We start from the raw sequence: 57,671 nt of genomic DNA on the forward strand, positions 1-57,671 counted from the left end.
CGAGGGGCGTTTAAAGTCAGCCTATGTGTATAAGCAACTGTTAAAACAAAATGGCTGGCTACCGCTGGGGACAGATTTTCCGGTAGAAAATATAAACCCGATGTACACGTTTTATGCAGCGGTGGAACGTAAGGATCTCAAAGGCTTTCCCGAAGGAGGTTTTCAACCGGAGAATGCCCTGACCCGTACCGAGGCCTTAAGGGGGATAACCATCTGGGCCGCAAAAGCCAATTTTGAAGAGAAAGAAAAAGGCAGCCTGGAACCCGGCAAATACGCCGATTTTGTGATACTGGACCAGGATATCATGAAAATAAAAGGTGCCGAATTACCAAAAGTTAAAGTGACCAGTACCTATATAAACGGAGTTAAAGTATATGATAAAAAATAAATGGGGCTGTATCCCTTTAGTGTTGTTTGGATTTACCTTTTTGAATACCGCATGTGCACAAATACCACCGGCTATACCAGCTGGCCAGGCATATGTTAATGAAGAGCGGCTGGTTGAGCACTCTACTGTTTTATTTAACAATATCAAATACCTGCTGCCGCTGCAAAATCTCGATCAGTTAAAAATTGCCAGCGTCCATTTCTCCAGCTCATATGCTTCTGTATTTGATAGTTTGCTCAATAAATACAGCAAGGTACAGGCATTTGATGGCCGTATTTATAGTGGGGCAAAAAACCTCACTAATTTGTCGGCCGATCTGAAATGGTATAACACGATTATTCTGCAGGTAACTGATACCGATTTGAACAATCCCCAGATTGTTGATTTTATCAATAGCACTCAAAAACTCAAGAATGTGATTGTGGCGGCTTTTGGTGGCGGTACCGTTTTAACTAAATTAAATAATGTTACCGCACCTGTTTTATGGAGCGAGCGACTGACACCCGTTGCTGCATTGTATAGTGCGCAAGCCATTTTTGGAGGTCTGCCGGTAACGCAAAAACTCACCCGTACTTATTCGCCGCAATTTGCTGCGGGTATGGGGTTTATTACCGATAAGATCAGGCTGCAATATACTGTTCCGGAAGATGCAGGTATTAACGCCAGTAACTTAACCGGTATTGATGACATTGCCCGTGAAGCCATTGCAGAGCATGCTACCCCGGGCTGTGTGGTATTGGTGGCTAAGGATGGTAAGGTGATATTTAACAAGGCCTATGGTTATCATACGTATGACAAGGCTATCCCCGATCAGATAACGGATATTTTTGACCTGGCATCCATGACCAAAGTAACTGCTACCACTGTAGAGGCCATGAAATTGACCGATGAAGGTAAATTGAACCTGGAAGCTACTGTTGGCGATTACTTACCCCAAACCCGGAGCAGCAATAAAAACGATATACAGATACGAGAACTACTGATGCATCAGGCCGGCTTGATACCCGACATCAAAGGGTTTGAAAAAGTGAAACCGGCAGACCATAGTACCGATTCATCCGCAGCCTATCCAATACGGGTATCTGATCATTATTTTTTGCGGAAGGATTATTATAAGGATGTGATGTTTCCGGATATACTAAATTCTCCCCTTAAAACCCGGGGCCAATACGTATACAGTGATGTAGGCCTGGTGCTGATGATGGAAGTGGTAGAAAGTATCACCGCCATACCCGAGAATGTGTATGTACAGCAAGCTTTTTACAAACCGCTGGGTATGCAAACTGCAGGCTTTTTACCCCTGTATCGTTTTAACCAAAACCAGATACCGCCTACCGAGAACGACCAGGAATACCGTCAAAGTTTGCTGGATGGCTATGTACACGATCCTACGGCCGCCCTGATGGGTGGTGTAGCCGGCCACGCCGGACTTTTTGCCAGCGCTAATGACGTAGCCATATTGTACCAGATGCTGTTGAACCGTGGTACTTATGGTGGTAACCAATATTTTAAACCGGAAGTAGTTGATTTGTTCACCTCCAAGCAGTCGGCGGTGAGCCGCAGAGGGTTGGGGTTTGATCGCTGGGATCCTATCGCCGACAGGCATTACCCATCCAAACTGGCGTCGCCGCAAACCTTCGGGCATACCGGCTTTACAGGCACCTGTATTTGGGTCGACCCGAAATATAACCTCGTATATGTGTTCCTGAGTAACCGGGTGTACCCCAATGTAAGTAATAAACTGGGCAGCCTCAACATCAGGCCGAGGATACAGGATGTGGTTTATGATGCGATAACGAAAGGGATGTGATGAAATGATTTTGGAAGTAAAACGCGTTTATACACTTGCAGGTATCAAACACAGATACAAATTAAGTGATTTTGCCTACGGAGAGTGGTTGATCTATAAGGGTGATTTTCCGGTTTACTACTTTAATATATTCGATACGGATTACTCAGCCTTTAAAGATGCCACTAAGGTCAATGCAGATAAAATCCTCATGGATAAACTGGAAAAACATGGTTTAAGATTGAAACAAAATCTATTTGGAATATCATCTACTAAAAGCCATCAACAACGGTTTGATTTAGAAAAACTCCCTGCTTCTTATCTAAGATAAAAGAATAGACGCAGTTATGCATCTCTACAAAAATAAAATCGTAGAGACGCGTATTCGCGTCTCTTTTTATGATCTTCTATTTACATTGACCTTATTTTTAACTTAAAGTAAAACAATTTTCTAATTAATACGTTTCAGTTTTCTCTAATAAATAAATTACTAAACATGAGAAAACTATTCAAAGTTACCCTGCTCGCTTTAAGCTTACTGTTTGTTGGTAAATTTTCAAATGCACAATCCAAGATCGGTTATGTTGATTTTCAATCCATCGTTAGCCAGATGCCCGAAGCAAAAACTATTAAACCCCAGATAGATGCTTATCAAAAGCAATTTGTTACTCAGCTAACTGCTATGAATAATGAATTGCAAACCAAAGGGAAGGCTTTTCAGGATCAAAGCAAAACCATGACCGATGCTGTAAAGGCAACAAAACAAACAGAATTACAGGACCTGCAAAAAAAGATGCAGGATTATCAGGCCAATGCACAGCAACAGGTTGATGCTAAGTCAAATGAACTGATAAAACCGGTAACCGATAAAGCCCGTGCTGCGGTTAATGATGTAGCCAAGGCAAAAGGCGTCACTTATGTGTTTGATTCTTCGCAAGGATCGGCACTGTTGGTGTCCAACGATGGTACCGATCTTACAGCATCTGTTAAAACTAAGTTGGGGATTAAATAAGATATTACTTCCTAACGCGTCATTGTTTCGTACCTCGCAATGACGCGTTTTTCGGATTTGCTCTATGTAAGTACTTGATCATTAATATAAAAAATAATAATAAATCATAATTTTATGTGAAGATGTGATCAGCAATGAAATATTACACCATTCAGCCGCCGGATATTTTAAAACCCTATGTAAGGTTTTTTTGGGTGCTGGAGCATGAGCTGTCTGCCAGCGGGTCGGAGTATGTTTATCGTTCTATAGCTGATGGCTGTACCGAAATGGTGTTTCATTATCAATCTACCTTTGATGAAATTAATGGCCGGGGACAGGAAAACGGAGGGCCTTCGGGTATTCAGTTTCAAACCAACCATTACCGGCGTTTTATAACGCGGCAAAGCTTCGGCATTTTTGGGGCTTACATTTATCCTTTTGCCGTTCCCCGGTTTTTTAATATTCCCAGCAGCGAAACTACTAACCTGACGCTCGATTATGATACTTTTTTAGGGAGCGCGGGCCGCGAACTGGAAGAAAGGATAATGCTAGCGCCCAACAATCAAAAACGGGCTGTGATCCTGACTGATTTTCTGCTGATGCGCCTGCGGTATAATACATTTACAGACGACCGGATCATTACCTCCATCAGGCAGGTGATCCATACCAATCAGCATAAAACAGTAGCGCAACTGGCCGATGCTTTCAATCTTTCAGCACGGCAGTTCGACAGGCGTTTTAAAGAGTATGCCGGTTTTAGCCCTAAAAGCTATTTACGATTGATCCGCTTTCAGGATGCTATAAAACAATACGGCAGCAATAAATCATTAACACAAATAGCGCTGGAATGTGGCTATTATGACCAATCGCATTTTATACATGATGTAAAAACTTTTACGGGTTATCACCCTGGCTTTTACTTTTCAGGTAAAGCAGAAGGAACGGAATACCGGAATGCAGATTTACAATAGATAATAATAAAATCAATAAAATCCGAAATCGAACATCCGCAATCCGAAATCAAAGAATGTCTTGTTTTTACAATTTTGCTGAAACCTGGCCAGTTAATTTTGAATAAAAAAGAAATCGACATGGAAACAGAAAAAAACATCCCTGAAGCATATCAGCGCATTATGCCCTATCTTATTGTAAAGGATGCTGCCAGCTTTATCCTTTTTATGCAAAATGTATTTGGCGCAAAGGAGCAGTATAAACAAATGCGTGATGAAAAACACATTATGCATGCCGAGCTTAGCATTGAGGGTAGCACTATTATGTTTTGTGATAGTACCGAAACCTATCTTCCGCAAAATGCCGGTTTATTTATTTATGTAGATAACTGCAACGAAACGTATAAAAAAGCGCTGGAAAACGGTGCCGAAAGCGTTACGGAACCCACTGATCAGCCTTATGGCCGCAGCGCCGGAATAAAAGATCCTTTTGGCAATACCTGGTGGGTAACTAATCCGCTTTGAAACATCTCCACCCCCCCAAACAAAACGCCGCTTTGTTATTAAAGAAGAGGAGCGGATTGTTTGGGCCATGTAATTTTATGATGTGATAATTGTTGGCGACTTGTGTCTTAACTTATTCATAGTTAATTGGTTTTGATGTGTTTTCTTGTGTTGGATAATTGGCCTGCCGCAGGTTTATCGGATGTGCCGCTGATAAGAATGTTAATTTTGCAACATCTATGAGCACATTAACATCAAAAAGCCCCGCAATTAAGGAGCATCACCAGTCAATAGCAACATTGCTGGCCTTTGCGCTGATCCCTTTATCGGGTTTCGCTACCGATATCTATATTCCATCGTTACCCACCATGGCCGGCGAAATGAGTGTGAGTAATGTGCAGGTACAATTAACACTGAGCATCTTTTTAATTAGCTATGGCGTATCGCAACTATTTATAGGCAGTATACTGGATAGCTTTGGCCGCTATAAGGTTAGTCTGGCCTCGTTAGTTATTTTTGCAGTAGCCAGTGTAGTTATAGCTATTACCCATAATATTTACCTTATTTATTTGATGCGGGTAATACACGGAGTTACCGTTGGGGCCATCATAGTAGCCAAACGGGCCTATTTTGTGGATCTGTTCAGCGGCGAAAAACTAAAGCATTACCTCAGTTTATTCTCCATTATTTGGTCAACTGGACCTATTGTGGCTCCGTTTATAGGCGGGTACTTGCAAACCGCTTTTGGCTGGGAATCCAACTTTTACTTTTTAGCTGGTTTTGCGGCGGTATTTGCCATCCTGGAGCTTATTTTCAGCGGTGAAACTCTGGTACATTTTTCAGAATTTCATTTTCAAAAAATCGTGAAGGTATATGTTAACATGATCAAGACATACAGTTTTACGCTGGGTATAGTGATGTTGGGCTTGGCCTACTGTATGGTGATGACCTATAACATGACCGGCCCGTTTATTATTGAGCATCATTTACATCTAACTCCCGTTATTGCAGGTTATAGTTCGCTGGTATTGGGTTTTGCCTGGATGGTAGGTGGCTTTATCGGTAAGGCCACTATCAATCGCCCATTCTTTAAAAGGATGGTTGTTAATGTGGTGATGCAGGGCCTTTTTGTACTGGTGATGATCATCAGCGTCCAATTTGTTAGCAATTTATATTCCATGATATTTTTTGCCTTCATCATTCACGTTTGCGCCGGCTATACTTTCAATAACTATTTTACTTTTTGCTTAAGCAAATTTCCTAAGAACGCAGGTATCGCAGGTGGGCTTACCGGTGGCATCACTTATGTCATTGTTTCTTTTTTAAGCTACGGCATCGTTAACCTGGTACCAGCCAAAGATGAACGTAACCTGAGTTATAGCTATCTGATATTCATTTTGCTCTCCGCACTGATCATGTTTTTTATTTTCAGGATTAATCAAAAAGAAAAGATGCCTTTGGAAAAACTGGTATAGACAAGCCCAACAAAAAGAATAAATATTTATGGAATTCAGCCAGTAACTACATCTTATAGCTAGTGTAAAGCATTTACTGTAATAGGATTTAAACTATTAGGCATGGAAAAAGTGATTGTTATTCTATTGTTGTGTTTTAGAGGGGCACTTGTGATGGCACAAAGCGATACTGTTTATCACCATCTGACAGTAGCAAGAGAAGGTACACCCTTGATTGTAATTAACGATAATATCATTGGAAACCTAGATGGTATTAGCCCTAATGAAATTGATTCCATAAGAGTTTTAAAAGATCATGCCACCATGCCTGCCCGCGTAAAAAATCTGGATAAATATGGAGTGATTTTCGTAACACTCAAGAAAATGGAAAATGTCAAGACAAAATCTGTTAAAGAGATTAAAGCCTGGTTAGGTATTATAAATGACGCCCAATTCGCGGTTGATGGCTTTTTATTAGAGGATGAAAATTGGCTCATAGCTACAGAGTCCATCAGGGAGATCAATGTCATAAAGAACCAAGACGTATCAGGACATTTAACAGATGTTGTGATCAATGTATGGACGCTTGACCCCGGAGGCCGGAAAGCATTAATGCCAGGCAAAAGACTAAATACTGATAAACCGGGCGTAATATACATCAGATAGTTTGCCAAGTCTTTCCTATTCAGGAGTTGTTTTAAAGCACCTGGTTAAATTCCAGCCGCTCACCATCGGGCCCGGTAATGTTAAAGTATTTACAACCGTTTTTCCAGAATTGCAGGAAAACCGGGGCTTCTTCTATGATATTAAAACCAGCCTCTTTAATGATCTCATACGTTTCGTCTATATCACTTACATCAAAAGCCACATGGTCAATATGCCCATTGCTACGGCTCCTGATCTCTGCTAAGCCTGCTTCGGGTAATTGATAAAGCTCCATGAGTATATTTTCGCGCTGCATCATTACACAGGTGCCCTGTTCGCCATGATCGGTAAAAGGGGCCTGCATCACGTTGTTAAAACCCAATCGCTTGTAAAATTGCTGTGACGCATCCAGGTTGGTTACGGGGACTCCTATGTGTTGTATGCTGTTGATCTTTAAATGGATAGCGTTTTTCATAGAAGCTAATATTTATGCTGTAAAATTAAAAAAATGAGTAACTTGACTAAGTTATATCATTTTACACAGTGTTAACACATTTGCCGTAAATTGCTGTTAAACTTGCAGCCATAATTAACCAACTTAATGAAAATCGGAATTGTATGTTACCCAACCTTTGGTGGAAGCGGCGTTGTAGCCACAGAACTCGGTAAGGCCCTTGCCGACCGCGGTCACCAGGTTCATTTTGTTACCTATAACCAGCCGGCCCGCTTGGATCTTTTTTCCGAAAACCTGTTTTATCATGAGGTATCGGTATCCAACTATCCGCTTTTTGACTTTCCGCCTTATGAGCTGGCCCTGGCCAGTCGCTTGGTTGATGTGGTTAGGCACGAGAAGCTGGATGTATTGCACGTTCATTATGCTATTCCGCATGCTTCGGCTGCGTTTATGGCTAAACAGATATTATTAACCTATGGTATTTATATACCCGTAGTTACCACTCTGCACGGTACCGATATTACCCTGGTAGGTAAAGATCGCACCTTTAAACCGGTGGTTACGTTCTCTATCAATCAGTCTGACGGGGTGACAGCGGTATCAGAAAACCTCAGGCACGATACTTATGAGTTTTTTGAGATAGATACCGATATTAAGGTGATCCCTAATTTTATTGATCTGAATCGCTTCAGCCTTAAAGCAAAAGACCATTTTAAGAAGGCTATCGCACCATCAGGCGAAAAAGTATTGGTGCATACCTCCAACTTCCGTAAGGTAAAACGTACCGAGGATGTAGTGAGGATTTTTGCCGAAGTTGTTAAAAAGATTCCTTCAAAATTACTAATGGTTGGCGACGGGCCGGAGCGCTCTGGCTGTGAGCAGTTATGCCGCGATCTGGGTGTGGCTGATAACGTACGCTTTTTAGGTAAGCAGGATGCCATTGAAGAAATACTTTCGGTAGCCGATCTGTTCCTGATGCCATCACAATCAGAAAGTTTTGGTTTGGCAGCTTTGGAGGCCATGGCTTGTAAAGTGCCTGTAATCAGTACCAACGCTGGTGGCTTGCCCGAATTAAATGTGGATGGCGTAACCGGTTTCCTGAAAGACGTTGGTGACGTGAAAGGTATGGGCGAAAGCGCTATATATATACTGGAAGACGAGGACCGGTTGAATCAATTTAAAGAAAACGCCCTGGCGCGTGCCAAGGAATTTGACCTGGCTACCATTTTACCCTTGTATGAAAACTACTATCTGCAGGTGATTGATAAGTGTAAAGACAAGTGCAAAGAGCTGTGCACAGGTAAAGCCAAGGTTGCCTGAATGTAAACAGGATATAATTAACTCATATAAAGTTAATTAGTTATTGGTGTGTTTTTTTTCTTATATTGAAACCTGTTATTTGACCATCCGTGAGGGCTGTAACATACCTGATACAATTGAAAAAATATTTTCCGAAGGTTAAATATTTTCGTTGATGTTAACTAACTTAGTCTACTGTTCACTTTTAAAAATTAAACTTATGGCAAAGCACACAACCCTAAAACGTGGTCAATTACTTAAGTATATTGGTAAAAGATGGAAGAATTTAAACATCAGTAGCCCCTTCATGAAATTCCTGGGTTATGATGGTAATGGCTTCGCCGACATGTGGGTAGAATATCAGGGCCGTACATTATTCATATCTATTAAAGAAGTTGAACTGGCCTCTTAAAGTGGTCGGTTTTTAATGCTATGCAACGGGTTTGTTTTTAAACTTACCCCGTATAGTTATGGCTTTATAAAAAAAGAAGCTATATTCGTATCAAAGGAAATGGTGTCTTCCTACTTAACCGCCCTGAAAAGCTGATGGCGCCTACAATGAATTAACCAACAGGGTTTACCCTGTGCTGATTTTTTGTAGGTGGAAAAAAAACTCAATATATCGCTTTTAAAAGTTACCTGGCAGAAAGCACGGGTGAAATCTCTATTATCTTTCTGGTATCCCGTATGCTATATTATTTCTCTTGTCATCCTGAGGAACGAAGGATCTATTGTTCGATTATGCCTATCGGCTAATAGATGCTTCACTGCGTTCAGCATGACAAATCCTCTATTATTTAACCTAAATTAGTCGCTCATGAACGATAAGCTTTTTACGTCAGAACATTTTTCGATCCTGAAACACCTCATCCGCTGGACGCTCATCATCATACCCATCGCTATTGTTATTGGCAGTATGGTAGCCTTGTTTTTATGGCTGCTCAATTGGGCCATCCATTTCAGGTTCGCTCATCCTTTTCTGCTGTATCTGCTGCCTGTTGCCGGGGTGTTAATCTATTTTATTTATAAGCTGATAGGCGGATCGGCCGAAAAAGGGAATAATCTCATCATCGACGAAATTCATACACCCGGCGGCGGTGTACCCAAGCGTATGGCCCCTATTGTGCTCATCACTACCATTATTACACACATGTTTGGTGGCTCGGCCGGACGCGAAGGTACCGCAGTTCAAATTGGGGGCAGCATGGCACAAATGTTTGGCAGCTGGTTCAAACTGAATCCTGCTGATACCCGTATTGTGCTCATCGCCGGTATTGCCGCAGGGTTCGGGGCTGTTTTTGGTACACCACTCACCGGGGCTATATTTGCTATGGAGGTATTAACCATAGGCCGCATTCAATACAATGCCCTGCTCCCCTGTCTTATTGCCAGTATCATTGGCGATGTTACGGTTGCTGCATGGGGTGTTCATCATACCGCCTACCATATTGATATTTTTACAACGACGCCGCATTGGTTTTCGCCATACTTGTCGTTCGATTTTGTTTTGCTTTTTAAGATCATGATCGCCTCGGCTGCATTCGGGCTGGCCAGTTACCTGTTTGCCTGGATGGTGCATGGCATCAAAGGTTTTTTTGTTAAACGGATATCTGTTCCCTGGCTGATACCTGTAATAGGCGGGCTGATTATTATTGGTCTTACAGCACTTATCGGTAAACCGGATTACCTCAGCTTGGGTGTCGATCCCGAATATGCCGGTGCTGTTACTATTCCATCAGCTTTCCACGCGGGTGGAGCGGATACCTGGAGCTGGCTTTGGAAAACCATTTACACCACCACCACGTTGGCCACCGGTTTTAAAGGCGGTGAGGTAACTCCCTTGTTTTATATTGGCGCCACATTGGGTAATACGCTATCGGTATTGATGGATGCGCCGGTGGGTTTATTTGCTGCGCTGGGTTTCATTGCTGTTTTTGCCGGGGCAACAAACACTCCGCTGGCTTGCACTATCATGGGTGTGGAGCTTTTTGGCGGTCAATATGTTTTGTTTTTCGCGGTGGCTTGCTTTACGGCCTACTTTTTCAGTGGGCACTCGGGTATTTACAGCGCGCAACGTATTGGCGTACCCAAAGTAGCAGATTCCCGTTTTTCAGATGCAGCTACCCTTTCAGAGGCTGGTAACCGCCGGCAAAGTTATGTGCAAAAGAAATTGCATAAATATGGGTTTGGGGGTAAAAAGGAGAAGTGAAAAAATATAAATATCAAATATTGTCATTCTGAACGTAGTGAAGAATCCATTATTCGCTAAGTAAGGTCGCCGAATAGATCCTTCGTGCCTCAGGATGACAAATTATTTATAAACTTCAACTAACTCCCCGGTTTTTTAGGCAGAACAATCGTTGTATCTTTAACCGCTTTTAACGGCGTTGGCACCCCTCCGGACTTACTTGTCGTATCCTTAACCGCCTTTATTACTTCAGGGGTAATATTCACTTTACCTGTGGTGTCTTTACCAACTTTTATAGCCGGCAGATTTCCTGCACCTGCTTTATTATTTGATGTATCCTTACCCGCGTTTATTACCGGTTGCTTGCCTTTAATGGTGGCCGCGGCTGCCGGCTTTGCCTCTGCCTTGCTTATTGAATCGGTAAGGGTTTTCAGAACCATCTGTAGCTTCTTCACGGAGTCGGCTTTAGCTGGATCCTTGCTAAGCTTCAATATTTTTCCTTTCAAATTATCAACTTTAGCCTGATTTAAACTATCGGCTTTGGTTTTTGGTGGCGGAGATTTTACGATTGCCGCTGCCTTACTTATGGAATCTGTAAGGCGTTGAAGGTTAAGCTGTAGCTTTTTCACGGAGTCGGTTTTGGTCGAATCCTTGCTGAGCTTCAATATTCGCCCTTTCAAATTATCTATTTTAGCCTGGGTTAAGCTATCTACCTTAACCTTCGGAGGAGGCGATTTGGACGTAGGTGTTTTTTTATGACGCGTTGGAATGATCGCCTCTTTGGAGGCTGGCCGGTCCTTCGGTTTCCAGATAAAACCTTTCAATAGTTTATCTTCCTCGGTAACCTTAGCAATGGGGATATAGCGGTTTTCGGGCTTGGTTACAAAAGTAACTTCCTTGGTTTCGCCATTTTTAAAAACAACATGGATACGACTGCTTAATGATCGTTGCATACCTGCTATTTTGCCGCTATCACGCTTAAAATAAATGCTTTCGGCGTTAACGGCAATGTATAGCTGATGAAGTTTGTCATTTTTAAAGAAACCCCGCATCTTTCGGCCCGAGGATTGGTTAAAGTGCAGCGAATCGTCTTTCTCAATATTCACCACAAAGGCATTCGGAAACAGCTCTATATTATCCAGCTTTTTGTTCCGCATTTGCAGGTACACAGTATCGCCCGAAAGTTGTGAGCCCTGTGTCCAGAACATGGGTTTAACATAGCAACGTATGGTAGAATCTGCATTGCTGTAAAAAATAGAGTCGGCCTTACCCTGCAGGTCCGATTTAAATATTTTAGCATGATGATGAGCTATCAATATCCTGATGCGGGCAGTATCCTTTACGTCAAACTCCCGGGTGGCAAACACCGGGTCTTTTTTCATGTTTACAGCCCGTACGCTGTCCTGCCTGGCCTTCCTTTTGACATTTAACAAATCTTTTTTGATTTGGGTCGAATCTACCTTGGGTTTTCCAAAAAAGTCGCGGTGCAGGTAAGTAGTATCTTTGGGCACACGCAGGTAAGCCGTAGGCATCCCCTTCAGTTTTTGGTTTAAAACCGCCCGTTTCAGGCCCGCTTCGGAGGTATCCCTGAAGTGAAGCAATCTTTGCTTTTCCTGGTATATCTTCAGGTTTTTGAAGGTCATGATCTGGGTTTCCAGCGTATCGGCTGTCATGAATATGGAGTCGCGCTTTACTTTTTCACCTTGTTTATTGGTATCCACAGGCGCTGCTATCGGCTTAGCCCCTTTCTTAGGTTTGATATCGGCAGCCAGCTTGGCCATATTGGTGAGCTTTTTATCTGCATCGCCGGGTTTTATATTTTTGGTTTGCACGCCGAGCTTTTTCGCCATGGAATCTATTTTAACAGAATCCGCCTTCCCGATGGTGCCTTTGGCTTTGATATTATCGGCTATTTTTGAAAGCTCCGTGAGCTGCCCAATCGCATCACCCGGTTTTATATTTTTGTTTTGTTTGATCAGAGCCTTCGCGGCAGAATCTATCCGGGTCGAATCTGTTTTACTCACCATGGTTCCAGGTTTCAGATCTTTAGCCAACTTGGTCATGTTGGTAATATCCTTGGTGTTAGGGCCATCCTTTAGCTTATTCTTTATAGCATCTTTGGCGTTTTTAGCTAATACAGGGGGTGCTTTAGCCGCTGCCGAATCGGTTTGAGTGCTATCTTTTTGCTCAGTGATCAGCACCATATAGGCATTTTCTGTAACCACGGTACGCTCGTCGGCTTTAAAATAAGTGCCCAGATCACCCTTGAGTGTTATTTTTTGTTCATTATCGTTAAAAGTGATGTTCTTAACCGCGCGACCATAGCCCTTGAGCCTATCGTAAAATAAACTATCTCCTTTTAATGATTTGGTGCCCTGTTTATAGAGGTTCTTTTTACCAAAAAAAGCCTGCTCGGTAACGGTGTTGTACAAGCCGTTTTCGGTGTACAAGGTGTCTTTATCTTTTTTCCCGTAAATGTTGGTAGGACCGTAGAAATAAGATATACGGGTGCCGGTATTATAGCGCAGGGTATCGGTTTTAATAATGGCATCAATGGTGGTGAGCACCACATCATATCGGAAGTAGGAATCACGCGATTTGGCAAAATAATACCCGTTTTTGCTGGTCAATACATTATCCTTGTTCACAAGTTTACCACCGCTGGTGTAGGTGCCTATACGGGTGGCGGTATTATAGGTAAGATAATTGGTAGTTAAAGTAGCATCACGGTCAACCATTTTTACATTGTCGGTGAGTATAGCCAGTTTGGTGTTGCCGTTGTAGTTGAGCTTATCAGAAAAAATATTCAGCGTATCGCCCTGGTTGATATTAACATTGCGAAAAGCGTCGAAAGCATTTTCGTTGGGATAAAAATAGGCGCTGTCTGAACGCAGGGTGGAAAAATCCTGCTTAAAAACCCCTTTATAAACCTTAATCACCTGGCGTCCGTTAATTGTAACAACAGAGCTGCTTTCTGACTGTATCAGGTTTACAATTGATTTCTTTTTTTGGGCCATAACACTGCCCGCCAGTATCAATAACAAAAAGCTTAAAACATATTTACTCACGTTGGCAAAATTAGTTTTTTGTTGGGGTTATTAAATTAATAATTTTGATGAATGCTACCAGTTAAACAGTTTATTAATTTTATTGAACAAAATATTTTGTTTACGCCCGACAGCAAAATTTTAGCTGCGGTGAGCGGCGGCATGGATTCTGTTTTAATGGGCCACTTATTAAAGCAGGCCGGTTATACTTTTGGCATTGCTCATTGTAACTTTCAGTTGCGTGACGATGAAGCCCTGCGCGACCAGTCCTTTTGTAATGATCTGGCCAATCAGTTTCGTGTACCTTTCCATACCGTTAATTTTGATACCCGGAATTATGCGGCCGAAAATAAAATATCTATCCAGATGGCCGCGCGCGAACTGCGTTATCAATGGTTCGGCGCTGTAAGCCAGCAATCAGATTACCAGGTTATTGCGCTTGCACACCACCAAAACGACACAATTGAAACAATATTGTTAAACCTTACCCGTGGTACAGGTATAGCCGGTTTGCATGGCATATTACCGCAAAACGGCAATCTGGTACGCCCGCTGATGTTTTTGAACCGGGATGAAATAACCGCTATTATCGCCAAAAACAAGTTGGAATATGTGGAAGATAGCTCCAATGCTTCGGCCAAATATGCCCGTAATAAGATCAGGCTGGAGGTAATACCCCAGTTAAAAGAACTAAACCCGGCCCTGGAGAAAACCTTCGAAAATAACCTGAAACATTTCCGAGACCTGGAGATATTACTGGAGAATCAAATAGCAGCGTTGTCAGGAACAATAATTAAACATGGACAAGATGGTAATTATTTATTGCTGGATGAGGTACGGCAATTAAACCCCATGCGTTTATTGCTGTTTAAATTACTGCAGCCATACGGTTTTAACGAAACCGCCGTTGATGACCTGATATCGGCACTGGATAAGCATTCCGGGAGGGTATTTGAGTCGGCAGGATATTCGCTGATATTGGATCGCGACCGGCTACTCCTGGAGAAAAGGAAAAATGGTGGGCACGAAGCTGTTTTGATTGCCGAAAAAACGCATGAGGTGCATTACGGCCACTATAAAATGACGGTATTGCATGATGATAGTCCGTTGATTATAAAGGATAATCCGCGGGCGGTATCTGTGGATGCGGAATTGTTGAAATTTCCGCTAACGCTGCGGGTATGGCAAGAGGGCGATCATTTTTACCCCTTAGGCATGAAAGGGCGAAAGAAACTGAGCGATTTTTTTATCAATCAGAAAATATCGTTGAATCAAAAGGAGGAAGTGCCGGTGCTGGTAAATGGTAATGGCGAAGTGATGTGGGTTGGTGGTTACCGGCCCGACGAAAGGTATAAAGTGAGCAATAACACTAAAAAAGTTACTATCTTCGAACTGTATAAATTAAAATGAGTGATAAAGCAATTTTTGTAGAAAAACAATACCTCGGCCGGGAGTTTATCCCGATAACTATACGCCTGGTTTTGGCCATGTTTTGTTTCGCGGCCTATTTTTTTACTGATGAACGTGAACGCAACGGCGACCTGCTGGTGGTGGTTGGTTTTGCTATTATCATCATATCCATCATCATGGGGTTTTTACTGCACTTTAGTACCCGGGTTGAAAATAAAAGTATCAGGCTTAACGGTTTGTGGACAACCCGCCTGGTTAAGATTGATCTGAACGGTATTGTTAAAGTAGAGAAAGGGGTATACAGCCGCTACTTGTTCAATAATCCCGTATATAACCTGCACACCAAAGGAACCGTTCGCTTTTATGCTGCTGGCAATGATGCCATACACCTTACCGACAGGGATGGTTTGCTTTATATTATCGGATCGCAGCATGCCAATGAATTTTTAAGAGCGATTAAAGAAGAGATGGCTAAGTAATGGACAGCTCTGTATTTTAAAAGAACGGGTATGCGCAAAGTTCACAATTTTATACGGCACGGGATACTGAATTTTATCGACCTGTTTTACAAACCATTTAAAAAATGGATGCCGCTGCACACCTTCCGTTACGCGGCCTGTGGTGGCAGTAATACAGTTTTCGACATTCTGCTATTCAGCTTCAGCTATAACTTTATTTTTAAAAAGCATAACATCGATCTTGGTTTTTATACGCTGAGCCCGCATATTGCTTCCCAAATGCTTTCGTTCAGTGTTTCGTTCTGTACCGGATTTTATTTAAACAGGTATGTGGTTTTTAAAGAGTCGGGTCTGAGTAAAAGGGGACAGTTATCCCGGTTTATGATAGTTAACGCCATCTGTATCCTGCTAAACCTGGCATTTTTGAAATTACTGGTTGATGTGATGGGCCTTTATCCAACCCCGGCCAAGATCATCGCTACTGTATTTATCGTTTTCTTTAGCTACTATAGCCAAACTCATTTCTTCTTCCGTAAAAAGAAGCCTGTAGTATCTGTCGAAGAAGGTCAGTGAAATAAACTGTTACTCCTTTTTGTACGGTTTATTTATATGGCAGGGTCACGACTTTCCTTATCTAAATTTATAAAGCCTCGCTTTTTATGCCCAAAAAGTGTTAGTTATTTGTTTGCTTTAAGCGTTTTAACAGCTTATAAAACAGTGTATTGTGAGTCGTTAAAAATGTTAAAAAACGTTAATCCTGTAGCGTTTCGCAAAGTAAAGGATTAGTTTAGAGGTCAGATAACCTTTTATTTTGATCACATAGCTATGAAATTTTCTTTTTTAGTATTGTTATGCTCTTTATTTGCTGCATCAACCATTGCACAAACGTTAACGGTAAAGCAGGCTTATGAGCTAACCGATAATGCCGACTCGCTTGCCAAAGCAGGCAATATTAAAAGCGCGATCAGCAATTACCTTAAATCTGCCAGCCAGTTACCAAGTCCTGGGTTTAATTTCAGAGATGTTGCCCATCAATATTTAAAAATTCATGATGAAAAAAACGCAAGAACTTATATAGATAAAGCGGTGCAGTATGGCATTACTATAGATCAGTTGAACGCGGATACCTTGGTAAAAGCTTACCTGGCCCAAATAAGCTATGATAAGGATTATGCTAAACAAAGAATAATATATAATCGCCAGATTTCTTACCCGGATCAAAGGACCGAGATACTGCAAATGCTTGAGCGAGATCAATTGGTAAGAGATTTAATTGGAAGGGTTGATATTAAAGTATTGAATAATACTATAATTGAAACTGATTCTGCCAATATGGATGAGTTACGTGATATCATTAAACAAATTGGCTTTCCGGGATTCAGGCAGATAGGTCCTGATGCGGCTAGCGGTTTGTTTGGATTAATTACGCATGCCACTACCGATGCTCATCATGGTGCACAGAACTTTGCCTTTCTGGAACCATTGATGAAGGAGCAGGTTTTAGCCGGTAATTTTCCGCCAATGTATTTTGCCATCCTAATCGACAAGTATAATTATCTCACATTTAAAACCCAGGTTTATGGTACGTATTGGGAATTTGAGCAGACCACGAACGCCAGGATAGTCAGGGAAATAGCCAACGTAGCGCAGGTGGATGAACGAAGAGCTTCCATTTTTTTACCCCCACTATATAAGAGCAGAAGCAAACAAATGATCCTGCCCGATGACTATACGAGATAGTACAGCCTATCTGGGATTAGTTTTACCCTAACGCGGTGCCGCTAAAAATTGTTATACCAGCTTTACAGAATTATATATCTTTAAGGCGATATGCTTTTAACCAACAATCACATCAAATACTTAGGCGCTGCGTTGCTGCTTATTACCATTATTACAAGCTACGGATGCAAAGACCCGGGCAGAGCCAAAGAAAAGCACCTGATATCATTCAGAGCTTTTAATGGCATTAATTATAGCGAAGTAGCCAGGCGGCAAAAAAACGGCTTGTCATTTAACGAATATGGTTACCAATTGGAACCGCAATGGAAAATGAAATTTGTGTCAGACGATTCGGTGAGCATTTTTAGTCCCACAAAAAATACGTTCATCAATTTCCCGCTTACCCGCGGGTACGATTCTGTTTTTAACGCGGCACGGTCATGGCTCAAGATTAAAAAAATGAGCAAAGACAGTATCGTGATGGAGATACTGCAGGCCAAAGGCGATTCGATAGATATCAATGGCTCTAAAGTATATATGTTGTTTTACGCCGATAATTACGTGAAAAACGTTTTGCATACCGATACCTCTATATTAAGGCGCCCCAGCCGCAAGGATACGTTATTTGTAAAAGGATTGGCAGCTAAAGCCAACAGCAATATTACCAAAGCCTTTTCGGCACGGCAACCGGTGCAGCTCATCAGTAAAAGTGCGCTGGTAAGCGTAAAGCAGAAAGTTACCAAGCCTGATATTACCAATAACTTTGATTCTTCTGACGATTACCTGGATCCCAACTTTGATATCATCATCAATAAGGCTTATAAGGATTTCTATTACTCGTTTGAGGTTTGTGTTGATGATAAAGGCCAGATGCATTATGTAAAACCGTTGATAGATTTTTCGATGAGCGAAGATTTTAAGGATACCTATGTTCGCCTTTCGCAGGGTATCATGAGTAGTTATTTGCAATATTATTTTAAGGTTGTACCGGGTAGCACCCTTGGTTTTGCTCATGCAAGTACCATATCCGTACACGTGGAAGGGCGTACCGGGGCAAAATAAAAGGAACCGTAGTTATTAGTTATTCATGGTAGCCATGAGTTGTTCGGTAAACAATATCGCGGCTTTTTTGCGGTAAACGCCCTTTTGCCAAAGAATATAGGATTGTTTTTTTACCTCCTGCCCGGCTATCGGAATGGCAACCAGCTTATCCCATCCTATTAAGGTTTTTTCATTTAAAATGGTTGCCCACTCGCCCTCCTGCACTAATAATAGCAGCGAGTGTACATCATTAAGTTCGATCTTGATATTGAGGCTCATCTTGTTTTTGTAAAACAACTCGTTAATAAACATCCGTGAGCTGAAACCCTTGCCGGGTAGTATCAATTCCAATTCGGACAGTTGCTTCAGGTTTACACTTTTGAGTTGTGCCAATGGATTGTTTTTGGCAACCACCATCACAATACTGGAGCTGAACAGGGGTTGCATTTCCAGATCTTCATCGTCTGATTCATTGTGATAGGCTACAATCAAATCCAGTTCAGCCAAACGAAGCTTTTTTTCCAGTTCCTCATGATTATCGGAAGCTATAAAAATTTTAATACCCGGGTATTTGGTTGAAAATGGAGCAAGTACCGGGAATAACGAGGAGGTGAAAGCATAGGATACGCCTACATTTAATTCGCCGGTAGCAGCATTGTTCAATTCGGAGATGGCTTGTTTACTTTTTTGTACGGCCAATAATATTTTACGGGCGTGCGTTAAAAATACATGGCCCGCCTCGGTAATGCGCACATGTTTGCCAATACGGTCAAACAGCAGCATGCCCAGCTCCTCCTCCAGCTGTTTAATTTGCTGCGATAAGGTACTTTGGGTAATAAAAACCGCGGCAGCCGCCTCGGTAAAATTCATGGTTTCGGCCGCTTTAACAAAGTAGTGCAATTGTCTGAATTCCATAATCAATCGGTTTTGCTAATCAATATCATTAAAACAATCTATTTTACAAATATATCATCATTGCCGATATTTGTACCATAAAGAATTTCAATAGTCTTGCATTAAGATCTCCCCTGAAACGCTTTTGTTATCTGTTACCCCGATGAATGTTTTCCGCTCTCTTAAATACCGAAATTTCAAGCTGTTTTTCTACGGTCAGTCTATATCCCTCATTGGTACCTGGATGCAAAAAACTGCCGTTAGCTGGCTGGTTTACCGGCTTACTGGGTCGGCGCTGCTGCTTGGGGTGGTGGGCTTTGTGAGTTTGATCCCATCATTGATACTAGCCCCATATGCAGGTAGTATTGTTGACAGGCATAATCGTTACCGCATTCTGGTGATAACACAGGTAATATCCATGGCACAAGCCGGGGCGCTTGCTTTTATGATCTTATTCAAATTCTATAATATCCCTGCTATTATCGGACTAAGCCTAATACAGGGTATCATCAATGCTTTTGATGTTACCTGCCGCCAGGCCTTAATGATGGAAATGGTTGATAATAAAGACGATCTGCCTAACGCTATTGCCCTTAACTCTACCATGAGCAACCTGGCTCGTATTGCGGGCCCTGCAGTGGCCGGTATTATCCTGGGTACTTTTGGCGAAGACTTTTGTTTCTTTGGCAACTTCTTGAGCTACATACCTGTGCTAGGCTGTTTGTTTATGATGAAGCTGAACACCAAAGCCATCATCCGGTCAGAAAAAAGTATCTGGACCGAATTGCAGGAGGGCTTTAAATATGTATCCGGCGACCGCGATCTGAGCAGCCTGATCGTGATGCTGAGCATCAGTAGCTTATTTGTGATCCCGTTTAATACCCTGATGCCCATTTTTGCGAAAGATATATTTAATGGCGATGCCAAAACATTCAGCTGGTTTGAGAGCGCCGCGGGTGTAGGATCGGTGATTAGTGCGGTTTACCTGGCTAATTTAAAAACCAACAAAAACCTCATCAAAATTATGATCATTGCCAGCCTGGTTTTCGGACTTAGTGTTTTGATGGTAGCTTATGCCGGTAAATTATCGTTCGCCCTGATATTTATGGTGCTTACAGGTGTGGGTATGATGGCGCAAACATCGGCCATTAACACTTATATACAAACCCATGCCATACCAGTTATGCGAGCCCGTGCCATCAGTTACTATGTAATGGCATACCAGGGCATGATACCTATTGGCAGCTTACTGGTGGGCTGGTTGGCCAGCGGACTTGGCCCAAGGCGTGCCGTTTGTATTGAAGGCATTATAGGTGTGTTGGCGGCCGCCCTGTTTGTATTATATAAAAGAAGGCAACAAAAGCTTGAAGCCAATGTAGATAACAAAGCGGTACTGGCCGGATAGCGATATTTTAGAGAGGTTCCATAAAAAAAGCCCGATATTGCTATCGGGCTTAAAGTGGGAGTTACACGGATACTGTTGTCCTTTTATTTATATTTCTCCGCATGGTATTAGTGGGCATGCATGAGGTCTGCTAGAACACGGGTCCTCCGGACAGCATCTAAAACATATAGGAATAATACCACCAGTAACACTTTTCATTTGCTCTCTTGTAAGCATTTTTCCTTTCTGAAAGGCAGAAGCTTTTTCAATTAATTTTTTCATCTCTTTAGTTTGGTTTATAATTGATTATTAATTTAAATTTAACTAAAGCAATATTATATTTCAAAATATTTAATATAATTATCAATTTTCGCATACTTTTGCAAGCGTATACTCCCCTGCTGACACACGCATATCGCGTATATTCTATTCATATCCAAAATTCACAATACAGTAGATGCGCATGCTAAGCCAGCCAAGGAATTACTGATGCTTAACCAGCCATTCCTGGTATTTTTTCTCCAGGAACAGATTACCGATCTGGCGTACTTCGGGTGTTGAAACGGTAAAGTGGTCGCCTGGGTAGTATCCAAAAACAAATGATGAATTCAGCTTCTTCATTTCGCCATCCAATAATTTCACGGCGTAGTTCAACAGGAAATTATCCTGTTCACCAACGGTAACACGCACCTTGCCATCGAGGTCTGCCTTGATTTTGTCCCAGTTGGTTCTGAGATATAGGGAAATGTCGTAATTTTTCCAATGCTCAAAAACAGCCTGATCGATTTCGCCGGTTTTATAATTGAGGATCCGCCTGGGTTCACCATCGCCGCCTTTTTCGCTGAATACGGCGTCGAATGAATGCATTTGTTCGCCGCGATAGATCACGTGTTCCATCATATAAATATCCCGCATATTGAACCATGGGAAAAAACCATCAATCGTTCCGGTTTGGTTAAGCGTGCTATCCTTGCCATAAAACATGTTCTGATGCTCGTACAGGTTCACTCTCTGGAAACTGCGGAAGTCGACCGGATCAGGTGAACTTGACCAGCAGGCATCAAATACCTTTGGATAATGAGTTTGCAGCCATAAAACCGTCCAGCCACCGCTGCTGTGCCCGTTCAGTAGCCTTGCGCCATTACAGCGGTAGGTTTTCTCCACCTGCGGGATCAGTTCTGTTGTCAACGCATCGCCCCATGGACCATTGTTATCGCTGTTGGCGTATACGCTGTGCCCCAGGCGGCAGCTGCCATCAAGATATACTACGATAACCGCAGTGGTATCCATGGCCGGGGAAGGATCTGCGCTGCCAGAATAATGGTGATAATCTCCGCCATAACCCGAAACGTTAAACCGCACCGGGAATTTACGATTAGGCTCACTGAAATACTGTTTCGGTAAAATAACAGCCGCGGCCATAGTGATTGGGCTATGGCTGAAATTACTGAGCAACGCCGACTTTACTTTCAGTTCTTTAACAAATTGCGTTTCTTTAAACACCGGCTCAGGAACAACATTCGTTGCTTTAAGCGGGATCACCTGGTTAAAGTTTTTTGTCAATTTTATCCTTTGAGTGGCGCTGTACAAGTTACCAGGGCTCTCTCCTATGGAGCGGCCACCCAGGTCTCTGTCCCAGACAGCCTGCACGTAATAGCTATTTCGCTCCAGATCAGAAATGGGAACCGGAGAAGAAATGGCTTTATCATCGATAATGACAGCCTGTCCTGGCTTAATGTTTTTAACGTACACGCGGTAACAAGGAAACATATCCAAACCAGCTGTGCCGCTCTTGGGATCTTTACTTTCTTTTGATAGATACACCAAAATATTACCACTGAACGCTTGTTTTAATAAGCTACCGGGAAAACTAACGCTGAATTTTTGTGCAAAGGCATTGGCGGCCAAATAAAAAACAGCGAGCAACGTGATCAAAACTTTTTTCATGGAATCTGATTAAAACCAAATATACAAGTTTGCAGAACGCTTGTTGAAATTTATAATTGCCCCTCAGAAGAGCCTTTTTCGGGCAACTGAGACCCGCTGTACGAATATTTCTGACTACTATGCTAAAGGAGCATAAAACAAAAAACCCCTCAGAACTTAATCTGAAGAGTTTAAAAGTGTGGGAGTTACTGGGTTCGAACCAGTGACCCTCTGCTTGTAAGGCAGATGCTCTGAACCAGCTGAGCTAAACTCCCTTGCTTTTGGGTCTGCAAATATAGAAGTTCTGATCTATTCTTCAAAAAAAAATTTCTAATTTATATTAACCTGCTGATTATTAATCATAAAAATTACATATCGCCTTTTTTAAGGCCTCACATCGCTATATTATTTCGTCCCTGGCGTGGGTCCTCAGGTAAAATTTCCATGTTTGGGCATTGGATATAGCTGGCATACCATTTTATGGCACCAACCAAGTCAATAGCATCTTCGGCAACAATATCAATGGTTTCAAAGGCAAATAATTTACTATTGGCATAGCCATATAACTGCACTTCGTCATCATCGGGCCTAAACTGTTCCTCATCAAGGCAATAAACCCTAACCTTTAAGCGGGTATCCCTGGAATGAATAACATCCCGGCAAGGGTTTTTAGGATCGGTTGCCAATAAGTAAACGTTATGGTCCATAAACTTATAACAATGATATGCTGGTATGGTTTCCGGAGTTGGTATTTATATTTTATTGAGTATCAATTATTAACTCCCGTGTAATTGATACCCACATATTGGGAAGTATTTTCTACAACACATTGATAAACAGCATCTCAATTTGCCTTTTGCTTGCTTAATTATAGCTATTAGGCAATTGGCATTGCATTTGAATTAAGATTATTACCCTTCTAAAAGGGTTGTTTTTCATAGGTAGATGTAGGGCCGAAACACTGCGAGAGTTTTTCGGCCTTTTTTATTTTCCTTTTGGCAATCCCTTCAAATTTTCACAAGCCAAATCGCGCGGCTCTATGGCCTATTCATCAAACTTTTTAAAGCTTTATTATAAACACTTTTCTGCATAAAAATGGCAAAAAACGAGTCAAAAACTGCTTAAAACTCATACCAAACCATCTGTTTTAACACTTTTTAACAGATTCACAACAGGATTTATATGATTTAAAAAGATTGATATAATTGAGGGTCAGTAATATACATACCAAACAGTCTGTTTTACGACCTGTTTTCTCCTTAACCAAACAGCCTGATTTTTTTTGGATAAACGAAAAACCAGGCTGCTATATACCTACAAATACAACCAAAAGAAGTGGCAAAATCTGGCTCCGGTTATATTCCTGATTTGTTTATTTCGATCAGATTCTTAATTATTTCGCAACTGAAATTAATTTAAAGTGAAATTACTCTTATTTGGAGTGGGTTATTATCCACTTAAGCCAATCCGGAGTGTTGGAATAGGCGTATATCATCTACAAAACAAAACTAATTAAAACTTTCAAAAAATTAATTTCTATGAAAACAGACTCACAAGAAAGCATGTTAAATGCAAATATGGCCCGGAGGTCGTTTTTGCGTTATGCGGGTGTTGGTGTTGCTTCCGTGGGCTTATTAGCCACTGCTGCATCATGCCACAAAGATCATAAGATCACACCTACTCCTCCTGCCGGCACTATTGATCTTGGCGCTTCGGGCGACTTAGCCATTTTAAACTACGCCTATGCGCTGGAGCAACTGGAAGCTGCATTTTACCTACAAGTGACCGCGACTCCTTACAGTGGCATTACTTCGTCAGAAACAACTTTGTTGACTGATATCCGTGATCATGAGGTTTTACACCGCGAATTTTTTAAAGCAGCCCTTGGTGCCGGTGCAATTTCTTCTTTAACACCCGATTTTTCTTCTATCAACTTCAGCAGTCGCGCCAGTGTATTGGCAGCAGCAGCAGCTTTTGAAGATACCGGTGTTACCGCTTATGATGGAGCTGGTTACCTGATTACCACCCCAGCCTACTTAACTATAGCCGGTAAAATTGTTTCGGTAGAAGCACGTCACGCAGCATTGATCCGCGATTTGATCACTCCAGGCTCTTTTGCCGGACCAGATGTAGTGGATACTACAAATAGCTTAAACGCATCAGCAACTATAGCTAGTGTGCTTAAAATAGCCAATACCTATTTAAAAACTAAAGTTACAGCAGTAAACTACGGTTACGCATCCGTTTAAAACCCCATCATCATGAATTTATTTAATATCATAGAAGAAATTGAAAATGTTGATCCGGAAGTTTACGGCAGAATAAGTGAACGCCGTGATGTGATCAAAAACATAACCAGCTTTGGTTCAAAAGTAGCATTAGCTGCAATGCCATTTGCAGTGGGCGCCATATTTAAAAAAGCATATGCTCAAAGCTCATCTACGCCATCTGTAGTAGCAATATTGAATTACGCACTTACACTGGAATATCTGGAATCAACCTTTTATAATGCAGGTGCAGCCAAAGGAACAGCTTTAATACCGGGCGCAGCAGCTACCAACTACTTTAACCAGGTAACCCGCGACGAAAACAACCACGTAACCTTCTTAAAAGCAGTTATTACCTCATTAGGCGCTACACCAGTATCGGCACCTCAATTTGATTTAACTGCCGGCAACGGCAGCGGCGCCGGACCATTTGCCGATGTATTAACTAACTACAGTACATTTCTGGCTGTAGCCCAAGTATTTGAGGACACCGGTGTACGTGCCTATAAAGGCCAGGCAGAAAATATTTTGGCTAACAAAGCAGCTGCAGAAGGTGTTAAAGCCGGCTTATACCAAACCGTATTAACCGCCGCATTATCTATTCATGCGGTTGAAGCGCGCCATGCTTCGGCTATCCGTTCCATCCGCGGGCTAACACCGTGGATCACCAGTACCTCTACTTTGGGTAACGATACCGGTATAGCACTTGTGAATGCCAATTTTGACGGCGAGCAAAATGTAACGCAGGGCGGAGTTGATGTTACCACGCTGAAAAGCGTTGCTGGCAGCACCACTTCTGTTTCTATAGCTACAGCAGCATTTGATGAGCCTTTAAGCATGACCCAGGTTTTAGCTATATTAGTGGGAAGCTTCATTGTTAATAAGTAATAAGATTTATACTTTATATAAAAATAAAAGGGCCGGGTGATTTAATTCATCTGGCCCTTTTATTTATGAGCTTTTAGTCAGAGATCAGTATTATTCCTGTAGGTAGAAAACCCTATTTATTCAAACCCTGCACTCCAAATTTGATCATATCATCTGGTTTAATAAAGCCCACTGTTCCATAAACCGGCTTACCTTTGGCATCAAAAATAATGAGTGTAGGATAGGCTCGTAAACCCCATTGGGCAGCAAGCTCGGGGCCCTGACCTTTTTCCATATCCATGGCTACATTGATAAAATTGCTGTTGTAAAAAGCTATTACATCCTTATTTCTAAAGGTAGTGGCTTTGAGCAGCTTGCAGGGACCGCACCAGGTAGCATAAGCATCCACAAAAATATATTTCTTTTTAGCAGCAGCTTGTTTTAAAGCTTCGCTCCAGGAGTTTTCAATAAAATTAATTTGGTTTGCCTTTTTGTCCACGCTTTTTTGCGCGGTTTGGGAGCTCCCATTAAATGGGCATAAAAGGAAAAATAAAACGACAGCAAGACAGGCAAGAGAAAGGTTTTTCATCAGTATAATTTGTTTTTAGCGGTGATGAAGCTATCATGAGTTGATTTATGAGTGGTAGCTCGTGATGGTTTCATCAATATAAAGGCTAAAATATGAGCCATAAAAATAGCATATATAAACCGTTATGGCTTATATATGCTATGAATATCTGTTTTATCAGTTAAATAAACAGGTTATGGTTTAGTACGGTGCGCTTCGTCTTCTTGCTGCTGTTGCTGGCGTTGAGCTTCCTGCTGTTGACGCTGCTGAGCCTGCTGTTGACGTTGCGCAGCCTGTTGCTGTTGCTGCTGTTGTCGTTGAGCGGCCTGTTGCTGGCGCTGGGCTTGTTGCTGCTGTTGGGCTTGTTGCTGCTGACGCTGAGCAGCCTGTTGTTGTTGCTGCTGTTGTCGTTGAGCGGCCTGTTGCTGACGCTGGGCTTGTTGTTGCTGTTGGGCTTGTTGCTGCTGCTGCTTAACTTCCTGCTGCTGACGCTGTGCCTGATCACGTTGCTGCTGAACTTGCTGGCGTTGTTGTTGCCCTTGTTGCTGCTGACGCTGAACTTCCTGCTGCTGACGCTGTGCTTGATCGCGTTGCTGCTGAACCTGCTGGCGTTGCTGTTGCCCTTGTTGCTGCTGAACCTGCTGGCGTTGCTGTACAGCCGGGTTTGTATTAGGCTGCTGTGTACGCTGACCTGGCCTTGCATTTGGTTGCTCAGGGCGTTGGTTTGCGGGTTGCCCTGGTCTTGCTGCGGGTTGGTTATTATTAACCCTTACCAACCTGTTATTATTACTTTTAGCAACTTCGGCTAAGCGGGCCGCATTATTACGGTTTACAGTTGCCTGTCCGCCTGCGCGGTGTGCTATGCCGTTATTGGGGTTTTCTTTCCGGTACTCAGTCGCATTTACCACCCTTGCTGGTCGGGCATCAGTGCTTTTTCTAATCTCGGGCCTGTAAATATTGAGCCTGTTATTGGTAATGCTTGTCCTGGAGCCAGAGCCGGGTTGATTAATATTATTAACCCGGTATACCTGCACATTTTGTCGGGTTACCTGCCTAACCTCATTAACCCTTGGACCGGTTACATAGGTACGATTATTATAAACATAGGTATTGTTAATAACCGTTGTATTATGAATAATGTTAACCACGCGGGTATTTGATACATAATAATTATTGATGTTAGGGCGGTTAATATAGGCCTGTGGTGCACATACCCAATAGTAATCGGGTACGCGATAGCTGTTACCGAATGAAATATTGATACTGATGCCCGGTGTTAGTGGAGCCCATCCATAATAACCACCGCCTCTTCTCCAGCTTACCCAGGCTGGTGCCCATTCATGACCGGGAATCCATTCCCATCCGTAATAGTCATCATAGCGCCAGCGGCCGTAGTGAAAGGTGGCCCATCCCCAGGGATAATCAGAAACCCAGGTGTTACCATAATCTGTCATTACCCAGTGCCCGCGTGTGGCGTAGGGCCTGAATCCGTCTTCGGCATCAGGGATCCAAACATTACCATAGTTGGGGTCATCAACCCAGGTACCGTAGGGATCAAGATCATCATAGAATTGCTGGTCAGATACATACTCTCCCTGCTGTGCTCTGACTTTATTTGGAGCGGCCAGCATTATCAAAAATGCTATTAAACTTAAACCGCATATTTTTTTTATCGATTTCATTTTTTCATCAGGTTTAAAACATGACCGGTATACCCGGTATCAATATAGGTATGACCAATCAAATTATAAAACGTTTAACATCAAAATTGTTTTAACCTGCAACAATATGAATAACGCAGGGTAATCGCTCTTAAAAGGTTATTCGGCTAAACCCGTTTTTTAATTTTTATGATTACCGCCTCATAAATGGGACGGCAATGAATTTTAACTCAATTTCATACTTTTTTTTATTCATTGCTATTTGGCTTTAGCCAACGGTTAAATACTCATACTCAAAAGGGCTTTAGCCAAACCTAATTCAGACCATACCCATTTAAAAGCGATTTCGCTTTAGGAATGATGGAACAAACCTTCTCTCAAAATTTTTATTTATACCTTGCATATGCTATCTTAAAAATTAAATATTTTTACATCCCATTATCTATACCATTATGAGTACAGTAAATATCCCGAGGCTTGATCTGAACAATTATATTAACGGTAGCGCGGCCGACCGTCAGCAGTTTTCAGACGATATAGGCAAAGCATTTAATGAAACCGGTTTTGTTACCATTACCAACCATGGCCTGAGCAAACAACTGATAGATGAGCTTTACGAACAGGTGAAAGCACTTTTTACGCAGCCGGATGCTATTAAACAAAAATATGAAATCCCCGGACTTGCCGGTCAGCGCGGTTATACCGGTAAAGGCAAAGAAACTGCCAAAGGTTTTAAAACACCCGATCTGAAAGAATTTTGGCAGATAGGCCAAACCGTTACCGATGGCTCGCCCATTAAAGAGCAATACCCGGATAATGTGGTTGTTGACGAACTCCCTGCTTTTAATACCACCACCCGCGAAGTTTATAAAAAACTGGAATCGGCAGGTATACACTTGTTGAGAGCCATTGCGGTTTATTTAAATTTAGAGGAAACTTATTTTGATAATAAAGTGCATAATGGCAACTCGATACTACGCACCTTGCATTACTTCCCTATCCTTGATCCGGATTCTGTTCCGGCAGATGCGGTAAGGGCAGGCGCACATGAGGATATTAACCTGATTACCCTGTTGATTGGCGCCAGTGCCGACGGGCTGGAACTGCTTACCCGCGAAGGTACCTGGTTCCCGGTTAAGGCTCATGGCGAAGATTTGGTGGTTAACGTAGGCGATATGCTGCAACGCTTAACCAATAACAAGCTTAAATCAACCACGCACCGGGTAGTGAACCCACCGCGCGAGCTCATGAAAAACTCCAGGTTCTCGGTTCCATTTTTCCTGCACCCGGTATCAGACATGGATCTCACCAGCCTGGAAACCTGTATCAATGCAGAACATCCCAAGCTATACCCCGACATTACCGCCGGCGAATACCTGGATGAGCGGTTAAGAGAGATTGGCTTAAAAATGTAATTATAAAGAAAGCCCCCGGTTTACCGGGGGCCTTCTTTATAATATTTGCTTCTTTAGCATAGTAGTCCGAAGTCGGAGACATTCGGACAGCGCTGAACTCTTCGGACAACTGGGTATGCTATTAAATATTCTCTCCCGCTACCACAGGCGCGACGCTTGCGGTAGCGGAGTATTTATTTTAGTTTGACGTTGATTGCTGACAGCCCCTTTAGCCCCTGCTCGGTTTCAAATGTAACCAGGTTGTTTTCCTTTAGGGGCCCTGTCAGGGCGTTAATATGCACAAAAATACTTTCCTCAGTTTGCAGATCACGGATAAAGCCATAGCCCTTTGCTTCATTAAAAAAACTAACTACGCCGTTCCGTACGGTGTCATGTGGCAGGTCTTGCCGTTTGGCAATACCGATTTGAATGTCTTCTGAATTGACCTTTATTTTCCGTGAAGGGTCGGGCGGCGTGGACGTGATATTTCCATGCTCATCAATATAAGCCATCATATCTTCCAGGCTCTTACCCGTACCGGCATTTGCCTTCCTCTCCTCAGCCTTTTCTTTTTTGTCTTTAGCCTTCTTAAGGCGGGCCTTTTCTTTTTCCTTTTTACCGAATGTTTCTGTCGATCTTCCCAATTCCCTTAAACTAATTTAACATTAACTGCACCGGGTCCTTTTTTGCCTTCTTCCACATCGAAAGTAACCTCGTCACCTTCGCGGATCTGGCCGCTTAAAGCGGTAACGTGCACAAACAAGTCTTTTGCACCATTGCTGGGCGTAATAAAGCCGAAGCCTTTTGATTCATTAAAAAATTTTACCGTTCCTGTTGCCATGATATTGTTTTGAATAAGGTGGCAAGGTACGATTTATTATCCATGTGTACATATTGGTACTCAACAAGACTAAAACCGGAGTTATTCCAAGTCGTATCATGGCTTGCCAATGCGTAGGCACTTGTAAAAACAAAAGAAATTAGATTAAATATTTTGAAATATAATATAGCTTTAGTTAAATTTAAACTAATAAATAACAAATTATAAACCAAACTAGAGAGATGAAAAAATTAATTGAAAAAGTTGCTGCCTTTCAGGAAGGAAAAGCGCTTACAAGAGAGCAAATGAAAACCGTTACAGGTGGTGGTATCGGTCCCATTCCTATATGTTTTAGATGCTGCCCGGATGATCCATGTTCTAATTTTCGCCATGTATGTCCGGAAATATCTTGTGGAGAAATGTAGGTAGATAGCAGGGCAACAGTATCCCTGTAACTTCCACTTTAAGCCCGATAGCAATATCGGGCTTTTTTTATAGTTTTCTACTTATTTAGTATAGCAGTCCAAAGTCGGAGACTTCGGGCTGCGCTGAACTCTTCGGACGGAAGAATGGAATATATCTTCGGAACGCCTGATATTGAATATGTGTAGTGTTATTTTTAAATAATATTATATATAAAACAACTAAAGTCTTATTATTGCAATGAAACTAAATATTTTGGCCTTAAACCACATCACATAATATGTTTTCTACATTAACGAAAAGCCAAGCCGAGCTTAGAGCCGATACGCCAGGCTATTTCGTATTTTCTGAAATTCCTCACGATAATTTTAATTTCTACGCCAAAGGCTCTCCGTATTCTTATAAACAAAATAAGAATACCCTGTCCTTCAACAGGGAGATATAAAAACGCACTATTAGGAAGTGGTGTACGCACAAATCAAGATACCTGATAATGGTTTGGGAAATAAATAATCCGGTAGAAACAAATACACAAAAAATTATAAAATCAAAATAGCTAAAAAACGTCAAAAATCACTATGAAAAAAATCTTCCTTATCACTGCTTTATGTACAACATTATTTGCATCATGCAAAAAAAGCGAATTAAACCAGGCAAAATCGGGTGTAGCGGACCAGGATACGATTGTTCTGTTTAACAGAGCGTCGTCAAAGCCCTTTATGCTGTCTGACAAGTCAATCAGTAAAACGTCCAATAATTTACGAGTTAATGACCTGCCCGGCGTTTTAGACTTTCGCTATTATCTTGGACGCGGTTACAGTTTGTCCAGCGGCGAATTTGGCACCGGTGAAGGCGTTAAATTTCCTATTATTGATATAGATAGACTGATTGCCGATAACCCGGATTATTTTTTGTCGAAGCATTTAGGTTCGTCAGAAGCTAAACGATTTTCTTTTTCCAGTTTTGATGATTATCAAAAGAAATCCAATTACTCCAATACCGTATCAGGTGGTTTTTCACTGAATCTCGGGGTATTTTCGCTTGGAGCGAAGCACAAATTCAGCAATTCATATTCCTCAGATTTAGTCAATGATAACAAACGAGTTTGGGGAGAACTAAATGTTATAATTAAAGATGATTCGCATGAGATACTTTTAAGTACAAATACAATAAAAAAGATAAAAGCGAACTACATCAGACCTTCATTCCTTGATGAACTGTACAATTCAACTACTACCGACATTTTAAACAATTATGGTGGCCTCGTTGTGGCAGGTTTAGTTACTGGCGGAAAAGCGAATGCTATATATTCCGGAGTTTATACTTCAACCTCTACAACTGAGGTAACGGATCATTCGATGGATAATTCAATCGATGCATCGTTCACCTTCAAGGCTACGGGTGATAAACCAAACAACGCTTCAACCGCCGATCTTGCTATTGGTAATAAAAATGGCAGTACGATTGCAAGGTCCAATAACATCAGTGATTTCAAAGGGTCAGTAAAAACTTACGGTGGTACTTTTGGTTTCGGCTCGTTCACTACTCCAAAGACTATTGATGACATTGCAATTGATTTAGGTCCCTGGACATCTTCATTAAATGATAAAAGCAACCATGTAATGGTTGATGTTACTGAAAACGGGCTCCATCCTATAGGTGACTTCATTTCGCCGGCAAACATCAAGCAAAATATTTTAAATGCGCTGCAATCTAAGCAAGCCCCGGCAGCACTTCGTGAGCCACGCATTGAAGCAAGATGGACAAGGGTTCAGAATACTTATGGATTAGTTACCGTTGTTTTGAGAACTCGCTTTGGCGACGATTTGATCATATCCAACACCCGCACTCAGCTTGTATATAACAAATTAGATGACATGTTAGCTTTTGCCAAACAAGAGGCACAAAAAAAATTGCCGTTTTACAAGGTAAAGGTAGTAGCAACAAGTACCCCTTCACCAAATGATGTTGAGGATAACCCGTACTTAAATGTAAATGCTTACTACAGTACCTCAATCGTTAATATTGACGAGGCTAATATGAAGAAATTTTATGATGCAAAAAATAATATGACTTACCTGCTTTCACAAGCACAAGGTGTCAAATTCGCTTATGCTATACGTTTCGATTATTTGTTAGACACCTATGGTATTAGAGATTGGGTAAATGCTATGGCAACTACTACTGTAACAGCAGATGATTTAGATACCTATACTATAGTTGCTTTATAGTAAACTTTAATAAGAACAAAGTATAACGGCTACCTCGAAAGGGTAGCCGTTTTTTATTCGGGGCTTTAGCCTAAATAACCTGCTGGCCTGAGGATTCTCAGTCTGAAAGTTTGTAGATAAACCTCCGCTTGTGGTAGTGCGGGAGGTTATTACCTTATGTAAGCACACAGAACTTAAATTGAAGCTGAAATAGCTATCTCTAAATTCATCGAAATCTATTACCTTAGAACTTCCTATTCACGCTGAAATGAAGACCTTAATCATACTGGTAGCTATAGTAGTATTAGCACTTATATTGAAAGCCTGTACCCAAACAGATAAACTAGCTAAGGATTCTACTCGCCCTTCAGATGATAAGAAGCCAACTAGTATGAAGGAGAATGATAAGCTGATTGTTATAAATAACGTGAACCAGGAAAATGCTAAAAAAGCTTTAACCGCATTCTGTAACATCTATAACAAAGATAGCTTCGTAGCCTTGCCAAGGCTTGTTACACTCTCCTCAGATTCTTTTGCTGTTATATTTCCTTATGATACAGACTTCGCTACCTTTTGCTTTGCAGTCAACTTCCTTAAATATCCTATCGATATCAAGTGGCAATCGCAAGTAACAGCCTGGGTTACCACCAAGGAGGGGGATGATTGGATAACAGATAAAAGTAAGAACAAAAAGGTAATGCTTTTTCTTGCTGATGATGATAAAGAGTATGACAACGTTTTTATGACTACTCAAGATAACATCGGGTACAAACTTGGGTTTGCTGCGGGCGAGGAAAAGCAACTTCTTCAAACGCCAAAGAAGCCCTATTCGGCTCCACCTATACAAGCCAAAAGTCTTGATGGTTTGCCGTTTGTAGACATTAAATAGAAAGATTTGATGGGTGTAAACTTCACGCTTTCAAAATGATAAGAGTGGGATGGCTATTCAATCATTTTCCCTTCGGGTAAAGCTTTCGCCACGATATGCTCTATCTGCTTGAGCTGGTCGGCGCTCAGGCGCTTTAAATTTTCCTGGCTTAGGATGGTATTGTTAATTTGGATATGGTTGTTTTGGCTTTTAACAACCGTATTATTTTGCTGTTTACCGGTAGCGCCAACGGTTTCCAGATAAAGCCTGGCAGCCCTGATATCGCCCTTAGTTGCAGACTGGAATACTTTGGCCATGAGCATGGGGGCCATTATTTTAAACTGCTCTATTTGCTCGGCATGCCCGGGATGGGTTTGATATTCTTTTAAATGTTTGCTGATGGTTTGCCGGCTCAAACCGGTTTCTTCGGCCAGGTGGTTTTTAGTGGGCATGCTGCCATGCTGTTCGGTCAGCCTTGCAATAGCATCGGTGATGGCCTGATGGTTATATTCCCAAATCTGCTGTTTATTGCTTTCCGGCATAATCGGTTCTATCTTGTTCAAAAAATCATCTCTTTCCGTATCCTTTAAATTTTGCAGCATTTGCGTACAAACCGATCCTAAATATTGCCGTTCGCCGGTATCCAGGTTATCCAGATCGTTTACCGTAATTTTTTCCAAAGCCATCAGAGCGGTGATTTTTTTCTCACTATGTGTTAAAGTTAATTCCTGTGTTTTCATTTTGCATTACTTTTTTTATTTATATAAATATAAGCAATTTAATTTATAAATGCTAAAAATATTAGTAATTTAATTATGCTAAGAGGCTCATGAAAGTGGGTTTACACTATTTGGGGTATTTTGCCCTTGAAGTGTATTTAATTAGTTGATTGTCAATAAATTATAAAAATGTAAACCATAAAAAGTGTAAACCATGTAAACCCACTTTTATAACAAAATAGCATGCCTGCTCAAAAAATTAACATAGGCTTCATGACCGGGTCGGAATAGAAATAACCGGAAGTGGCTCATTTTAAGCATAAAAGCTAAGCCCTGATATGCCGAAATTCAAGGTGTAAGTTATAAGCAGAGCTGACTGGTATTTAGGGTATCAGGAAACCTTAATACATCCTTAACCTTTAGACAACGTGCGGGCTGTTATTTTAGCGACGGAAAAAAATATACCGGGCTTTACACTATAAATTAACAAAAGGCGCTCATGCCGCAACTGTTTCTCTTCTACAAAGCTATCAGTAGCCCCTATAAAAAGAATTTTTCCAATTAGTTCAAAAAATTATTATGAAAAACTTACCCAGGGAGGATAAAATTTGAAGATATAAGCCGCATCCGGAGGCAAAAAGAGCGGGCTGTTCCACCAACCCACTCCATTTAAGCCATCAATAATTCACGATTATGCAAAACGACAAACCATTAAAAAGCTATGCACAATTCTACAAAAAGAAATGTATTAAAACGCCTATCTACCTTCTCTAGCCTTATTTTTACAATCATTATCCTGTTGTGTTCCAGTACCCAAACTCTTTGGGCAAAGACCGCTCATCCTTCCATTCATATTATGGGTTCCGACCGTTTAATGGAAGATAATGGTCACCTGGAAGGAAAGGTTCTGGATGAAAAGGATCTGCCACTTATCGGGGTTACCATACAGGTACGGGAAAGCGGCTCCAATGAGCTCAAAAAAACAGGTACTACCAATATCGACGGTACTTTTAGTATCAAAAACCTGGTAGCGGGTAAATCCTATGACCTTACCTTTAGCTACATGGGCTTTGATAAGCAAACCATTACCGGCGTACAAGCCAGCAGTGGTAATATGCTGCACGTAAAAATGACCCCATCACCAACCAGTTTAAATGAGGTAGTGGTAACGGCCCTGGGTGTAAAGAAAGGAGCCAACAAAATTGGCTATGCCGTACAGGAAGTAAAAGGCGATGAGCTGGTAAAAGCCAGAGACTCGAACCCGATTACTGGTCTTACCGGTAAAGTGGCCGGCTTATCGGTATCTATGAATGCCGAGCTATTAGGTACGCCATCATTATTGCTGCGTGGTAACCAGATCACGCTGTTTGTAGTTGATGGCATCCCCATTAATTCAGATACTTATAACCTTAGCCCGGATGATATAGAGTCGTTTACCGTGCTTAAAGGTCCTGCAGGCGCTGCTTTGTATGGTAGCCGTGCACAGTATGGCGCTATCCTCATCACTACCAAAAAAGCTGGAAAAGATAAGGGTTTTACCGTAGAGCTTAACTCCACCACCTCTATTGATAAGGGCTTTATCGCCGAGCCTAAAACCCAGCACGATTATGGCGGCGGTATGTACGGTCAGTATGCTTATGCCGATGGTTTTGGAGGCGGATTACAGGATGCCCAGTACCAGTTATGGGGGCCAAAGTTTCGCGGACAGCTTATTCCTCAGTATGATGGCGAATACACGCCTAATCAAACTTATACCACCACATTTGGGGATTTAACCTATACCGGGCACATCAAACCTGCACCTTATTTAAACCGTGGTTATGTGGATGGCAAAAACAACCTTGATCGTTTTATCAGGGCGGGTTTTCAAACTACCAATAACGTGGCTTTATCTGCCAGCGGCGAGAAATATGCCATGCGTTTTTCGGCATCAGAATCAAACCAACAAGGGATAGTACCTAACACCGGGCTTAATATTTTTAACTTTAATACTACGGCAAGTTACCAGATATCTAAAAGGTTAACCTTTAACGCCGACCTGAACTTCAACAAAACCTATTCAAATAACGTACCCGACGTTACTTATGGTCCCAACAGTTTAATTTATAACCTTTCTGTATGGACCGGTGGCGAGTGGAATGTTGATTCGCCAGATATCAGGAACGTGTGGGCACCGGGCAAAGTAAATCAGGTAGCCATATTTCCGGAGCACGTACACTATAATAACCCCTGGTTAATGGTGGAGGACTGGACACGCAGTCATGATAAAACAGACATTAATGGCTACATGTCATTAAACTTTAAACTGGATGAGCACCTGAACATTACCGGTCGTTCGCAAATCACCACCTATTCATTAGTACGAGACGAAAAAATGCCATGGGGTGCTTTTACCTATGCCCGTACGCTGGGTCAGGGCGATTTCCGCGAAGACAGAAGAAACCTGTTTGAAAACAATTCAGATGTATTGCTGAACTATAACTATAACGTAGGTAACTTCTTCAACCTGTCGGGTTTGGTAGGTGGTAGTTTGCGTAATTTTAATTACAACTCCAATTTTACCTCTACCGATTACCTGGTTACGCCAAACGTTTACAACTTCAACAACTCGTTGAATACCCTGATGACTAATAATTTCACCTCGAAAATGCGGGTGATTAGCGCATATGCTTCATTAGATGCCTCCATGGGTAAATATGCTACCATATCTGCCACCGGAAGGATCGATAAGTCATCGGCATTGCCCGAAGGTCATAATTCTTATTTCTACCCAAGTGTGTCAGGAACCACCGTGGTGTCTGATTATGTAAGGTTGCCGGAAGTAATATCTTTATTTAAACTGAGGGGGTCATTTGCCACTGTACATGGTGATGCTACTTCAACAACTATTGGCGCTACGCCATTTAACGTATACAGCACGTTAAACGGTTCAACAGCTTATAGTCTTTTCTCTAACTTTTCACAGTACGGCAATAACTATTTAAGCCCGTACGGCGGTCCTGATTACTCTTTACAGGTTCCTTACAACCTTAACAAGCCCTATAATAATATTCCTGCCGCCAATTCATCAGGCAGCATTGTCGATCCGAACATCAAAACCTTTACCCGTACAAGTTTTGAAGAAGGGTTTGATTTAAAAGTATTAAAAAACAGACTGGGCTTAAGTGCTACCCTTTTTCAATACATTGATGGACCGCAGATTTTGGCTAACGCGATTTCGCCAACATCAGGTTATAACATTGATTACATCAACGCCTTAAAAACCCGCAAAACAGGCTTGGAGCTTACGCTTACTGCCACACCGGTAAAGCTGCGTAATTTTTCATGGGACGTGATGACCAACTGGTCTACTTTTAAGGATGTTTACCTGGAACTGCCTCCGGGCCAAACCTATTACAATACCTTCTTTAAAAAAGGCGACAGAACGGATGTGCTGTATGGATCGGCCTTTGTAAGGGCGCCAGACGGGCAAATTGTGTATGATGCCGGCGGTAAACCATTAAAAAATCCTATTAATCAAAACCTGGGTTTCATGAATCCTGATTTTATATGGTCGGTAAGTAACAGGTTCAGGTATAAAAACTTTTCATTCAGCTTTCAGTTTGATGGCAGCGTAGGCGGCAAGATCTCAGATCGTTTGTACTCCTTAACCATGCAGGGTGGTGCCAACATAGCCACAGTTGAGGGCGCTCTTGGCAAATCCAGGCTTGATGATGATACTAATGCTGGTGTAGCTTCTTACAAAGGGACATATGTAGGTGATGGCGTACAGGTAACTAATGGTACAGCTATTAAGTATGATAACTTTGGTCATATTACCAATTACAACCAGCTTCAGTTTACCAAAAATACCTCAACCAGTACGGTACAAAGCTGGGCCACACAATATTATGGCCAGGTAGCAGAAGGATCATTAGTAAGCAAAACTTATGCTAAGCTAAGGGAAGTACAAATAGGGTACGATTTTCCGAAAGAGTGGTTAAGCGGCATGCTGATCAAAAAAGCATCCATATCACTGGTTGGTCGTAATTTGCTTTATTTCTATAAAGATAATAAATACAAAGGCATTGATATAGAGCAGTTCAATACGGCAACGCCTACATCAACACTGCAAACGCCAACAACCCGCCGCTATGGTGTAAACCTAAATGTTGTTTTTTAATATTCATAACCATGAAGATATATATTCAAAAAGTACTGCTGTTGTTGGTAATGGCAGCTATACTATCCAGCTGTAAAAAGAGCTTTCAGGATTTGTATGAAAATCCTAATAAGCCTACCAGCGTACAGGCATCTTTGCTATTAAACGGCATATTGAACAACATGCTGGAGGCACCGGGCGGCCAGCTCGACCGTACTAACCAGTACCAACTGCAAAACAACTCCTACTTTGGTAACAATCAGTACAATTTTGGTCCGGGCAGTAACCTGTATCCGGTACTTACTGATGTTACCAATATGGAAAAGCAAAGTATAACCACAACTGCAGGTCCTCTGAATCCTTACACTGCTTTGGGCAAATTTTTCAGGGCCTACTTTTTTACCAAAATGAGTTTGCAAATGGGTGATATTCCCATGTCGCAGGCCTTGCAGGGCGCGGCACAGACAAGCCCGGTTTATGATTCGCAAAAAACGGTTTTCATGAACAGTTTTGATTTGTTGGAACAAGCCAATGCTGATATGACCACCCTGCTTAAAGGTACAGCTACCTTTACAGGCGATATTTACTTTAACAACAGCTTACAGGCCTGGCAAAAAGTGGTAAACACTTACCGCCTGCGTTTGCTGATAGCCCTGAGCAAGAAAACCGCCGACCCTGATTTGAAGGTGGCCCAGCAGTTTGCCCAGATTATTACCAATCCGTCAAAATACCCCCTGATGAATAGTACCGGCGATGATTTAAAGTATACCTGGTTAAATCCAACCAACCGTTATCCTTTAAATAAAGAAACCTTTGCCAACGGCGCGCTGAATAACAGTGCCGATACCTATGTAGGTTTGCTTACTGCGGATAAAGATCCGCGTGTGTTTATTACTACCGATCCTGCACCGGGTTTAGTAAGCTCGGGTTTAAGCCCTACAGATTTTGCCGCTTTTCAGGGTGGTAACATTGGTTTGGATATGGGTGTGCTGGCCAGCCAGAATGGCGGCGGTAAAATAAGTTACATCAACAGGTATCGCTATTATTCGGGCTATACCGGCGAAACTACCACCCTTGTTGGTTATACCGAAATGTGCTTTAACATTGCCGAAGCTATTAACCGTGGGTGGATAAACGGCGGGCCATTAGGGGATGCCGAGGCTTACTATAACGCAGGCATTAAAGCGTCAATGGCCTTTTATAATGTGCCGGATAAAGGTGCCATGACTGTTTATTCGTTACCGCTTGGTGTAACGGTAACCGGTCCTTATGTAAGCAATACCGTAAATGTAGATTACAACGCTTATTACGCGCAACCGGCAGTTAAATACGCGGGCAATAATGAAACAGGCATCAGGCAGATCAATGAGCAAAAGTACATTGCCTTTTTCCTGAACAGCGGGCTTGAGCCTTACTTTAACTGGAGACGTACCGGCTACCCTGTGTTTAAGACAGGTGTGGGCACTGGTAATAACGGTAAAATAGCTTTACGTTATAAATACTTCGCTGCAGAGCAATCGGCTAATACGGCTAATTATAATGCGGCTATAGCCCAGTATGGTAATGTTGATGATGTTAATGGCGTGATGTGGATACTGAAATAATTCAGTTAACAATCGATGATCCGAAATTATTGATAACGATTAAAAAAGAGCTAAATTGACAACTATGAAAAAAATAGGATTAACGTTTACCACCATTATTTGTGGGTTAAGCACCGTTTTCGCCCAGCAAAAGTTAGATGTGGAAGGTCACCGCGGCGGTATGGCCCTGATGCCCGAAAACACAATTTCATCTATGCTGAATGGGGTTAAGTTAGGGGTAAGAACCTTAGAGCTTGATATGGTTATATCTGCCGATGGTAAGGTAGTAGTATCTCATGATCCCTACATGTCTGCCCGAATCATGCGCAAACCCGATGGCTCTGATGTTGATGTATCAGAAGAAAAAAGCCTGGCCATGTACAAAATGCCTTACGACAGCATCCGCAAGTATGATGCAGGCAGCAAACCTAACCCGCAGTTTCCGAACCAGCCTAAGTTTAAAACCTATAAACCACTGCTTGCCGACCTGATTGACAGTGTGGAAACATATGTAAAAAAGAACAAGCTAAAACCGGTTTATTACAACATTGAAACCAAAAGCACCCCGGCCGGCGACGGTATTTATAACCCAAAGCCAGATGTGTTTGTAGAAACCGTAATGGCGGTGATCAACAAGAAAAAGATTGCCCAAAGAATAATCGTACAATCGTTTGATGTTAGGACTTTGCAAGTACTGCATAAAACCTATCCAAAGATCAAACTTTCATTGCTGGTTGGTAAAATCAATATTGATGAAGACCTGAAAACTTTAGGCTTTACACCTGATATTTACAGTCCCTACTACACTTTTGTTACCAAGGAAATAGTACAGAAAGCGCATGACAACAAAATGCTGATACTGCCATGGACGGTAGATCAGGAAAAAGACATGACTGCCCTGGGTGATATGGGTGTTGATGGTATCATCAGTAACTACCCGGATAAATTAGTACAGCTATTTGGCAGTTATCAATCAAAATAGTTTAAACAGTTTTACGCGGATAATACTTTAATAAAAAAGGGATAAAGCAACGCTTTATCCCTTTTTTATTAAAGGCAAATGTTACGGGATTTTATCCAATGCCGGAACATTGCTTGCCGAACCGGCATACCCCTTGTTTTGATTGATATGCCCGTTAATATTTAACTGGATATCGCTATTGGGAATAGGCCATAACACGTGATACGGCGATATGGTGAACGTATTACCAGAGTTGGTTACCACGCCTTTGTTATAAAAATCATTCTTTTCGATAATGCGATCAAAAAAGAAATTTGATTCAGAGAAATTAGTTACATTATAGCTTTTGCCGGTATAGGATGGTTTGCCGGTTAAAGCAAAAATGTAAGCAATGCGGGTAAGCTCGGTTTTACGGGGCTCTTCCCAATAAAGCTCCCTGGCACGCTCGTCAAGAACGGTGCCTATGTTAATTTTGCTGGCATCAGTTAAAGGAGCGGCTTGCGCTCTTGCCCTTACTACATTTATATCGGCCATGGCACTATTCAGATCACCTTTCCATATGTAGGCTTCGGCTCTTAACAAATAGGTTTCGGCCAAACGGAACACGTACCAATCAGTATCCGTACCACGCGGCGGACTCCAGAATTTATCAGTAGCGATATTGGTAGAGCTGATAAATACCTTATAATGCGGCCAGCCAAACCAGCAGCGTATGGTATCTCTTGGGCCATTTAAAAACCGGGTAGCCACGTTGGCTGCGGTCCACTGCTCCAGGTGTTTTCCGTACCAATCGGGGTCCGATGTTTTTAAGGCTGGATTATTATAAACCAGGTCGGTCATATTCATCCAGTTTCCTGGGGCATGTCTTAAATCGGTGTTGTCTGTCCAGATATATTTGGTGCTGTATGGCGTTCCTCGATAACGGCCTATCCCCCTGCCGTAATAAAGCGTAAGTGGAATGTCGGCGGTTACCGCATCAATAATACCTGCCTTGTTTTTGCCCGGGGTAAGTATGGTATTGGCCTGTGAGTAAAAAGGCGTAGTGTTACGCATTAATTGCGATCCGTTCGCGGTATTACCCTCCAGGTTATCCCGGTCAATTACCAGGTATAATGCCTCGGTATTTGATGCAATGGCTTTATTATCGGGGCGATGAAGGTCCCAGATCACATTTTTGGTGACATCGGCACCCGTACTTCCAAAGCGCGCGGTCATTAAACGATAAGGGCCACCGTTGATTACGGAGTTAGCAGCAGTAATAGCGTCATCAAATTTGCCTAGCGATAAATCTACCTTGGTTAACAAATGGCTCACTGCGCCTTTAGTAACATCACCTTTATTGCCGCCATCGGTTACCCATTTTTGGGCAAATTCCAGGTCGGTTTTCATTTGTGTTAATATCACTTCGCGCTTTACGGTAACATAGGCAACATTGGGTGCGCTTTCTTCCTTAAAAGGACATGGGACATCACCAAACTCATGAACCAGCCGGTAATAGCAATAAGCTCTGTGAAAATATGCCCTGCCTAAAATATCGTTCCTTTGGGCATCAGAGGTATATTTAACATTATCAATGCGCGAAATGATGGTGTTGGCGTATCGTACTCCCTGGTACCATTGCTTCCAATACCAGCCAATTTTATTATAATCATCACTGTTTAAATTGGCAGTTGGGGTAATACGAACATTCAGATCCTGCGCGGGGGTTGTTTTATCGGTAGTGCCTTCAACCGCTACATCTGAAAATATAGATTCGGTAAGCATCGGCGCCGAATCACCAAAAAACTCAGCCCTTAAATTTTTATTCAGGTAATTAAGCGCTGCCTGCATTGCAGGTACTGAGGTTAGCGTAAGGTCTGGCGTAAAATCAGAAAGGTCCTTAGGTTTAAGAAAATCCTTTTTACAGCTTCCAGAAATTAGCACAGTGGCTAAAGTAATGGCCGCTATTATTTTTTTATTGATTGTTTTCATGTTGATCAGTTCAAATTTTTAAAATACTACGTTCACACCTACTGAGATATATCTTGGAGTTGGGCCATCATTTTGGGGATCCCAAAAATCCCAGTGAGGAGCATATACCGCAGCGTTGCTAACATTGGCATACAATTTTGCACTTTGTATTTTTAAAGGAGTAAGCCACGTTTTTGGGAAATTGTATCCCAATGAAACCGTATTTAGCCTAATGAAAGAAGCCTTACGCCATACGTTAACCGTTGTGCCGCTGGAGCCTGAATTTAAACGCGCATAATCATTTATAGGGTTATTCGGTGTCCAGTAAGGCTGTACGTATGATGATGTCCTGGAGATACTAACACCGCCCTGGTTATTGATAGCCTGGTTATATTGTCTCAATTGTCCCCAGTCGGATACCAGCAGAAACCCGAAATCAAAGTTTTTATAGATGTTGAAGTCGTTACGCAATGACCAGGTAAACCTTGGCGACTCATAACCAATAAACTGTTTATCATCATCGGTATACTTATATTGATTAGGGCCGCTGTTTACCAGTTTTTGCAGTTTAAAATCGCCTGGAACAGCGCCGTATTTGGCAGCCTGATCTTTTTCATTGGTTTGCCAAACACCCAATATCTTATAATCCCACACCACGTCGATGTCTTTACCGATAAACCATCCGTTGGCCTTATCATCGTTTTCAACACGGCTTACAGTTCCGTCGGCATTGGTCACATCGGCAGCACCATATAAATGCACAATTTTATTACGATTCAGGAAAAAGTTAAATGAACTGCTCCAATTAAAATTACTGCTAACTATGTTTTTACTGGTCAGGTTAAATTCAAAACCTTTATTATTTACCTGACCTATGTTAGAGATAACACTGGCAAAGCCAGAAACCTGTGGTAAGGTTCTTTGTACAAGTAAATTGGTGGTTTTTTTGCTGTAAACGTCAATTGACCCATTTAAGCGACTGTTGAATAGTGCAAAATCAATACCGGCATTTAAAGATGTGGTACGTTCCCATCTCAAATCAGCGTTGGCCATTCTGCTGATATAAAGCGCAGAATTTGCTGTGGCCGTACCACCGGGAGTAACCGTAGGGTATTTATCTGTTGTGATTACTGCAAGGGCCCTGTTGGGGTCAACAGTGCCATTACCATCCCTGATATCGCGGTTACCGTTAACACCGTATGATAAACGAAGCTTACCATAGCTTAACCATTGGGTTTTTTTCATAAAATCCTCATCGGTAAATATCCAGCCACCGGCTACTGATGGGAAATTGTCGCTAGGGTGCTTTTGCCCAAACAGGGAGTATCCGTCACGGCGGATAGATGCGGTAAGTAAATATCGCTGCATCAAGGTATAGCTGATACGTCCAAGATAGGCATTGGCGGTAGAGTAACGGTCGTCGCTGCTTACAGTAGGTTTATTGCCCGCTCCGATGTTATGAAAGCTCAGATCATCATTAGGACTAAAACCTTCATTGTATTCATAAGTATACCATGACTGATACTTCTCGGTATTGGCCAAAAAGGTAACATCAATGTTGTGGATATTGTTAAATGTTCGGTTCCATTTCAGCAAGTTATCTATCTGATAATTGTACCGGTTTTCCATAGAGCGCTGCGCTTGACCGCCTGGTACGGTTACATTAGGGTTGTGCGATGAGTTATGATAAAAAGTGCGGTAGGAGTCATAACTGGGCGAAAAATTGGTTTGGAAAGTAATACCCAGAGGTAAGGTTACCCGTCCATAAATATTGGCAAACAAAGTATTTTGAACATTCATACTTTCATCATACTGTGTATTTAAAAAGGGGTTTCGTGCATTTAACCCGGCATCGTCGGTGGGTATTCTTCTTAAAGAACCATCGGGATTATAAAAATCGCCATAAGGAGAGTTGTTGGTGATTTGAGTCCAGTCGGCTTCTAAAGTGTGGGCGCGGTCAACACTCCCATCAGCGTTTCTTGCTGGCAAGTTGCTCTCGTCTCTAACAGCATATTGAGCATTAATACCAACCGTTAAAAAACTGGTGGCTCTACCCTCCAGGTTTAAGCGGGCGCGTATGTTGCTGTAATCGCCACCCGCAATCAGGTTTTGATTTTTAGTATAGTTTAACGACATGTAATAGTTAACATCCTCGCGTTTGCCCGCCATGCTGATGGTGTGATCCTGCCTGAAACCATTACGGAAAACCTTATCGAACCAGTCAACTGTTTTACCTGCCATGTAATTGGCTCTTTCATTAGCTACCAAACCCAGCCTGCTTAACCATTGGTCAACTGGATCACCTGTGGCTTTTGTTAATGCCATCCATTGATCAACGGTTACACCAGCTGGTAGCTTTCTGGGGTCGGTATATTCATAATCCGGGTTGTTAACATTGATACTTCGCATTACATCTGCGCGCCAGTCTAAAAAGCCTTGCGGACCGTATACCTTTTGCTCTTTTTCCAACTGGGCAATGCCAAAGTTTGAATTAAGCGTAATGATAGGCGGACCTGTTTTCCCTTTTTTGGTAGTCACAGCGACCACGCCCGCCGCCGACCGTGAACCATAAACGGCAAGGGCGCTGGCATCCTTCAGTACGTCTATTGATTCTATATCGTTTGGATTTATGTCGGCAAGCTGGCCTGGGTAAATAACCCCATCCAGTACAATTAATGGTGATGTGTTACCGGTTAGGGTCGATTTTCCACGGAGGAGCAGATCACCACCCCCCTTAGCTGAAGTATTCATGCTCACGGTAAGCCCGGGAATGTTACCTTTAAGTACGTCGCCAATACTTGCGGGATTTTCATTTTCAAGCTGCGTAGCTTTTACACTGGATACCGCCCCGGTAACATCCTTTTTTTGACGGGTGCCGTAGCCAATTACTACTACCTCGTTCAACTGTTTATTGTCTTCAGACAAGGTAACGTTGATTTGATTTCGGTTATTTACAGGTTGTTCCTGGCTGGTATATCCAACAATGCTAAACACCAGCGTTGCATTTGATGGTACACTGATAAGGTAGTGGCCTTTTAAATCAGTGGCAACACCTTTTCCGGTTCCTTTTATTTTAACAGTTACGCCAGGTATCGGGCCTTTGTCGTCCTTAACTGTGCCTGTTACAGATTGGTCCTGGGCCAGAGTAAGCGTGCAACTGGCGAGGAAAAAGAAAATAAGGAGAGTAATTTGTTTTCTCATAATTTTAATGGTATTAAATGGTTTAAGTGGTTTGCTTTTGGTTGAAATAGAACAGGCATACCTTGCCCATACAAAGAGGCATACAGGTACATCATTAATGAACCTGTGTAACCTTTACCCTAAAGTTTAATGGAAGCAATGCAGAAAACTTAAACCTGTGGAATACCAGGTTAAGCCTGCTTTAATATGATCGTATACCGCAGATACTATCATGCACAAATGCACGTTGTTACATAACAAATGCGAAGATTTTTTCTTCATATTTGTATTGCTTATTAAAATTTCGGTTGAATTAGGCAAAAAAATTCCCGGCAACATTTAATGTTGTTGTTTGACTAAAAGGGAAATGAATTGATTTCGGTAGTGCTGAACCCACTGCCGATTTCTTTTTTTGTTGGAGGCCTGATTTATTTTTTCATTGATCTAAGGTTTTAGGTTATCGGATGCCGCTATTATTCCACCTGTAAGGTAATGCCCAAACAGTATTCACGTTCTCGCAGGACAATGAAATTTGCAGGTATATAAAGCAGTTTTATGGTTAATAATTGAGCTGTTTTATAATTAAACTAAAGCGCTTCTTATTATTTATAATTGGCAAAATACTATACTGTATTTACCAAAAATATCCCGGGAGATCAGGTTTTCATAAGTTTTAGCTGTTTTTATTTACGACAACGTTTTCGTTAAAAATCTTTGGTTGTAGGCTATTGATAAGTGTGAAATACACAGATAAATAAATAGTTAGCTCTTTTTTGATGAATAAAACAGGTCTTCCGGAACCTTTATGTTAAAAGGTTTTATCATTGTGGGTGATTTAGAGTATATTTTGTTAATGATATATGAGTAAATACGATCATTAACCTATTTTAATATACTGACCCTAAAAGTTGCTGATGAATAAGCCAATAGCAAATACTTACGGTAAGATGTTGTACGTAGATGATAGTAATGAATTTTATCCGATACGGTTCAAATCATTTAGTCCTACTGTTTAGGCAGCGATAACAGTTTTTTTGCTTGCAAGCTTAAGTAAAATAAAGGTTAATAAGCCCGCTGTTAAACCGGCAACTATGGCAAGCGAAATACTACCATATAGATATTGTTCCAAATGAATACTGATCGATTTTAAGGAGATATCCCCATTAAAAGGGATCTCGGTATTTTTTTCGCCCATCCAAAAACCACCGGCTTTATAGCTTAAAAATATGACAGCGGGTATTAAAGGAGCAAAGCTGATGTGCGCGGCTAAAAGAACCAGGGCCTTATTCAATTTTAATAATATAGCCAATGAAAATGCTACAATCAGCTGAAAGCCCCATATAGGTACTATGCCCATAAATACACCAAAACCAATTGATAGTGCTTTAAGTTGTGCGGAATGATCGGGATTAAACAAATGGGTTTTTATAAATTGCTTTCCTCTTTCCTTGCTGAAAAGAGATCTGAAAAAATATCCGGGATTAACACATGCCGCTTTAAGCTTCTGAATTCCTGCTTTTATTTTTTCTGAATTATCCATCGTGTTTGATCCATATACGGCAACCGCCCGGTCAAAGTTTTTGAAATGCTTATTATAAAGCTTATTACAAATTTACCTTGGGTAACGTTAACAGATCTTTAAGTTTTTAATAAGTAACCACTTGTGTTATAACGGCGGCAAAGGTAAATATCTTTACAATACCTTAACTACCGTATTTTTAGCTGTGGTTTTAAAGACGAGCTTTTGTTGATGAAGCCTATAGCTATAATGCACTATATAAGCTTAATGCGTGTTAAATTTTTATTAAAAAATTAGTCTACTAATTCTATAGTGCATATATTTGTAACAATTGTTATTATCGATCTAACCAATTAGTTCTTTATGGTAAATAATGAGGTCAGTCAACAAAAAAGAGGCAGCCTTTGGCTTTCTCTTTTTTTATTTCAGCCCTGTGTATTTACTGTATAGAATAAGGTGGATTTTAGGACAATACTTCCTCCAGCACATCAGCAGAACGTATATTGCCGAAACCTTCAATATGCAAGGCGTAATACTCCAATAGTTTTTGAATCAGGTACCTACGCTCATCATTACTCCATTTTAATTGTTGCATATTTTCAAAACTACACTGCAAAAGCTGGTGAAAGTTTTGCGTATGGGGTGGCGACAAGTAAAACAAGCTGTCAGGTTTATAGTTACTGAATGTGCCGTTCTTCATATCAAAATAATCGGCCTGGCCAGCTTGGTACCTATCCGGATAAAAACCCAGGTAACGGGTAAGCTGAACCAAAAACAGCAGATGAAAGTTGGCCACGCTTCCGGTTTGATGATCGAGCCATTCTATGGCGCTGAATACAAAATCAAACAAATTTTCATCGGCCGATTGTTGCCTTATGGCTTTGTACAGCACTTCATTCAAAAAGATAGCGATACAGCTTTTGATCACATCATAAGGGATACTTTGCAGTACCGGCGAATTTTTAAGTTCGGAAATTCGCTGTACGCTGCCCGTATTTTTATGATAAACAACCATGTCAAGCAGATGCAAAGGCTGTAGCATATTACGCCCGATTTTGGCCCTGGGCTTTTTTGTACCATTGATGATGTATGATTGCAGACCAAACTTTTCTGTAAATAGCTGCACAATAACACTGCTTTCGCCATAGTCGGTTGCTTTAAATACAATACCACGCGTTTTATGCAGCATGTTATACCAGTAAAATAAGTTTCGGTATAAAAACGATACAGCCCGTAATCAGTGCAAATACAGCCGCAACTACCACCGCGCCGGCACTAACATCCTTAACATGACCGGCTTTAATGTTATAGGTAGGCGAAACCAGGTCGGTGAGGGTTTCAATGGCGGTGTTAATGAGCTCGGTTACCAGCACCAGGGCTATGCTGAGCGCTACCCATTGCCATTCGGCGGTGGATAGGTGCAGCGCGATGCCCAGGCTAATGGCAATAACCGTTGCCCCCAGGTGTATCCGGAAGTTGGGCTGGGTACTGGCGGCATATTGCAGGCCCTTAAAGGCGAAACCGAAACTGCGTATCAGTCTTCTCATGTACAAAAATACATTGTTATTGGCATTTATGAATTTTGGCAATCCAAAAACTTTTTAAACCTTAAATTTTAACACTTTTTTAGTCAAAAACGGTGTAAAAAAGCTTGGTTATTGCCCACTTTAACTAAAGTTTAACGCCATTTTAACACTTTTTAACAAATTTTTGATGGGTTTTGAAAGGTTTAAGAAGTATTAAAATATTGATTGTCAAATAACTAAATGTAAAATGGTCTGTTTTTGAGCCTCTTTTCTCCTTAACACAACGGCCCGGTTTTCCTTTTTACAGAAAACCGGGCCGTTGTATACTTACAAATATACCAATAATTATTGAATGACTGAGTTAGTGAATTTGTGATTTAAGGAATCTTTCTATGCTTATAGTAGCGGGTCGACGGTAGCAGTCACAGATTATAGCCAGGTATACGGCAGAGACCTGCTTTTAGTAAAATGTCTCAAATGTGTGACATTTGTCTTATATTTGCGATAGTATGACAAGCCAGAAAATTATAGACAGCGCCATAGCGGTTTTGAATGAAGATTTTTATGCTCCGCTGGATATGATTGCCGAAAAGGCAGGAGTAAACAGAAGAACCTTGCATCGGTATTTTAAAGACAGAGCTGCACTTATAGATGCCTGCTGGACCGATATGATGCAAACCTGGCATCATGCTATGCTCAAAGCTTATAATAGCAGTAAAGACCCTGTGGAGCAATTGGAGAGAATGTTATACGCGGGTATTGATTGCGGGGCGAAATACGCGTTTTTGAATACGCTTCAAACAAAATATTTGAATAATGAAAAACTGAAAGTCGCTGAGAATGAAGCTTACGAACAGGCAAAAAACAACTGGTTTAGCCTTGTGCCAGAACTGCAGCGGCAAAAGGTGATCAGCGATAGCCTGTCCGTTGCTTGGATCCGCATGCTGTTTGTTAATATGATCAACACTACCGTTAAAGCAGTACAATCGGGAGATGTTGCTCCAAATGATATCAAAAAATTCGCCTGGTACTCTTTTAGCCGAAGCATAGGTTTGCCATAAGCGCTGTTGGGTATTTGGTTAAATGATTACAAAGATTAACTATGACACATTCTTTTTTATTGATAGGTCAGTCAAATATAGCAGGACGCGGTTTTACAGCCGAAGTTCCACCCGTTTTTAATGAATCTGTTAAAATGCTGCGTAATGGCCGCTGGCAGATCATGACAGAACCCATCCATAACGACCGCCCCGCAGCAGGCATAGGTTTGGCTTCATCCTTTGCCGCTGCGTGGCATTTGAATAACCCCGTGGACGAAATAGGCCTGATCCCTTGTGCCGATGGTGGCACCAGCCTGGATGACTGGACGGTTGGCGGAGCACTTTTTGACAACGCATTGGCCCAGGCGAAACTGGCACAACGCAGCAGCCAGTTATCTGGTATTTTATGGCACCAGGGAGAAAATGATTGTTCTGCCGATGGTGCTGCGGCTTATGCCGAAAAATTTGACCCGATAGTTAATGAGCTGCGTATGGGATTAAACGTGCCGGATGTTCCTTTGATTGTTGGCGGACTGGGAGATTTTTTGACGGCTGGTTTGTACGGTAATTATTTTACCGCTTATCCATTGGTCAATCAGGCGCTGTTACAATATGCCCAAACACGTAACAATTGTTATTTTGTGACTGCAACTGGGTTAACGGCCAATGAAGACCAAATTCATTTTAATGCGGTATCGCAAAGGATATTGGGTATACGTTATTTTGAAGCATTTAATACCCGGACACACATTACAGCACCTTTAACACACGAGCAAGACCTGGTGCAAACTATTTACAGTAGACCCTTTACCCGGCGAGAGGAAAAACTGTTATTAGAAAACCGCTTTGCATCCGGCAAAATAACATTGCAGGAGTTTCGGGAGCAACTGGTACTTATTGCCGGGTAAGGGAGGCGTTCGGCAGTTTGAGGAATTCAATGTAGGTATTGTGTATATTGCATATATGAAAACCTTAACCTTTTTACTTATCTCATTATTTCTTACGATATTTAGTTTAGTTGGCCGATCTCAAACGTGTATTGTATTAAAACAGGAAAAGGACACAATCTTTGTAGGGGCAGATTCGAAGAGCTCAATACCAAATATCGGATCTGATAATAAAATTTCTACTCAAACGTATAAAACGATATGTAAATTACATACAGTAGGGCGATACAATTTTGCAATAGCCGGAACGCCAGATTCATTAATTGAAATAGAGGCAACAAAGGCATGTCAAAAAGGGAAAAATATTAAAGAGGTTAACGATATTTTCTTGTCAACAGTCAAAGACGTCATAACAACGTATGTTGAAAACATAAGACGTGAGCAGTTCGACTATTATAATTATAGGTTTGTAAATAATGATATTGCATCTATCTCCTTCTATGGATTTGAAAATGGAAGATCTTATTTAGGAACAGTTTATTTCGATGCAATTAATAAGCCTAATGAAGCAGTTAAGGTCAAGGACACCACTGTATTTAGACCTTTTGAGGTTCTGGGGTTATCTGATCATATACGGAAACAGCTTGGAACGAATATGTTGGTATTGGATGCTTATCTTAAAAAAGGGAAACTTTATTACATCCAAAAATTAATTGAAGTTGAATTAAAAGCTCATCCGGACCACGTAGGTTTACCATTTGATTTAATGATTGTTACCAACAACGGAGCTAAAATAGTAAGGGTGCCCAAAATGACCAAGTAGTTTTAATAACGAAATATTCGCTTGCGGCAGCGGGCGGAATAAATTGCGGCATTAGGCTTTTATAAGATATCTGGAACAACCTTGCTCCGTTAGGGGCTACCTATTTGTAGCATTTTACCAGCCCCTATTTATGCCTCGTAGAGGCTACCCTTATACAATTTACCTGTTTATTTAGGGGTTGCACCTACGGAGCAAAGGATATTTTGCCCGGTATGACTACAAATAGGTAGCTCCTGACGGAGCATATCCGTATTAAAATTCAATGCTTCTATTTTAACTTTTGTTTCTTCCGAACATCTATGGTATTGTCACCGTACCACACAGCAATATCAAATATCACCCCATTAAGCCAATGGCAAACTAAAGTAAAATGTTGATCCTTTGCCCATTTCACTTTCTACCCATACTTTACCTTTATGCCTTTGGATGATCTCGGCCGACAGGTATAGGCCAAGCCCAAAGCCCGAAATGTTTTGGGTTTGTTCGCTTTCAATGCGGTAATAACGGTCAAACAGTTTTGCGTGGTCCTGCGGCGCTATGCCCAGGCCTTCATCTGTTATGCTTACCTCAACTACGCCCTTAATTTCCCGGCAGGAAACCTTAATATTTTTTCCTTTAGATGAATACTTGATGGCGTTGCTTAAAAAGTTGGTGATCACCTGGCCAATCTTGTCCCTATCGGCCTGAACAACTATATCACAATCGGAGGTTACAACAATATAGTGGCTTTTGGTGATCAGCATTATGTCCTCCACAATTTCCCTCAGTAAGGTATTCATCTCAAAAGGCTGTTCATTCAGGTAAATTTTGCCGGCTTCAAAGCTGGAAGCGCTCAAAAAGCCATTGATTAAGGTCGACATTTTTTTAACCTGTACATTAGCCTTATCCAGGGCGCCAACGGCAAAAGTGTCCCCGGATTTATCGGCTTTGGCCGCCAGCATCTGTATGTAGGCCTGCAGCGTGGTTAGCGGTGTTTTGAGCTCATGGCTTGCCATGGCAATAAAATCAGTTTTTCGGATGTCGTCCTGCTTATGTACAGTAACATCATGCATTACCCCTGTAAAATACCCCGGTTTGCCATCCTGATCGTGCGTAAGATTTCCATTAGCCCTCACCCAGCGCAGTTTTCCATCGTGAAATCCCTTCAGCGGAAATTCTACATCGCATACTTCCCCGCGGGTAATGGCTGCTTCAATAGCACCAGTTACCCCAAGCTGAAAGGCACTATCAATCTGGGCTATAGTTGATTCGTAGCTCATTTGCTCATCGGCATGAAAACCAAACAGCTCTTTAAGGCGTGGTGAGGGAATGAATTCACGGGTTTCTACATCTATTGACCAGATCCCCATTTCGGCAGAGTCGATAGCCATACCCAGCGTTTTACTGCTGATATCCAGTTCCTGCTGTATCCTTTTTAGCTCGGTGATATCATTAAAAGTAATAATAGCGCCATTGTTAGTATGATCTGCCTGCTGTACATAAGGCATAGTCATGATCTGGTACCATTTGCCGTTATTGGTTTCAATTTCTTTGGTAATTACACACCCTTCTGCCAATACCTTTTTAATATCGTCTATAATGGTTTCAAATTTGATATTGGTAGAAATATTGCTGAGCGGCCTGCCGATATCTGTTTCCAGCAGGTTGATCTGTTTTACCGTTCCCGGCGAAAACTTCATTAGACGCAGTTCATTATCAATAAATAATTGCCCGTTAATATTACTCCTGAAATAATTATTCAGATCGTCATTAATTTCCAGCAGTTCTTTGTTTTTTAACTGGTAATCTGAATTAATGGTATGCAGCTCCTCGTTCACGGATTGCATTTCTTCGTTGGTGCTTTGCATTTCCTCGTTGGCCGAGATCAGCTCCTCATTAAATGATTGCATGTTCTCGTTGGAGGCATCCAGCTTTTCATTGGAGCTGTAAAGTTTATCCTTTAATTCCTTCCGTTCCTCTTCCAGGTTAACGACGTACTGATCCAGATAGATCCTTTCATCATATACCGCATCCTTTTGTACCGGCGCGGCTGATTTATCCTCACTGAAAGTTACCCATAACAATTTTTCCCGGCCTTTTAATATTAATGGACTGATGGACAGGCTGACGTTAACCATATGCTGGCCCTGTTTAATTTTTACGCCGTTAAGCACCACGTTTTCATTTGTTTTTAAGACCTTTTTACTCAGGGTATTAAAAGCTACGGCAAGGGGCTTTGGTAAAAGCTCTGCCAGATCGGAGCTGAAATGTTTGTGGAGCAGGTATTTTGTGGTATCTCCGTATGACCGTACCACCTGGTTGTGTTCGTCGATACAAACGGCCAGGTAATCGAGTTTATTGGCCAGGCTTTCATGGATTTCTTCGGACAAGTTATTATGGTTGGTGTTTTTAGCCGTATCCGGCGAAAAGCGGGACGGTGTTTGTTTGGTATCAGGTAAATCGGGCATGGAGAATGCATCAAAGCTAATGGCTCGTTTGGTTTCCAGGTTTTTGTAGATCTTCCATTTTTTATGAACCACTTCCAGGTTTTTGATGATGGGCATGGGGTTTTCGCTCGACCCTAAAAATAAATAGCCATCTTTTTTTAGCCCAAAAAGCATCATGGTAAATATTTTCTTTTGCAAAACAGGAGCCATATAGATGAGCAGGTTGCGACAGCTGATCAGGTGCATATTGCAGTAAGGTGGGTTTTTTACCAGGTCGTGCTTGGCAAAGATCACCATCTTGCGGATAACAGGATTTATCCGGTAATTTTCTCCCTCTTTTAAAAAGTACTTTTCGAGCCGTTCCGGGGGCATGTTTTTGGAAATGTTTTTACTATAAACCCCTTTACCCGCATGAATCAGCGCGTCGCTGTCAATATCTGTAGCGAATAGTTTTACTACCGTATCAGATAATCTGCCCGTTAGCTGCTCTGCTATCAATATGGCCAATGAATAAACTTCCTCGCCAGTAGCGCAGCCGGCAACCCACATTTTCAGTTCTTCGTCTGGGGCCAGCCCTTCCAATATATCGGGTAATACCTTGCTTTGTATAAAATCAAAAGCTGCCGGATCCCTGAAAAAAGAAGTAACGCTGATGAGGAACTCTTTGGCCAGGGCATCTACCTCGAGGGGAGTTTCTTTGAGATAATTCAGATATTTTCCCAGCGTATTAAAATTGTGGCTCGAAGCCCTTCTTTTTGTTCTTCGTAATATGGTGGGTTGTTTATAGTCCGAAAAATCAAGCGGTGACCTTTCTTTGATCAGGTCGATAATGGCCAAAAGGTCTTTTTCATCATCCCGGTGATCTGTTACTAAATTCCCTTCGTGTTTTACATAATCTTCAATGGCGCCGGGCATTAAGGTCGGTTCCAATACAAAATCAACCAATCCCGTAGCGATAGCATGGGAGGGCATGCTGCTAAATTCCGAAGTTTCCGGATCGCGGGCCATCACCATTCCGCCTGCTTTTTTAATAGCCTTGATACCTTCTGTACCATCAGACCCTAAGCCGGATAATATGATACCAATGGCTTTTTTGCCATCATTGGCGGCAAGGGACTCAAAGAAGGTATTGATGGTTAAATGAGGCCCTTTAATTTTTTCCTTTTCGGTTAAATACAGGCTCCCCCCGCGTATGGTCATGTATTTATTGCTGGGGATGAGATATACCTGGTTGCATTGCACTTTCATGCCATCTTCGGCCTCTTCAACGATAAGCTTGCTGTGCCTGGCCAGCAGGTCAACCATCCTGCTTTTAAAATCGGCTGATAAGTGTTGAATAATGATATAGGAAACACCATCTAAAGGCGTGTGATCAAAAAAAGAATTAATCTCTTCCATGCCGCCTGCGGAGGCGCCAATAGCAATGATGTGATGGGGATCGACTTTCGGCATGACATGAACTTTAAAGAGCGGTATTAGAATTTATTAAATTCTTAGAGATGAGTAAATTAAGAGATCAAATTTACAACTATATATCCGGAATAAAGGGAGCCTTTTCTGGTTATTTAGCATGTAGTCGATGTGACACTGCAACACAACACTGTATCAGTCAATAAAGTTTTGTATTGAGCAAGTTTTATCTACTCCCTCTCGCTATAAATGAAGTTGTAGATTAACATTTTGTTACAATATCAATATCTTGGGCCGGTGGGTAAATCAAATTTCGTAGTTTAGCGGCGCCCTTAATGTGACTCAAATGTTCTGGAAACATACCGCTTCGTTCATCCTTAAAAACAGACTCATCGTATTTATCTGCGTTTTGGCACTGAGTGCTTTTATGGGATTTGAAGCGTCGAAAGTAAAAATAACCTTTAACGGGGGTAAAGTGCTGCCCGTTACCGATTCGGCCTATATCCGCTATAATCAGTTTAAACAAACCTTTGGCCAGGATGCCTCATCGATGGTTTTGGGTATCAAATCAGACAAGATATTTGATAAAGATGTTTTTAATGACTGGTACCTGATTGGCACACAGCTTAAACAGATCAATGGTGTAAAAGCCGTGGTTTCGGCCGCTAATGTGTATAATTTGCAAAAGGATACCCTGCAGCACCGTTTTATTGTAAAGCCCTTGGTTACCGGCGTATTACCCTCTACACAGGCGGTTGATAGCGTAAAGCAACAACTTTTAAACCTCCCATTTTACAAAGGGATAGTATTGAGTAACGATGGCAAGTCGACCTTAATGGCTATCACTTTTGATGATAAAGTGATCAACACCCCCAAGCGTGTGCCTGTTATCAATAAAATGCTTCAGCTAGGGCAACAGTTTGAGCAAAAGCATGGCATCAAGGTACATTACTCGGGCCTGCCGCTGATACGCACCGTTGTAGGCAACCTGGTGGCGCATGAGTTTTCCATGTTCCTGGGCCTGTCTATATTGATCACGGCTATTATTCTGCTCATTTTTTTTCGGTCGTTTTTCCCGGTGATATTCCCGGTGCTTATTGTAGTGCTGGGTGTGCTGTGGAGTTTGGGCATCTTATATATGATGCATTATGAAATGACCATTTTAACCGGCATCATACCGCCGCTGGTGGTGGTTATCGGCATCCCGAACACTATCTTTATCCTCAATAAATACTACCACGAGTTTGAAATATCGGGCAATAAAATGGAGGCTTTGGCCATAGCGCTCGAAAAAGCGGGCATCACCACCTTTATTGCCAACATTACTACCGCTATTGGTTTTGGCGTATTGTGCTTTACCAACAGTGAGCTATTAACCCAGTTTGGTTTGGTGGCTTCGCTGGGTATACTATCCACATTTGCTTTAAGTTTGATATTGGTGCCTATTGTATTCAGCTACCTGCCTGCTCCAAAACAAAAACAAACCGGTATGAAGGATAGCCAGTGGATGAAAGCCTTATTGATTAAGCTGGACACCCTGGTTCATCAAAAACGTAAAGCCATATATATCACTACGCTGGTGCTGGTGCTTATTTCGGCCGTGGGCATTTATCGTATCAATATCAATGGTTATGTGGTTGATGACCTGCCGCAGCATAACAATACGCTGGAAGATCTGAAATTTTTTGAATCGAATTTTAACGGGGTACTGCCATTAGAGGTAAGTATCGATACCAAACGAAAAAATGGTGTAGTGAACCAAACGGTGATCCGCAAGGTAGAAAAACTGGAAAAGCTGATCTCCTCATATCCGCAGTTCAGCCGTTCTATTTCCCTCATCCAGGTATTAAAATTCTCTACCCAGGCATTTTATGGCGGTAACCCGGA

The 57,671-nt window shown here is 41.7% G+C and carries 46 protein-coding genes, 1 tRNA gene and 1 riboswitch (2 of these 48 only partly in view); of the genes, 30 read left to right on the forward strand and 17 right to left on the reverse strand.

All coding sequences use genetic code 11. The features are described from left to right. The 8 genes from BW976_RS06375 to BW976_RS06410 form a co-directional block, all read left to right on the forward strand. Positions 1–388, forward strand: partial view of an amidohydrolase gene (locus BW976_RS06375; protein ID WP_076371543.1) — the end only. It extends 1,244 nt beyond the left edge of the window; the window shows 388 of its 1,632 coding nt (coding positions 1,245–1,632); its start codon lies beyond the left edge, outside the window; it ends in the stop codon at positions 386–388. Continuing rightward, on the forward strand, positions 375–2,198 hold the full coding sequence (locus tag BW976_RS06380) for a serine hydrolase domain-containing protein (RefSeq protein ID WP_076371545.1): 1,824 nt from the start codon (positions 375–377) through the stop codon (positions 2,196–2,198). The genes BW976_RS06375 and BW976_RS06380 overlap by 14 nt, the downstream gene beginning before the upstream one ends. Positions 2,199–2,208: 10 nt before the next feature. Continuing rightward, complete coding sequence (locus tag BW976_RS06385) at positions 2,209–2,508, forward strand: hypothetical protein (RefSeq protein WP_139332218.1); 300 nt, start codon at positions 2,209–2,211, stop codon at positions 2,506–2,508. Positions 2,509–2,673: 165 nt separating this feature from the next. Next, positions 2,674–3,189, forward strand: a complete 516-nt coding sequence (locus tag BW976_RS06390) for an OmpH/Skp family outer membrane protein (RefSeq protein WP_076371549.1) — start codon at positions 2,674–2,676, stop codon at positions 3,187–3,189. A gap of 134 nt (positions 3,190–3,323) precedes the next feature. Then, a complete protein-coding gene (locus tag BW976_RS06395) occupies positions 3,324–4,139 on the forward strand; it encodes a helix-turn-helix domain-containing protein (RefSeq protein ID WP_076371551.1) in 816 nt (271 codons plus the stop codon). Positions 4,140–4,259: 120 nt separating this feature from the next. After that, a complete protein-coding gene (locus tag BW976_RS06400; RefSeq protein ID WP_076371905.1) occupies positions 4,260–4,643 on the forward strand; it encodes a VOC family protein in 384 nt (127 codons plus the stop codon). Between the two features lie 218 nt (positions 4,644–4,861). Then, positions 4,862–6,097, forward strand: a complete 1,236-nt coding sequence (locus BW976_RS06405; protein ID WP_076371553.1) for an MFS transporter — start codon at positions 4,862–4,864, stop codon at positions 6,095–6,097. Positions 6,098–6,199: 102 nt separating this feature from the next. Further along, positions 6,200–6,742, forward strand: coding sequence for a hypothetical protein (locus BW976_RS06410; protein WP_076371555.1), 543 nt, complete (start codon positions 6,200–6,202; stop codon positions 6,740–6,742). A 31-nt stretch (positions 6,743–6,773) separates the two neighbouring features. On the opposite strand, the gene BW976_RS06415 is transcribed toward BW976_RS06410, so the two are convergent. Beyond that, positions 6,774–7,196: a VOC family protein gene (locus tag BW976_RS06415; RefSeq protein WP_076371557.1), complete on the reverse strand. Its 423-nt coding sequence runs from the start codon at positions 7,194–7,196 to the stop codon at positions 6,774–6,776. Between the two features lie 126 nt (positions 7,197–7,322). Between BW976_RS06415 and bshA the strand changes: the two genes are divergently transcribed. The 3 genes from bshA to BW976_RS06430 all read left to right on the forward strand — a co-directional run bounded on the left by bshA (position 7,323) and on the right by BW976_RS06430 (position 10,683). Continuing rightward, on the forward strand, positions 7,323–8,495 hold the full coding sequence (gene bshA / locus BW976_RS06420) for an N-acetyl-alpha-D-glucosaminyl L-malate synthase BshA (protein WP_076371559.1): 1,173 nt from the start codon (positions 7,323–7,325) through the stop codon (positions 8,493–8,495). A gap of 199 nt (positions 8,496–8,694) precedes the next feature. Then, a complete protein-coding gene (locus BW976_RS06425; protein ID WP_076371561.1) occupies positions 8,695–8,886 on the forward strand; it encodes a hypothetical protein in 192 nt (63 codons plus the stop codon). Between the two features lie 86 nt (positions 8,887–8,972). Next, positions 8,973–9,037: riboswitch (Fluoride riboswitch) on the forward strand. A gap of 254 nt (positions 9,038–9,291) precedes the next feature. Further along, entirely contained in the window at positions 9,292–10,683 is a 1,392-nt protein-coding gene (locus BW976_RS06430) for a voltage-gated chloride channel family protein (protein ID WP_076371563.1), read from the forward strand. A 119-nt stretch (positions 10,684–10,802) separates the two neighbouring features. On the opposite strand, the gene BW976_RS06435 is transcribed toward BW976_RS06430, so the two are convergent. After that, on the reverse strand, positions 10,803–13,730 hold the full coding sequence (locus BW976_RS06435; protein WP_076371565.1) for an OstA-like protein: 2,928 nt from the start codon (positions 13,728–13,730) through the stop codon (positions 10,803–10,805). Between the two features lie 51 nt (positions 13,731–13,781). On the opposite strand from BW976_RS06435, the gene tilS reads away from it, so the two are divergent. The 5 genes from tilS (at position 13,782) to BW976_RS06460 (ending at position 18,358) form a co-directional block, all read left to right on the forward strand. Continuing rightward, positions 13,782–15,119, forward strand: coding sequence for a tRNA lysidine(34) synthetase TilS (gene tilS, locus BW976_RS06440; protein ID WP_076371567.1), 1,338 nt, complete (start codon positions 13,782–13,784; stop codon positions 15,117–15,119). After that, positions 15,116–15,598, forward strand: coding sequence for a hypothetical protein (locus BW976_RS06445; RefSeq protein WP_076371569.1), 483 nt, complete (start codon positions 15,116–15,118; stop codon positions 15,596–15,598). Before tilS ends, BW976_RS06445 begins: the two co-directional genes overlap by 4 nt. A 30-nt stretch (positions 15,599–15,628) precedes the next feature. Next, a complete protein-coding gene (locus tag BW976_RS06450) occupies positions 15,629–16,150 on the forward strand; it encodes a GtrA family protein (RefSeq protein ID WP_076371571.1) in 522 nt (173 codons plus the stop codon). A 252-nt stretch (positions 16,151–16,402) separates the two neighbouring features. Next, entirely contained in the window at positions 16,403–17,317 is a 915-nt protein-coding gene (locus BW976_RS06455) for a DUF6624 domain-containing protein (protein WP_076371573.1), read from the forward strand. Positions 17,318–17,407: 90 nt separating this feature from the next. Further along, a complete protein-coding gene (locus tag BW976_RS06460; RefSeq protein WP_076371575.1) occupies positions 17,408–18,358 on the forward strand; it encodes a hypothetical protein in 951 nt (316 codons plus the stop codon). Positions 18,359–18,373: 15 nt separating this feature from the next. Here the strand turns inward: BW976_RS06460 and BW976_RS06465 are convergent, their stop codons facing one another. After that, positions 18,374–19,252: a LysR substrate-binding domain-containing protein gene (locus BW976_RS06465; RefSeq protein WP_076371577.1), complete on the reverse strand. Its 879-nt coding sequence runs from the start codon at positions 19,250–19,252 to the stop codon at positions 18,374–18,376. Between the two features lie 142 nt (positions 19,253–19,394). Here BW976_RS06465 and BW976_RS06470 point away from each other — a divergent pair, with 142 nt between their 5' ends. Further along, positions 19,395–20,636 (forward strand): MFS transporter, encoded by a 1,242-nt coding sequence (locus BW976_RS06470; protein WP_076371579.1) that lies wholly within the window; start codon positions 19,395–19,397, stop codon positions 20,634–20,636. 462 nt (positions 20,637–21,098) lie between these two features. Here BW976_RS06470 and BW976_RS06475 read toward each other — a convergent pair whose 3' ends face one another. The 3 genes from BW976_RS06475 to BW976_RS06485 all read right to left on the reverse strand — a co-directional run bounded on the left by BW976_RS06475 (position 21,099) and on the right by BW976_RS06485 (position 23,248). Next, on the reverse strand, positions 21,099–22,562 hold the full coding sequence (locus BW976_RS06475; RefSeq protein ID WP_076371581.1) for an alpha/beta hydrolase-fold protein: 1,464 nt from the start codon (positions 22,560–22,562) through the stop codon (positions 21,099–21,101). A 179-nt stretch (positions 22,563–22,741) separates the two neighbouring features. Continuing rightward, positions 22,742–22,816: transfer RNA gene (locus BW976_RS06480), tRNA-Val, on the reverse strand. Positions 22,817–22,933: 117 nt separating this feature from the next. Further along, positions 22,934–23,248: a hypothetical protein gene (locus BW976_RS06485; protein ID WP_076371583.1), complete on the reverse strand. Its 315-nt coding sequence runs from the start codon at positions 23,246–23,248 to the stop codon at positions 22,934–22,936. Between the two features lie 831 nt (positions 23,249–24,079). On the opposite strand from BW976_RS06485, the gene BW976_RS06490 reads away from it, so the two are divergent. Then, positions 24,080–24,790 carry a ferritin-like domain-containing protein gene (locus BW976_RS06490; RefSeq protein ID WP_076371585.1) on the forward strand — a complete coding sequence of 237 codons (711 nt, stop codon included), beginning with the start codon at positions 24,080–24,082 and terminating at the stop codon, positions 24,788–24,790. Between the two features lie 12 nt (positions 24,791–24,802). Further along, entirely contained in the window at positions 24,803–25,696 is an 894-nt protein-coding gene (locus BW976_RS06495) for a ferritin-like domain-containing protein (protein ID WP_076371587.1), read from the forward strand. A gap of 112 nt (positions 25,697–25,808) precedes the next feature. Here BW976_RS06495 and BW976_RS06500 read toward each other — a convergent pair whose 3' ends face one another. Beyond that, positions 25,809–26,264 carry a thioredoxin family protein gene (locus tag BW976_RS06500; protein ID WP_076371589.1) on the reverse strand — a complete coding sequence of 152 codons (456 nt, stop codon included), beginning with the start codon at positions 26,262–26,264 and terminating at the stop codon, positions 25,809–25,811. Positions 26,265–26,437: 173 nt separating this feature from the next. Beyond that, positions 26,438–27,925: a DUF6600 domain-containing protein gene (locus BW976_RS29260; protein WP_175614055.1), complete on the reverse strand. Its 1,488-nt coding sequence runs from the start codon at positions 27,923–27,925 to the stop codon at positions 26,438–26,440. Positions 27,926–28,356: 431 nt separating this feature from the next. On the opposite strand from BW976_RS29260, the gene BW976_RS06515 reads away from it, so the two are divergent. Beyond that, complete coding sequence (locus tag BW976_RS06515) at positions 28,357–29,319, forward strand: isopenicillin N synthase family dioxygenase (protein ID WP_076371593.1); 963 nt, start codon at positions 28,357–28,359, stop codon at positions 29,317–29,319. A 173-nt stretch (positions 29,320–29,492) separates the two neighbouring features. Here the strand turns inward: BW976_RS06515 and BW976_RS06520 are convergent, their stop codons facing one another. Continuing rightward, positions 29,493–29,942, reverse strand: coding sequence for a cold-shock protein (locus BW976_RS06520; RefSeq protein WP_076371595.1), 450 nt, complete (start codon positions 29,940–29,942; stop codon positions 29,493–29,495). Between the two features lie 5 nt (positions 29,943–29,947). Then, positions 29,948–30,139, reverse strand: coding sequence for a cold-shock protein (locus BW976_RS06525; protein ID WP_076371597.1), 192 nt, complete (start codon positions 30,137–30,139; stop codon positions 29,948–29,950). A 221-nt stretch (positions 30,140–30,360) separates the two neighbouring features. Between BW976_RS06525 and BW976_RS29005 the strand changes: the two genes are divergently transcribed. The 3 genes from BW976_RS29005 to BW976_RS06535 all read left to right on the forward strand — a co-directional run bounded on the left by BW976_RS29005 (position 30,361) and on the right by BW976_RS06535 (position 33,640). Beyond that, positions 30,361–30,543 (forward strand): hypothetical protein, encoded by a 183-nt coding sequence (locus tag BW976_RS29005; protein WP_139332219.1) that lies wholly within the window; start codon positions 30,361–30,363, stop codon positions 30,541–30,543. 576 nt (positions 30,544–31,119) lie between these two features. Next, positions 31,120–32,772, forward strand: a complete 1,653-nt coding sequence (locus BW976_RS06530; RefSeq protein WP_076371599.1) for a BSAP5a family pore-forming toxin — start codon at positions 31,120–31,122, stop codon at positions 32,770–32,772. A gap of 247 nt (positions 32,773–33,019) precedes the next feature. Next, a complete protein-coding gene (locus tag BW976_RS06535; protein WP_076371601.1) occupies positions 33,020–33,640 on the forward strand; it encodes a hypothetical protein in 621 nt (206 codons plus the stop codon). A 53-nt stretch (positions 33,641–33,693) separates the two neighbouring features. Here BW976_RS06535 and BW976_RS06540 read toward each other — a convergent pair whose 3' ends face one another. Then, positions 33,694–34,359 (reverse strand): hypothetical protein, encoded by a 666-nt coding sequence (locus tag BW976_RS06540; protein WP_076371603.1) that lies wholly within the window; start codon positions 34,357–34,359, stop codon positions 33,694–33,696. 700 nt (positions 34,360–35,059) lie between these two features. On the opposite strand from BW976_RS06540, the gene BW976_RS06545 reads away from it, so the two are divergent. The 3 genes from BW976_RS06545 to BW976_RS06555 all read left to right on the forward strand — a co-directional run bounded on the left by BW976_RS06545 (position 35,060) and on the right by BW976_RS06555 (position 41,044). Next, entirely contained in the window at positions 35,060–38,500 is a 3,441-nt protein-coding gene (locus BW976_RS06545; RefSeq protein WP_139332220.1) for a SusC/RagA family TonB-linked outer membrane protein, read from the forward strand. Between the two features lie 11 nt (positions 38,501–38,511). Next, positions 38,512–40,083 carry a SusD/RagB family nutrient-binding outer membrane lipoprotein gene (locus BW976_RS06550; protein ID WP_076371606.1) on the forward strand — a complete coding sequence of 524 codons (1,572 nt, stop codon included), beginning with the start codon at positions 38,512–38,514 and terminating at the stop codon, positions 40,081–40,083. A gap of 64 nt (positions 40,084–40,147) precedes the next feature. Next, entirely contained in the window at positions 40,148–41,044 is an 897-nt protein-coding gene (locus tag BW976_RS06555; RefSeq protein ID WP_076371607.1) for a glycerophosphodiester phosphodiesterase family protein, read from the forward strand. Between the two features lie 81 nt (positions 41,045–41,125). Here the strand turns inward: BW976_RS06555 and BW976_RS06560 are convergent, their stop codons facing one another. From BW976_RS06560 to BW976_RS06580, 5 genes are all read right to left on the reverse strand, one after another. Further along, on the reverse strand, positions 41,126–42,994 hold the full coding sequence (locus BW976_RS06560) for a RagB/SusD family nutrient uptake outer membrane protein (protein ID WP_076371609.1): 1,869 nt from the start codon (positions 42,992–42,994) through the stop codon (positions 41,126–41,128). Positions 42,995–43,012: 18 nt separating this feature from the next. Next, entirely contained in the window at positions 43,013–46,174 is a 3,162-nt protein-coding gene (locus tag BW976_RS06565) for a SusC/RagA family TonB-linked outer membrane protein (protein WP_076371611.1), read from the reverse strand. A gap of 991 nt (positions 46,175–47,165) precedes the next feature. Further along, the gene (locus BW976_RS06570; protein WP_076371613.1) at positions 47,166–47,693 is read right to left on the reverse strand and encodes a DUF2062 domain-containing protein; all 528 of its coding nucleotides are present in this window, start codon (positions 47,691–47,693) and stop codon (positions 47,166–47,168) included. A 442-nt stretch (positions 47,694–48,135) separates the two neighbouring features. Then, positions 48,136–48,861: a DNA repair protein RecO gene (recO, locus tag BW976_RS06575; RefSeq protein ID WP_076371615.1), complete on the reverse strand. Its 726-nt coding sequence runs from the start codon at positions 48,859–48,861 to the stop codon at positions 48,136–48,138. Between the two features lies 1 nt (position 48,862). Next, positions 48,863–49,219: a diacylglycerol kinase family protein gene (locus tag BW976_RS06580; protein WP_076371907.1), complete on the reverse strand. Its 357-nt coding sequence runs from the start codon at positions 49,217–49,219 to the stop codon at positions 48,863–48,865. Between the two features lie 488 nt (positions 49,220–49,707). Between BW976_RS06580 and BW976_RS06585 the strand changes: the two genes are divergently transcribed. From BW976_RS06585 to BW976_RS06595, 3 genes are read left to right on the forward strand one after another with little or no spacing between them, the layout of a single operon-like run. After that, positions 49,708–50,259, forward strand: a complete 552-nt coding sequence (locus tag BW976_RS06585; protein ID WP_076371617.1) for a TetR/AcrR family transcriptional regulator — start codon at positions 49,708–49,710, stop codon at positions 50,257–50,259. A gap of 41 nt (positions 50,260–50,300) precedes the next feature. Next, positions 50,301–51,146, forward strand: coding sequence for a sialate O-acetylesterase (locus BW976_RS06590; RefSeq protein ID WP_076371619.1), 846 nt, complete (start codon positions 50,301–50,303; stop codon positions 51,144–51,146). A 55-nt stretch (positions 51,147–51,201) separates the two neighbouring features. Next, positions 51,202–51,948 carry a type 2 periplasmic-binding domain-containing protein gene (locus BW976_RS06595; protein WP_139332221.1) on the forward strand — a complete coding sequence of 249 codons (747 nt, stop codon included), beginning with the start codon at positions 51,202–51,204 and terminating at the stop codon, positions 51,946–51,948. A gap of 344 nt (positions 51,949–52,292) precedes the next feature. On the opposite strand, the gene BW976_RS06600 is transcribed toward BW976_RS06595, so the two are convergent. Then, the gene (locus tag BW976_RS06600; protein ID WP_076371623.1) at positions 52,293–55,826 is read right to left on the reverse strand and encodes a chemotaxis protein CheB; all 3,534 of its coding nucleotides are present in this window, start codon (positions 55,824–55,826) and stop codon (positions 52,293–52,295) included. Between the two features lie 304 nt (positions 55,827–56,130). On the opposite strand from BW976_RS06600, the gene BW976_RS06605 reads away from it, so the two are divergent. Then, positions 56,131–57,671, forward strand: the 5' portion of a protein-coding gene (locus BW976_RS06605; protein WP_076371625.1) for an efflux RND transporter permease subunit. 796 nt of this gene lie beyond the right edge of the window; 1,541 of the gene's 2,337 nt are visible here — the first part of the coding sequence; the start codon lies at positions 56,131–56,133; its stop codon lies off the right edge, out of view.

Source organism: Mucilaginibacter lappiensis (genome assembly GCF_900155965.1).
GTDB lineage: Bacteria > Bacteroidota > Bacteroidia > Sphingobacteriales > Sphingobacteriaceae > Mucilaginibacter > Mucilaginibacter lappiensis.

Excerpts from the sequence above, each read along its gene's own strand:
- BW976_RS06400 (WP_076371905.1), top strand. The coding sequence starts at position 4,260 with ATGGAAACAGAAAAAAACATCCCTGAAGCATATCAGCGCATTATGCCC.
- BW976_RS06405 (WP_076371553.1), top strand. The coding sequence starts at position 4,862 with ATGAGCACATTAACATCAAAAAGCCCCGCAATTAAGGAGCATCACCAG.
- BW976_RS06580 (WP_076371907.1), bottom strand. The coding sequence starts at position 49,219 with ATGAGAAGACTGATACGCAGTTTCGGTTTCGCCTTTAAGGGCCTGCAA.
- BW976_RS06540 (WP_076371603.1), bottom strand. The coding sequence starts at position 34,359 with ATGAAAACACAGGAATTAACTTTAACACATAGTGAGAAAAAAATCACC.
- BW976_RS06525 (WP_076371597.1), bottom strand. The coding sequence starts at position 30,139 with ATGGCAACAGGAACGGTAAAATTTTTTAATGAATCAAAAGGCTTCGGC.
- BW976_RS06470 (WP_076371579.1), top strand. The coding sequence starts at position 19,395 with ATGAATGTTTTCCGCTCTCTTAAATACCGAAATTTCAAGCTGTTTTTC.
- BW976_RS06500 (WP_076371589.1), bottom strand. The coding sequence starts at position 26,264 with ATGAAAAACCTTTCTCTTGCCTGTCTTGCTGTCGTTTTATTTTTCCTT.
- BW976_RS06560 (WP_076371609.1), bottom strand. The coding sequence starts at position 42,994 with ATGAAAACAATCAATAAAAAAATAATAGCGGCCATTACTTTAGCCACT.
- BW976_RS06425 (WP_076371561.1), top strand. The coding sequence starts at position 8,695 with ATGGCAAAGCACACAACCCTAAAACGTGGTCAATTACTTAAGTATATT.
- bshA (WP_076371559.1), top strand. The coding sequence starts at position 7,323 with ATGAAAATCGGAATTGTATGTTACCCAACCTTTGGTGGAAGCGGCGTT.
- tilS (WP_076371567.1), top strand. The coding sequence starts at position 13,782 with ATGCTACCAGTTAAACAGTTTATTAATTTTATTGAACAAAATATTTTG.
- BW976_RS06450 (WP_076371571.1), top strand. The coding sequence starts at position 15,629 with ATGCGCAAAGTTCACAATTTTATACGGCACGGGATACTGAATTTTATC.
- BW976_RS29005 (WP_139332219.1), top strand. The coding sequence starts at position 30,361 with ATGAAAAAATTAATTGAAAAAGTTGCTGCCTTTCAGGAAGGAAAAGCG.
- BW976_RS06380 (WP_076371545.1), top strand. The coding sequence starts at position 375 with ATGATAAAAAATAAATGGGGCTGTATCCCTTTAGTGTTGTTTGGATTT.
- BW976_RS06430 (WP_076371563.1), top strand. The coding sequence starts at position 9,292 with ATGAACGATAAGCTTTTTACGTCAGAACATTTTTCGATCCTGAAACAC.
- BW976_RS06415 (WP_076371557.1), bottom strand. The coding sequence starts at position 7,196 with ATGAAAAACGCTATCCATTTAAAGATCAACAGCATACAACACATAGGA.
- BW976_RS06545 (WP_139332220.1), top strand. The coding sequence starts at position 35,060 with ATGCACAATTCTACAAAAAGAAATGTATTAAAACGCCTATCTACCTTC.
- BW976_RS06550 (WP_076371606.1), top strand. The coding sequence starts at position 38,512 with ATGAAGATATATATTCAAAAAGTACTGCTGTTGTTGGTAATGGCAGCT.
- BW976_RS06455 (WP_076371573.1), top strand. The coding sequence starts at position 16,403 with ATGAAATTTTCTTTTTTAGTATTGTTATGCTCTTTATTTGCTGCATCA.
- BW976_RS06495 (WP_076371587.1), top strand. The coding sequence starts at position 24,803 with ATGAATTTATTTAATATCATAGAAGAAATTGAAAATGTTGATCCGGAA.
- recO (WP_076371615.1), bottom strand. The coding sequence starts at position 48,861 with ATGCTGCATAAAACGCGTGGTATTGTATTTAAAGCAACCGACTATGGC.
- BW976_RS06555 (WP_076371607.1), top strand. The coding sequence starts at position 40,148 with ATGAAAAAAATAGGATTAACGTTTACCACCATTATTTGTGGGTTAAGC.
- BW976_RS06465 (WP_076371577.1), bottom strand. The coding sequence starts at position 19,252 with ATGGAATTCAGACAATTGCACTACTTTGTTAAAGCGGCCGAAACCATG.
- BW976_RS06445 (WP_076371569.1), top strand. The coding sequence starts at position 15,116 with ATGAGTGATAAAGCAATTTTTGTAGAAAAACAATACCTCGGCCGGGAG.
- BW976_RS06460 (WP_076371575.1), top strand. The coding sequence starts at position 17,408 with ATGCTTTTAACCAACAATCACATCAAATACTTAGGCGCTGCGTTGCTG.
- BW976_RS06390 (WP_076371549.1), top strand. The coding sequence starts at position 2,674 with ATGAGAAAACTATTCAAAGTTACCCTGCTCGCTTTAAGCTTACTGTTT.
- BW976_RS06565 (WP_076371611.1), bottom strand. The coding sequence starts at position 46,174 with ATGAGAAAACAAATTACTCTCCTTATTTTCTTTTTCCTCGCCAGTTGC.
- BW976_RS06535 (WP_076371601.1), top strand. The coding sequence starts at position 33,020 with ATGAAGACCTTAATCATACTGGTAGCTATAGTAGTATTAGCACTTATA.
- BW976_RS29260 (WP_175614055.1), bottom strand. The coding sequence starts at position 27,925 with ATGAAATCGATAAAAAAAATATGCGGTTTAAGTTTAATAGCATTTTTG.
- BW976_RS06515 (WP_076371593.1), top strand. The coding sequence starts at position 28,357 with ATGAGTACAGTAAATATCCCGAGGCTTGATCTGAACAATTATATTAAC.
- BW976_RS06490 (WP_076371585.1), top strand. The coding sequence starts at position 24,080 with ATGAAAACAGACTCACAAGAAAGCATGTTAAATGCAAATATGGCCCGG.
- BW976_RS06590 (WP_076371619.1), top strand. The coding sequence starts at position 50,301 with ATGACACATTCTTTTTTATTGATAGGTCAGTCAAATATAGCAGGACGC.
- BW976_RS06570 (WP_076371613.1), bottom strand. The coding sequence starts at position 47,693 with ATGGATAATTCAGAAAAAATAAAAGCAGGAATTCAGAAGCTTAAAGCG.
- BW976_RS06600 (WP_076371623.1), bottom strand. The coding sequence starts at position 55,826 with ATGCCGAAAGTCGATCCCCATCACATCATTGCTATTGGCGCCTCCGCA.
- BW976_RS06410 (WP_076371555.1), top strand. The coding sequence starts at position 6,200 with ATGGAAAAAGTGATTGTTATTCTATTGTTGTGTTTTAGAGGGGCACTT.
- BW976_RS06475 (WP_076371581.1), bottom strand. The coding sequence starts at position 22,562 with ATGAAAAAAGTTTTGATCACGTTGCTCGCTGTTTTTTATTTGGCCGCC.
- BW976_RS06530 (WP_076371599.1), top strand. The coding sequence starts at position 31,120 with ATGAAAAAAATCTTCCTTATCACTGCTTTATGTACAACATTATTTGCA.
- BW976_RS06485 (WP_076371583.1), bottom strand. The coding sequence starts at position 23,248 with ATGGACCATAACGTTTACTTATTGGCAACCGATCCTAAAAACCCTTGC.
- BW976_RS06395 (WP_076371551.1), top strand. The coding sequence starts at position 3,324 with ATGAAATATTACACCATTCAGCCGCCGGATATTTTAAAACCCTATGTA.
- BW976_RS06595 (WP_139332221.1), top strand. The coding sequence starts at position 51,202 with ATGAAAACCTTAACCTTTTTACTTATCTCATTATTTCTTACGATATTT.
- BW976_RS06585 (WP_076371617.1), top strand. The coding sequence starts at position 49,708 with ATGACAAGCCAGAAAATTATAGACAGCGCCATAGCGGTTTTGAATGAA.